This window comes from candidate division WOR-3 bacterium, from assembly GCA_039801725.1.
Taxonomy (GTDB): domain Bacteria; phylum Hydrothermota; class Tepidihabitantia; order Tepidihabitantales; family DTDR01; genus DTDR01.
This window is the reverse complement of sequence record JBDRVE010000005.1, coordinates 1-57,671: the sequence shown is the minus strand read 5'-3', so window position 1 is coordinate 57,671 and position 57,671 is coordinate 1. Positions and strand designations below refer to the sequence as shown.

Genomic DNA, 57,671 nt, shown 5'->3' with positions numbered 1-57,671 from the left:
TGCCGATTAATTGCTGGTGGTCTTTTAGAAAATAATAAAAAAGTTGCCTGTAAAACCACTGGTACGAAACCAAGATTGATAATTAATAATAAAGAATTTCCTATTATTAGATTAGGAAGAGCAAATATTATTGAAGAGAAAAAGATTTTTAAAAGGTTATCTCAGGAACAACCAGAATTTAGCATTACCGAATGTATGGCATTAGTTCCGGAATATCAAACAATTTATAATGAGAAACTTGTTCAACCCCAGATTACGGTTATTACTAATGTAAGAAATGACCATTTGGATGTTATGGGACCTACTTTAAAAGATGTGGCAATAAATTTAGCAAGAACAATCCCAAGAAATGGAGTATTATTTATCTTTGAGGATGAAAATTATTTAAAGATATTTGAAGAGAAAGCGAAAGAAAGGAATTGTAAAATAGTTTATGTAAAAAAAGATAGTATAAATGATGAGATGATGAAAGGTTTTTCTTATTTAGAACATAAAGAAAATGTCGCCTTAGCATTAGCAGTATGTGAATATTTAGGTTGTGAGAAAAATAAAGCCCTTTTGGGAATGAAAAGGATTAATCCCGACCCAGGGGTTTTAAGGGTGTTTGAGATAAAGATTGATGATAATTATGCTTATTTTGTTAACACTATGGCGGCAAATGATCCAGATTCAATTTTTTATCTTTGGAATAAATTTAATAGTATAAATTACGATTACAAAATTGTTTTAATGAACTGTCGAGCAGATCGGATTGAAAGGTCAGAACAATTGGGTGATTTAATTAATAGTAAATTTATTGCTGATTATTATGTGGCAACTGGTTTTTTAACTAAACCATTTATTAGAAAACTAAAAAAAGAAAATATATTAGATTTAGAAAAAAAAGCACCCAAAGAAGTTTTTACTCAAATCTCAGAGATTATAAAAAGTAAAGGTAAAAACAAAAAATGGTTAATTTTTGCTACCGGTAATATTGTTGGTTACGGCGAAGGATTGGTTAAAGAATTTCAAAAATACGGTAAAGAAATTGATTATAATTTATGGTAATAATTGAAGGTATTGGTTTAGGAATGCTTCTAAGTTTTTTTATGACCGAAACAATTGGTTTAGCGGCTGGCGGAATTGTCGTACCTGGCTATTTGGCTTTAAATCTTCATCATCCCTTTAAAATTATTTTAACCTTTTTTATTGCCTTATTAGTATATTTAATTAATCTTATCCTTTCTAAATATGTAATCCTTTATGGAAGAAGATTGCTTTTAATTTCAGTAATTTTAGGTTATCTTTTTGGCTATCTATTTAAACTATTTCCACCAATAACTTATCAAAAACAAATGTTAAATTGGGAAGTTATTGGCTATGTTATTCCTGGCCTCTTAGCCTATTGGTCGCAAAGACAAGGAATTATCGAAACCTTTTCTACTGCTTTGGTAGGTAGTGTGATTACCCGTCTTATTTTGATTTTAATTAACAGTGGAAAAGTTTTTATTTTTAAATGAGAAAAAGAGTTGGTAAGGTAGGAAAAAGTATTATAATTATTTACGCTCTGTTGGCTGTTATTCTCTTTCTTATCCTCAGTTTCACAGTTAAAGAAGAAAAAAGCAAATATTACGAAGAGAAGATTAAAGCGGTAAAAAAAGCAAAAGAGGCAATGGAAATAGTAAAAAAATCAAGGTTAAACTATGGGATTCCTATCGATATTATCAATGACCCAAAAGAGAGTGGTTTGATTTTCCATCCTTATTCGCTTTTAACTTATGAAAGAACAAATTTAGCATTATCCCAAGCATCCCTTTCGCCAAATTTTGCTGCTCTATTTGTTGAAGTATTAAAAGATAAGAAATTGAAAGAAAATGATACAGTTATTCTTTTTTTAGATGGCAGTTTCCCAGCTTTAAATATCTCCCTATTATCTGCATTAGAAATTTTAAAAATTAAACCAATAGTCTTCTTGCAAGTGGCTTCAATCTCTTATGGTGCTAATGACCCAAATTTCACCTTTTTAGAGATTTTAAAAATACTTAAAGATAATAAAATCCTTGACTTTACTTGTGAATATGCCTCGCTTGGTGGAAAAAACGATTTAGGCGAAGGATTATCTCAAGAAGCAAGAGAATTTATTAAAGAAAAGATTAATTATTATAATATAAAACCAATTATTGCTGAAAATGAATCTCTACAAATTTCCTTAAAAAGAGATTTATTAAAAAACCGCCATTACAAAGGAATTATTGCTATCTCTTATGATTTATCTTTTAAAGAAATAAATAAAAAAACCTTTTTCTATCATTTTGCTAATCCTCTTATTTTAAAGGAAGAATACGAAATTAAAGAAGAATTATTTAGAGGTAGATTATTTTACGAAAAAAGATATCCCCTTTTTTATACAGCATTATTTTTGATTATTTTGCTTGTCTTATTATATGTGATTATCAAATATGATTTAGAATATTATTTAACAAGAAAAAAAGAAGAAGTTTATGAGGAGGGAGTATGAAAAAATTTCTAATATTTATATTTTTATTTTTCGCTCTTATTTTTGCTGAAACCTTAGAGGTTAAAAAATCGTCCACTATTAAAATTCGGGTTCTAAAACCAATTGAAGAGGAATATTATCTTTTAACAAAAGATACACCAATTAAAATCAAAGTAAAAGGACCAAAGATTTTAAAGATTTATACCCGGCTTTTATTTTTACCTTTAAACCATCCAGAATTTCACAATATCGGAAGTTATAAAATCCTTTTAAAAACCAATGATAAAGAATATATCTATCATTTTACAACTGAAATCTCAAAACAGGCTTATGATAAAAAAGGAAGACATTATGGAAAGTGGCGTTCAATCAACTTGGAAGTTCCTTCAGGAATCCACGAATATCAACTATTACTTTTTGATGCCCAAAGAGAAACAGTAGCAATAAGATTAGAATTGAAAAAACCGAGCGAATTTAAAGAAATAAAAGTTATTTCTCAAATTGATACAACCCCAATAAAAATAAAACTTAACGGTCCTAATCAATTTCAAATCCGATTTCTAACAAAAGAAAAAACTAATATAAGTTATCAAATAATAAAAAATGGCGAAATTATTTTAAGGGATACAACAAAAAAAATTCTTTTAAATATTGATGAAGAAGAAGCAGAAATTTTAATTGATATTAAACCTTATGAAAAAATAAGTAAAATTAGAATTTATGAAAAAAGAAAACTTTAAATTTCTTATTATTTTTTTATTAACCAATTTTATCTTTGCCCATACTTTTGAATTCCAACAAGGTTTTATTTATGACGATAATATTTTCAAATTTTCTCAAAAAGACTTGGAGTTATTTAGTAAAGGCAAAAAAGATAAAGATTATAAAACTGCCGACGATTTAATAACCTCTTTCAGTTTAAAAATAGATTTTTATCTAAAAAATCTTTTATTTGCTTTACAAACCGAATACAAAGGTTTTTTACAAAATCGGAAGAAAAGTTATTTAGAATATCAAATATCAACAAAATTTTCTAAATTAAATTTTGGTTATACCTTTTTACCCAATTATTATCTTCGCAATTTTTATCAAAAGCCTTGTCTCTATAACGAACATTCTCTCTTTTTAAGAGTTAATTTAGAAGATTTTAATATTGGAATAAAAAACGAAATTGACTTATACAATGAAGATTTTAAATATTACAATTCTAATTCTTTTTCTATCACTTTCGGATATAAAAAAGATATAAAAGTAATTTATCAAATAGTTAATAATCTGAGTTTAATAAGAAATTGGACAATCAATAAATTAGAAGAAAAAGAACCGGATATCTCTTATTTTCAAATCGGTAACGAACTAAAACTGAGAAGAAGAGGAGAATTTATTGATTTAATATTAACTTTGGAATTAAAGAGAAGAAATTATTTAACTAAAATTGATCTAACCCATAAGAACCGAGTTGATTATCTATATTCTATCTCTTTTCAAATACCAGTAAAACTTAAAAAAGATTTATCAATTACTTTCGGGTATAGTTTTGAAAAAAGAACTTGTCAGATTCCTTATAAAGAAGAGTTTGAGGATATTAAAAATTATCAAAAAAATATCTTTTCTTTAAAATTGACCAAAGGGGGTAAATTATGAAAAGAGTTTATTTTCTTTTTCTTATCCTTCTTTTCTGTCACTATCCTTTAAGGGAAAAAAGAGCACCAGAAATTTTTAAACCTTCTTTTGATGAAAGTTTTTCTCCCCTTTCTTCAATAATTTTGGAATGGGAAAAAATTAACGATGCAATTAATTACCATTTTCTCTTGGATGATACCAATACTTTTAAAACACCAATAATTGATACCATTATCTCCGAAAATAGTTTGACATTAAAAGAATTAAAAGAAGGAAATTATTACTTTAAAGTGAGATATTTAGATAAAGATTCAATTTATTCCCAATGGAGTGAGGTAAGAAGATTTAGGATTAGATTTTTAAATTTCCTCAAATCTTTCAAGACCGAAGGCTATCCTAATGATATTCTTTTTTATAATAATTATCTTTTGGTTGCTGGTAGTCAAGTTGGTTTAGAGATTTTTAATGAAAACGACAAAATCAAATCTTTTTCTGATAGAAGAAATATTCTCTACGGTTTAGGAATTGATACTTTAAGAAATCTTCTCTATTTAGCCTATGGAGAAAAGGAACTAAGTGTTCTAAATCTCAACTTTTTACCTGATACAATTTATGAAATAAATTCTTTATCTTGGCCTATTGCTTATGCTTATGATTTAAGTATTTTAAATGATACTATTGTCGTCGTAGCCGCAGATAAACAATTTTTAGTAGTAAATGTAAAAGATACCTCTTTTTTATATTTAATTAACCAAATTTATTTTCCTTCCTCTTTAAGGGGATGTGCCACTTTTAATAATCTGATCTTTCTTGCTTGCGAACAAGAAGGGGTGTATATTTATCAATTAGCAGACACCGTTGCTTTTCTATCGAAAATTGACACACCAAATAATGCCCGCGATTTAGTTGGCAATGATTCGCTATTATTTGTTGCTGATGGTCGAGGAATAAGTATTATTGATATAAAAGACCCTTCAAGACCAATTTTCAAAAAAGAGAGAGAAATAAGTGGCTATTGTAAAAAATTATTTTTAAAGGATTCATTATTATTTGCTGCCTGTGGTTCTGGTGGTTTAAAAGTTTATAAAATTATTAGCGAACCTGATTATTTAAAAATATTATCGGAGATAAAATTTAGTGATTGTCGGACAGTATTTGTTGATAAAAATTATCAAATTTATGTTGGCACAAGGGACGAAGGGATTTTAATCTATCAAATAAATTTTTAAAATTAGGGCTCAAAAAGAACACCAATAAAAAGTATTAAATTACTTTCTTTTTCAGTAATTAAAAATAAGAAAGGTCTATCACATAACATCTTAAATCTTTCTCTTACTGCCGTTAAGGCAACCTCTACGGAAGTTACTGCTGCTGCCTCGGTCCCCTCTTCTGATACATCTAAATAACTTTTATGTTTCACTTCGGAAATAAATAGATTATAAGGTTTTACATTAGCCATTTTAGAGAAATCTGCCTCATAAGGATTGAAAGCAATACTTAAATTAAGTTCCTTTAAAACCTCGTTTAAACTTTTCTCATACTCAATTTTAAATTTCGGTAAAATTATCTCGCCTTCTTTTTTAGAAAGAGAATTTAAATAGTTTTTTACATCATTATAATTTAAATCATTAATAAATTGAGTAATAGAATATCCTTCTTTCGGTAAAAAGATATAAAAACCAAATTTTTTTGAAATATAAGGAAGATAAATTGCTTGTAATTTTCCATTTTCATAATATAGAAAATCGCCATCTCTTCTCATAAATAAAACTTTCTTTTTTCTTCCATCAACTAAATTAAAATCACCTTCAAAATTATTTTTCTTATCAAATTTCTCTTCCCATAACCCTTTAAAATAAATCGCATTTATTAAATATAAAACCGCCATTGCATCTATTTTATCAATTATTTTCTCTACTTTTCCTTTAGTATTTTCCTTAACCCAATTATTAATTATTTTTATGGCTTTTGGATTATTAAAATCTAAACTTCTTATTTCTGCATAATAATAATCTTTATTTATCTTTAAAAAATCCTTTTTAAATCTAATCCCTTTTCTACCAAATAAACCATTAGCAATTTTTAATTCAATACCTTTTTCTTTTTTTAGATTTCTTAATAATTTCTGATTAATTTTATTAATACTATCTAATTTTAAATCTTCTAAGAATAGAGATTTCTTAAAGGCTTCGGCTGTCTTACCATCAGCACCATTATAGGTCATCAATAAGGCTTCAAAAATACTCACAGGAGAAATAAAAGTATTTACTTGTTTCTCTTTTATTAGCGATTGAAAAACCTTTAAACCAAATTGGTTATTAGCATCAAAAAAATTAAAAAGAAAAGACAAAATTATTATGCTCATTATAGACATTGGGGGCGGAATAAACCGCCCCCTTCCTTTTTATTTAACTATTCGCCGTAAACGATTGTTTTATATGTGGCAATAATCCCTAAGATGTTGGTAACTTGATAGTCAATATGGTGGATCTTTCTTATTCCTCCGTTCTCCATTGCTGCTTTAATGCTCGCATCACCGGTAACAATTATTCCTAAAATGGAAGTACAAGAAGCCTCGCCTACTTTTGAGTAAGAATCGGTTCCTTGGGCATAATAACTAGCATAAGGGAGTGGCATTTTGGTATCTTGATAAAGCACACCACCACCGCCCATCGTGATCATCGCACCGCAACCGAAAAAGGTAGAAACTAAAAATAAACCAATTAAAGAAAAAAGTAATGTCTTCTTCATACTTCCTCCTTTTTAGTCATAACTTTTGAGTATAACAAAGTTATTCTAAATGTCAATAAGAAAGAATAGACATTAAGAGATGTTAGATAAATAAAAAAAAGTGGTAACCTTTTAGGGTACTCTTCCGTATTATATATATGGGGAGAATAGATAAAAAGGAAGAGATTATGATTATTTATGGTAATAAATCCAAATATGGTATGAATAACTTAAAGATAATGGGCTTAGATTATTGGGAATTAAAATACCGGTATTATAGGATAAAAAGAGAATTAGATTTTGGAATTTTAGTTAAGAAGGAGTTGTTGAAAAATAAACCTAAACTGGAGGTGCTTAAAGTTTTTGATTTTCTTTATTTAATAACTAAATAAATATTCCTTTTATATACTTTCTAAAACCTACATTAATAAAACAGGAGGGCTTTATTTTCTTTTGAGAAGGGTACTGTATAAGAGATAGTATAGTATCCAATATTTAAAAGTATAATAATTAAAGATCAATATTGAAAAATCATAAAGTTTTTGGTTTTGATATTTCAGAATAAAATAAAAAGCATTTTAATACCAAAGTAAATTATTATAATCCCTAAAATAAAAAGAAGATAACGATAAATTTTCTTTTTGGCAAAAGAAGATAAAGTAGCAATAAAGATAAGCCAAAAATAATCTAAAGAAACATGAAAGATATATAAAACAGAAAGACCAATAAAACCGCTCTTTTTTATTGCCTCGTAAATTAACGGTGTTCCGATTCCTAACCACCAAATAAGAAAATAAGGATTGAAAAAGGATAAAGCGATACCGGTTAATAATGGGAGAGAGGATTTTTCTTTAACAATTAAAGGTGGTTTATAAATAAGTGCATCTTTAATAGTTAAAATTCCAAAGAGAAAAAGAAAGAGACTTCCCAAAATTCCTAAATAGAAATAAAACTTTTCTGATTTCAGAAAATTCATTAAACCCAAACCAATCAATAAAACTATCGGAAATTCAACAAAAGTATGCCCCAGACTTATTTCTAAACCGGCTTTCCAACCTCTTTTTACTCCCCAGGAGGCAGTAGCGACAGTTAAAGGTCCGGGTGCTAAAGCACCAGAAATACTAATAATTATTACTTTTAAAATTAATTCAACCAAATTTTATTCTAATTAAAATTGACTTTATTATCAATTTATTTAAAATTTATTATGGAAAGCGAAGAGATAATTTTAAAATTAAGAGAGGCAAAAAGGGCGATAGAGAATGAGTTAAAAAAAGTTATTGTTGGTCAAGAAGAGGTAATAGAAAAAATTTTAATTACTCTGATTGCTAACGGTCATGCTTTAATTATTGGTGTTCCGGGATTAGCCAAAACTCTAATTGTAAATACATTAGCGCAGGTGTTAAATCTTTCTTTTAAGAGAATTCAATTTACACCCGATTTGATGCCTTCTGATATAACGGGAACAGAGATAATTGAGGAAGATAAGGCAACAGGTAAAAGGGAATTTCGCTTTGTCAAAGGTCCAATATTTGCTAATATTATTCTTGCTGACGAAATAAACCGAACACCGCCAAAAACCCAAGCTGCTTTATTACAAGCAATGCAAGAATATAAAGTAACTGTTGGTAACGAGACTTATCCCTTGCCCCAACCTTTTTTAGTTTTAGCTACTCAAAATCCAATCGAAATGGAAGGAACTTATCCTTTACCCGAAGCCCAATTAGATAGATTTATGTTTTCTATAAATATCACTTATCCATCAAAAGAAGAAGAAAAAGAGATTGTAAAAACAACCACTTCGGCTTATAATCCCCAGATTAAACCGATACTTTCGGCTAAAGAAATATTAGAACTACAATCTCTTTTAAGAAAAGTTCCGGTTGCGGAAGAAATTTTAGATTATGCGGTTGGATTAGTAAGGGCAACAAGACCCCAAGAAAATAGTTATAAAATTATTAAAGATTATGTAAGTTGGGGGGCTTCGGTTCGGGCATCTCAATATCTTGTGTTGGGAGCAAAAGGAAAAGCAATTTTAGATGGCCGACCAACACCGACTATTGACGATATTAAAGAAATGGCACCCTTAGTATTAAGACACCGAATTGTCTTAAACTTTGCGGCTGAAGCCGATGGTATTACGGCTGATTATATAATTGAAAAATTATTGAAAGAGATAAAATGAAAAAAGTTGATAAGAGATTTATTTTTATTGTTGGTAATTTAAAAGAAGGAGATAACAAAATTGAAATGGAATTTTCACCGAATGAAGTTCTTTCTTATTACGAGGGTGAAAAACCAAATTTAAAAAGAACGAAAAATAAAAAAATGTTAATCTATCTTGCCTGTTTTTTAGGTTTTGGTCCAACAATAAAATTGAATCTTAATCTTTTTAAAAGCGGCGACAAAGTGATTGCCGATGGAAATATGCTATTTGCTATTAATCTTATTTGCGCCTTATGCAGTAAAGAATTTACTTTAAACCTTAATGAGAAAGTTTATTGTGTATATTTAAAGGAGTTTAAAAAAGAGCGCCTCCCATTAGAAAAAGAAATAAATAAAGAAGAAGCATCCCAAGAATATTATACATCTCAAATAAACATTCTTCCTTTAATTTATGATACTTTAATATTATCAATCCCTATCGCTCCCCATTGTCCGGAATGTCAAAAAAATCTTTAAATTTTCTCAAACAAAAATTGCCACCACTTCTTCTTTCTTAATACTTTTTCCATTATAAAACTGCCTTCTTGAATAAAGGGACGAAATTCTGAAGCATAATAAAGTCTTCTTTGCGAAGGATCGTGGGGATACCATTTTCTTCCTTGTCGTAATATTCGATGCAAAGTAACATCAATTGTACCGGCTTGGGTTTTAAAACCATAGTCCAAAAAGGTAATCAACATTGCTACGTGCCGCGGATAACCAACTACCGAATAGGCATTATTAGCTTTCGCTAACTCAATACCTATTTCGCATAATAGCCGAGAAAAACCTTGGCCACGAAATTTCGGCCGGATATAGGCACGGGTGATCTCCCAGCGATGTTCCTCTTTTTCTTTTAAACCTTCTTTCCAATCAGGATCTAAACGAACATAACCTATTGGTTCATTGGGATAGTTAATCCAAATTTCTAATAATTTTTCTTTAGTAATAATGTCTTCATATTGGTAAAAACCAATGATAAACTCATTAACCTGAAATTTCTTAGGGGTTTCCATAGTAATTTTTGCTTGTGGCAAATCGTCAATAAAGTCTTTAACGGTTGCTAAATTTTTCGTCGGCACAATTAAGAGAATTTTTCTAATAATTTCATTCATTATTTCTCTTCTCATTTTAGACTATTCCTTAAAGAATTTAAAATTTTATTTAATTCTTCTTCGGTCTCTACTAACACCCTTCTTGATTTTGAACCAACAAAAGGTCCAACAATGCCCGCCTGTTCCAACTGGTCAATAATTCTCCCCGCTCTTGCCCAACCAATATCCAACTTTCTCTGTAACATAGAAACAGAGGCTTCGCGAGCCATAAACACAATTTTTGCTGCCTCAAAGAACAACTCATCCAATTCGCGTAATCTTCCGGCCAATTTTTTTTCTTTTTTCTTTTCAATCGCCTCTTCTTCGGGTAATGGTTGGTGATAAGGAATTTCTAACAATTTTTCTAATACTTCTTCTCCCACAATTTTTTCTAATTTTTTTCTTTCTTCTTCAATACTTGCCTTTTCTTTGTTTATTAAAATATCCAAGGCTTCTTTCCTAATAATTTCCTCTGCTTTTTCTTCAGGATTATCAAAAAAAGGTGAAAGTAATTCTTCTAAATATCTTCTTGTCCATAAGTTAACTATTTTTTTAGCCTCCTCGGCCGAAAGAAAAGCGCCGTGCAATCTTATCGGATCTCCCTTTCCTGGTGGCAAAAAAAGCATATCTCCTTTTCCCAACAAACTTTCGGCACCGTTCATATCTAAAATTGTTCGTGAATCGGTTTTTGAGGCTACCTGGAAAGCGATCCGGCAAGGGAAATTAGCTTTTATTAACCCGGTAATCACATCCACTGAAGGCCTTTGGGTTGCCAAAATTAAATGAATTCCTACCGCCCTTGACATTTGGGCTAATCGCGTAATTTTCTGTTCAATTTCTACTGGTGCCCGTAACATTAAATCAGCTAACTCATCAATTATCACCACAATATAAGGTTTTTTAGGTAAAGAAAGTTCCTCGGCTTTTTGATTAAAACCTTCAATATCTCTAACTCCCAAACGAGCAAACTCACCGTATCTTTCTTCCATAATTAAAATTACTCGGTCTAGTTGTTCAAGCGCCATTTTAGGATCAGTAGTAGTTGGTGAAAGAAGGTGAGGAATCGGATCATAAATTGGTAATTCTAATTGTTTAGGATCTATTGTTAAAAATCGGACATCATGATAATCAGAGTTAAAGATAATAGAAGAAATTATACAATTAATACACACACTTTTGCCTGAACCAGTTGTCCCAGCAATCAGAATATGGGGCATCTCTCTTAAATCAGCAAAATAAGGTTCACCAGTAATAGTCTCCCCTAAAGCAAAAGTTAAAGCACTCACAGATTCTTGAAAACCTTGGGAAGATAATACTTCTTTTAAATATACAGTTCTTCTTTTCTTATTAGGAATTTCAATACCTACTGCCGATTTTCCAGGAATAGGAGCGAGAATTCTTATTCTTTCTGCCTTCAAAGAAAGAGCCAAATCATCGGCCAGACTTTCAATTTTTTGAATTTTTATTCCCGGTGCCGGTTGAAATTCAAAACGGGTAATCACCGGTCCGGTAACATAAGAAACAATATTCCCCGTAATTCCAAATTCCTTTAATTTGTTTAACAAAATTTCTGCTTCTTCCTTCAATTCTTTTTCATTCTTTCCCTGTTCTTCCTTTGGCGATGCTAGCAGTGATAAAAACTCTCTTTGGAATTCGTCTTTTATAATTATCTTTTCCCTTTTCCGCTCTTTTAAAATTTTATCTTCTTTCTTTACTGATGTTTCTTCTATCATAACCTTTTCGCTTTCTTTTATCTTCGAAATTTCAGTTTCCTTTATTTTTAAATTTTCTTTCTTTACAACAGAAACTCTTTTAATTTTAATCTTTTTAAAGATTAACCTGATCAATCTGATAAATTGAGAAATAAGGAATTTTGAATAAGACAGAAACTTTTCACCGGTTAACATAATTATGAGAATTAAAAAAATTCCCAAAATTAAAATGTAACTTCCAACTACTCCAAAAAGACTTACCAAAATGTTGCTAAGTTCCCAATTTATTCCCGAAAGATAATAATCTATTCTTCCCAAAGTTAAAGTGAAATATTGAAGAACAATTAAACTAAAAATAAAGGTAAATATTATAATTTTTATCAATCTATTTCTATATTCCCTTCTTCTAAAAGAAATTGCAAAACCTATAAGAAAAAGGATAAAAATTATTGGAAAAGAAAGAAGACCAAAGATTTTTAAGAAAAATTCCGAAAAATAATAACCAATAACTCCACAAAAATTTTTCTCTTTTATGTTACCATTAAAAAAATAGAAAGAGAGGATGCTCAAAAATAAATACAAACTAAAAAGAAACAATAGAACAGTTATAAAATAAGGTCTCTTTTCTTTATTGATTTTCCGATTACTATTTTTCATATTTCCATTCCTGTAAAAATTTGATAAAAAAAGTTAATAAAAGGCGAAATAACTCTCCAAAGGATTGGGACACCGATCAAAGAACCAAGAAAAATTAAACTAATAAGAATATAAAATCCATAGCCTTCTATTTCCATATAGTGTTCCCGATATTTATAAGGTAAAATATACATAAAAATTTTTGAACCGTCAAGTGGCGGAATTGGCAAAAGATTAAAAAATGCAAGAATTAAATTATAAATAACAAAACTTCTGAGGAGTAAATCTAAAAAAAGCGAAGTGGGGTTAATTAACCGATAAAAAATACCAAAAACCATAGCGGAAAAAAAATTTGCCATCGGGCCGGCTAAGGAAGTTAAAATTACTCCTCTTTTGATATCAACAAAATTATAAGGATTAATTGGAACTGGTTTTGCCCAACCGATACGAAAAAAGAAAAGAGCAATCGTGCCGATAAGATCCAAATGTTTTAAAGGGTTCAAAGTTAAACGACCAGCTAATTTGGCAGTTGGATCGCCCAGTCTATAAGCAACATAAGCATGCATAAACTCATGAAAAGAAAGACCAAAAAGAATGGCTGGTGCCGAAATAATTAATGTTTTTGCGTCCATTTTATAATCTCCCTAATTTCATCTTCTCTATTTTTCAATTTCCCATCGATCTTTTTTAATTTTAAATGTAATAAAACCTTAGAAAAATCCTTTTCTTTTAAATTCCTAATTGTTCCGATCGCAAGCAATTTCTTTAATTCCTTTCCATCAATCAAAGGTTCTACGGTTTTAATTTTTTTATAAATTTGGATTTTTTTTCTTAAGGAAGATTCCAAAGCATATATAATTTTTAAGGTTGGTGAAGAGAGCCAGGATAATAATTGATAAATTTTTGAGTTCTTATTTGTTTTTGATAACCTTCTCTTTATCTGTTTAAAATAATTTAGTTCTTTAATAACTTTCATTTCTTCTTTTTTTAATATTTTCAGTTCTTCAAAATTTAAAAGATGGAGAAAATAAATAAAAATCCATTCTATCGGTATTTTAAAATTCTTTAATTTTTTCAATTCTTTAATCTCCTGGTAACTTAAAGATTTCCCAAAAATTTTTTTTAGAATGCCTAACTGCGAAAGGGAAAGAATCATTTTATCAAATTTTTTTTCTTTGAGAATTAAATTTAATTCGTGAAAAATTCTTTGATAAGAAACAACATTCAGATAACTTTCTTTAACCGCTTTTTTTAATAAATTTAACGTTTTTCTCTCAATTTGAAAATTAAATCGCTTAGCGAACCTTATTGCTCGAAAAATTCTTGTTGGGTCATCAACAAAACTTTTTTCATGTAAAACTCTTATTATTTTAGCTTTTAAATCATTGATACCAAAAAAGGGATCAATGATTTTATCTTCCAATAAATCATAAGCAAAAGCATTTATTGTAAAATCTCTTCTTTTTAAATCAACAAAAATATCGTCTACAGGAATCACCTTTGGCAAAGCGCCTGGTCTTTCATAAATCTCATCTCTTAAATGAGCAATATCTAAACAATTAGAATTATAAATTATTTTTCCCGTTAAAAATTGAGGATGGAAAACAAACTCGCCTTTTAATCTTTCGGCTAACATTTTGCCAAATTTCTTCACATCACCATTAATTGCAAAATCAAAATCAATCACTTTCTTCTTCAAAAAAATATCTCTTAAAGGTCCTCCTACTAAAAAAATTTTAATATTAATTTCTCGGGCTAATTCAACCGCTTTAACAATAACTGGCTGATTTTTAAAATCCAAAAGGTTTTTTCTCTTGCCTATGCTGTTTGATTTCACCAAATTGGCTTTCGTATTTTTTAATATTCTCCTCTAAAGCAGAGAGTAATAATTTCGCGTGAGCCGGCGTCAAAATCACTCGGGCAAAAACTTTTGCCTTTGGTAATCCCGGAAGCATTCGAGCAAAATCAATAATAAATTCATGAGGCGAATGGGCAATTAAGAAAAAATTGCTGTAAACCCCTTCTGCTTCTTTCTCACCAATTTCAATATTTATTTGGTGTTTTTCATTCTCCGACATATTTAAAATTTTAATAAAATTATTGATAAAGTCAATTTGTAATTGACAAACTTATTGGTTTTTTTATAATTTATAATAAAATGAAAATAATTTGGGTGTTCCTTTTTGTCTTTTTAAGTTTTCTTTTCTTCTTTTTAAGTGAAGTTGTTTATCCCTTTAATGAAACGATAAGATTTGATGTTTTTAATAATGTTAAAAAAATAAATTATTTGAGAAAAGAAATAAGAAATTACCAGAAAATTATTGAAAAAAAACGTAAACTCTTAAGGCAGAAAAAAGAAGAACTGACTTCCTTCAAAAAGGAAAGTAATAATGACGAATATTATTGTGTGGTTGACCTCTTTTCTCAAGTTCTTTATCTAAAAAAAGGAGAAAAAATTGTTGGAGAATTTAAAATTTCAAGTGGCTCAGGAAAAATTTTAGTAGCCCCTTTCGGCAAAAAATGGCAATTTGTTACCCCTAAAGGGGTTTTAAAGGTTTTGAGAAAGATTAAGAATCCTGTTTGGTATAAACCAGATTGGGCATTTATTGAAGAAAAGAAACCTATTCCACCAAGTGATTCGCCTTTAAGAAGAGTGAGAGGAATCCTTGGGGATTACGCCTTAGATTTAGGGGGTGGAATTTTAATCCACGGAACACCTCATGAGCATCTCTTAGGAATCCCTGTTTCCCATGGTTGTATTCGCGTGGAAAAAGAAGGAATTAAGATGCTTTATGATTCATTAAAAATTGGTGCCAAAGTTTATATTTACGGAAAATGAAAAGGTTGTTTGATATCTCACTATTTATTTTTATTATCTCCTTTGTGCGATTAAGCGAAAGTGTAATAAAAAAGACTGTGTTTTTAGAAATTAACAATCGAGAAAATGAATTAAAAGAGCTAATTTTTCTAAAGGATAGTTTGGAGAAGGAATTAAAGGAAACTGAGCAAGAAATTAGTTTACAAAATTTAAAGAGGAGTTTAGGAGAACTAAAAGAATTTTTTCTGGAAATCGATAGAAAAAATAAACTGGCCTATTTAAAAATTGAAGATAAAACACTAAGAAGAATGAATTTTGATCTTTTCCTTCAGGGAGATTTTGCCTTACCAATGGGAATTTTACAAATTGTTGCAAAGCAAGAAACCACCTATTTTACAATACCGGAGCATTACTACGGACTTTTAGGAAAGAGACCACCCAAAGAGGAAGAGAGAATAATTAAAAACAGTTTTTCACCTTATCTTCTTTCTTTAGGAGAAAACTTAGTAATTTGTGGTCCTTTTGCCGAAGAATTGCCAAAAGATTTGATTGATTTTAACGCAATAATTTTTTCTTTAGAAGATATGAAGGTTCTTTTTCATTCCTTAAAAGAAAACAGCAAAGTTGTCTTCTATTAATTACCTAACGCCCTTTATTTTTAATTTATTAAGTAATTCCCGTGAATAGAAAGTATAGGGTGTTAAAGGATGATTAAAAACAATATCTTCTAATAGGAAAATTGCTCGACTCTCTTCTTTTTCTAAAAGAAGAGAAGCAAGGTAATATTGTGCTTTGGCACGAAAAAAGTCATTATCCGTTTTTAAAGCATTCTCCAAGGCACTAATTGCCAATTGGATTTTGTTTTCTTTTTGATAAACCTCAGCCAACTTAATAAGAGAATAGTCCTCATTAATTTTCTTTAAAATATTAACCGCTTTTTCTTTTTCACCCATTGTTAAAAGAATTAAAGAATAAAAATAATTTTTTATATCTTTACCACTACTCAAAAGTAAACCCAATTCTTGAACTTCCTCCTTTAAGGGGCTCTTCTCAAAAAGGCTGAGAAAATTAAATATATTAAAAAGAACTGAGTCGTTAAAACCCAAATAACCGATTAACAATATTTGATAATAAGTTTTTAATTCGCCTTGCGGTAAAAAATTGGAAAATTCTTTTGCTTTTTTTAGATCGTTTTTCTTCATTAGAGAAAGAAGGCTCAAAAAGGGGTAATTTTTATCTATTAACTCTATTTTATATTTATCTAATAATTGCCGAACGAAAAAGGCACTTTCTTTTGATATTCCTAAAGCCTGTTCCCAATAGGAATAACCAGCTTTAAAATTTTTATTAATAATTTCAATCTCTCCTAAGGTAAGTAAAAGAAGAATTTCTCGAGGATATTTTTTTAAAAGTTCTAATGAAAGATTTTTAAGTTCCTTATATCTTTTTTCTCTGAAGCTCATTTCTTTATATTCTAAATAAAGGGAATCTTTAAAACCCTCCTTTAATAATCTTGTCTGCCAATTATCACTTAAAATAAAAACCAATAAAATTAATCCTTTCATTCTTCTAACAATTTATAAAAATATTCTTTAATCAAGGGGTAATATTCCTGGGGAAAATCTTCTTTTAAAATCTTTAAAAGTTCTTCTTGGAGATATTTTTTTCGTTCGCCATAATCTTGGGGTAATAAAATTTTTTCTTTTATCTCATACTCTTTACCTACTTCCGCTTCGTACTCCTCTTCCTTTTCCTTTTTTCTTATGCTCCTTTCTACATCTAACAATCGCCGATAGATTCCAGCAGTTCTTTCAATCAATTCCCTTCTAATATTTAATTTACTTAAATCTTCTTCAATTTTTTTCATTTCTTCTAAAATTCCTTCCATACTACTGGTTAACCCTGGTTCCGAAGAAAGACTTTTTAAAGCATTTTCTAATATTTTTCTTAGGGAACTTAATTTGTTCGCCATCTCTTGTAACTTTTGTAAATCCATTCCACCCATCGGCATCGGTATTGGAAAACCGCCCATCTCCGACAACATTTCGCCAAGCATTTCACTTGCTTGCTGCAGAGCATTTAAAAACTCTTCTATTCCACCGCCCCCCTTTGTTCGCTGGTTTAAAAGATAGATAATATTCAAAATAGTTTTATCAATATTTAATTTCACATTCCCTAAAATATTTTTGGCATAATTGAAATTCTTTTCGGCAATAAATCTGCTGATCCTTTCTAAATCCGAAATGCTTTTGATTAACCCCTGAGCCAACTTAGGCGAAATAATTAAAGATTGATTGCTTAAAGAAAGCAAAGAATCAGAAAGTAATTTTATACTATTATAAAGGAGACTTATTTTCTTACCAAAATCCTTCTCACTATCTTCATCTTTTATATAAAAATTTATCAGATTTTTACTTTCTTTACTTAAATCATTCAGTGCCAAGCCAATTTTCAAAAGGTTATTAAAAATCTTTTCTTTATTTTTCTCACTTATACTCTTCTGAAAATCCTTTAAACGGTCTGCCAAATTTTTTAAATCCTTCCTTAAAGCCGAGGACATCCTTTTTGCTGAAAACAGGTTTTTTCTTTCCATTTCCTGAGCAATCTGCCTTGCCCTTTCTTTTAAATCCAATTTTTCTATAAGTTCTTTTAACTTTTTTTGAAATTCTTGATAATCCTTATCTTCAAATTGGTATTCTTTTATCTCTTTTTCTAAATTTTCTATTGCCTTTTCTAAATCTTTTTGTTCCTCAATAGGCAGTTTATTTATATCCTTTTCAATCTCTTCTTGTAATCTTGCCAATTCATTGAACTTCTTTTCCCATTCTTTTAATTTAGCCGAGTTTAATAAATTCTTCAAAAGATTCTCTGCTCGCTCCATTATTTTTTTTAACTCTTCACTACTTATTTTTAATTGGGAAAGATACTCACGCCAATTCTTTGATTTTTCTAATTCCTCTCTCAGTTTTAATAATCTCTCCTTCAATTCCTTAGGGATCATTTCATCAAGTATCCGAAACAGTTCCATAAGTTTACTCAAAGTGGCCTGATCAAACAACGGATATTCTTTCAATTCTTTTAATAACTCTTCAACCTCTTTTCTAAATTCCGAAAATTTACTTATTAATTCTTTATTTTTATCTAAAATATTACCCAAGGTTCTCTTTTCTTCATAAGAGATTTCTCTTTTTTCCTTAAAGGATTTTTCCAATTTCTCCACCTCTTTTAACATCTCTGTCAAATCACTTTTTTCTTTACCTACTTCAGAATATACTTCTTCTATCCTTTCGGTTGTCTTGGTAAATATCTCTTCGATTGTTGGAAATTTTATTTTATAAATATTGGTTTTTGAAGATTTTGGACCTTTAATAATATCGTTATCATAACAAACAGCATAATAAAGAACCTCTTTCCCCGGCAGGAGGTTTAGATCCGTTAAATCCCACCAAAAATCAACCGAATCACTTTTTTTATCAATGCTAAATTTTTTAACCAAAAAAGTGTCACTATCTTTTATTCCGTAAATCCTTGCCTCTTTAACTTGAAAATCGTCTAAAAGATAAATTCTTAAAGGAACCTTCATATTTTCGGGAAGGTCAATATCTTTATTAGGGAAAAGAAAGGTAATATAAGGATATTCATCGGCTAAATAGTTTATCCCAATACTTGTTGTTTCGCTATTAAAAATAACCATTAAAGTCCTCTCCGCCTCCTCTAACAGCGAGAAAAAACAAGAATCTTGGTTTTCACTAATTATTCTCTTTTCCGTTAATACTTGATTAAAATAGGGTTTCGCTTTTAAAATTACATTCGAACCAAGTATTGCCGAAATCTCTTTTGGAAAAGAATATTCAGTTGGTGAAAGTTGCGTATAAGAAGGAGGAATAACTTTTAAGGATAATAATGTTAATTCCCTCGTTGGGGAAAAACTGATTTGATAAACTGGTGATTTCAGATTTAGAATTTCGAAATAATAAGTTAATTCTTCTTTGGGAACAATTATCACCTTCGCTGAATCCTTCACTAATTTTAATGCTGTTTTTCTCTTAAAGTCCCCACCATAGACAAAATTAACCTTTTTAAATTTAAAAGGCGAAATCAATTTCAATTTTATCTCTACTGCTTCACCCTTTTTGACAAAAAGATTTTTTGGCTCAATCTCAAATTGGATGGGCAATTTATTTTTGTTAAAAACAGAATAAAAACCTATCTTAAAAGGAACGGGAAAAATTATGAAATATAAAAAAAAGATGATTAAAGAAATAGAAAAGATAATAAAATTCTCTTTTAATCTCTTATCAATCCCCAATTTTTTAAATAAATTTTTCTTGATAAAAGAATAATTCTCCTGAAACCTTTTTTCTCCCTCTTTTATTGCCCAATTAATTAAAGAAAGGGAATATCTTTCTTTGCTTTCTTGATATTTTTTATAATTCCTTAGAAAGGAAACCGCCGGTGTCAATTCTTTATTTAAAGCATCAAAATTTTCATCAAGGATTTGGGCAATTTTGATTAGGGAATAATCCTTAAAAAAGGGGAAATAATTCTTTCTTTTGATAAAAAGATAGAAAGAAAAAATAAATAAAATAAAAAAAAAGAAAAAGATAATTAAATAAATACCTTCAAAGATTAAAAAATTGGTTATTAAAGTAAGGAAAAGAAAAATAATTAGGGAAAGGAAAGAGAATAATAGAATAAAAAAATGGGAAAGAAAAATTTTTCTTCTCAATTTATTAATTTCTTTTAAAAGCATTTAATTATTTTCTTCTCCTTTTTCTTTGGTTTTTTAAGGTTTCAATTGTTAATTCATCTTTAAGTTGCCTAATCTTATCTCTCAAAAAAGCAGCCCTTTCAAATTCTAAATTCTCGGCTGCCTTTTTCATCTCAATTGTCAATTTCTCAATAATTTCTAATTTATCATCGCTATCCATTATCTCATCAATCTTATATTCTTCTTCCTTGGCATCGGCGACAACAGTTGTTAATAAAACCTGTTGAACGGTCTTTTTAATACTTTCTGGTTTTATACCATGTTTCTTATTATATTCCAATTGAATTCTTCTTCTTCTTTCTGCCTCTTTTAATGCCTCTTTTATTGCCTCGGTAATATTATCGGCGTATAAAATAACTTCACCCCGCACATTTCTTGATGCCCGACCGGCAATCTGAATCAAAGAACGGGCATCCCTTAAAAAACCTGTCTTATCAGCATCTAAAATACAGACAAGAGAAACTTCTGGTAAATCTAATCCTTCCCTTAAAAGATTTATTCCAACCAAAACATCATAATTTCCCAATCTTAAATTCCGCAGAATCTCCACTCTCTCTATTGGGTCAATTTCTGAATGCAAATAATTAACCTTAAAACCAAGTTCTTTCAAATAATCTGCCAAATCTTCTGCCATTCTTTTTGTTAAGGTTGTCACCAATACCCTTTCTTTTCTCTTTACCCTCTTTCTAATCTCATTTATCATATCATCTATCTGATTTTCGGTTGGTCTAATAATCATCTTTGGGTCAACAAGTCCGGTAGGACGAACAATCTGTTCAACAACCCTTGCTTTTACTTTCTTTAATTCATAATCACCAGGAGTAGCGGAAGTAAAAATAACTTGATTGATTAAACTTTCAAACTCATCAAATTTTAATGGTCGGTTATCTAAACAAGAAGGTAACCGAAAGCCATATTCTACCAAAACCTCCTTTCTTGAGCGGTCACCCCGATACATTCCATAAATCTGCGGTATGGTGATATGGCTCTCATCAATCACCATTAAATAATCCTTCGGAAAATAATCTAAAAGGCAATAGGGTCTTTCACCAGGTTTTTTAAATAAAAGATGCCTTGAATAGTTCTCAATTCCTGGACAATAACCAAACTCCAAAAGCATCTCAATATCAAAACGGGTTCTTTGTTCCAATCTTTGTGCCTCTAACAATTTGCCCATCGCCTTTAATTCGGCAACCCTTTCTTTCAGTTCTTCCTCAATTGACTCAACTGCCCTTTCAATACGGCTTTTATTTGTGGTAAAATATTTTGCCGGATAGATAACAACCATCTCCTTCTCTTCTATCTTCTCATTTGTTAATAAATCGAAAATGGTAATTTTATCCAAAGTATTATAATAAAATTCAAATCTTATTCCAAAATCTTTATGGGAAGGATGAACTTCCACAATATCCCCTCGTACTCGAAAACAGCATCTTTTTAACTCGATATCATTTCGGGAATATTGCAAATCGACTAATTTCTCAATTAACTCATCTCTACTTATTTTCTTATTTAAATTTATTGGAAATATTGATTCTTTAAATTCCCATGGTTCACCTAAATTATAAATACAAGAGACCGAAGCCACAACGATCACATCTCTTCTTTCAATTAGCGAAGAGGTAGTAGATAGTCTTAATCTTTCTATCTCTTCATTTATTGAGGCATCTTTTTCAATATATAAATCTAATTCCGGTACATAAGCCTCTGGTTGATAATAGTCATAATAGGAGATAAAATATTCAACCGCATTTTCGGGAAAGAACTGTTTAAATTCACCATACAATTGGGCAGCCAAGGTTTTATTATGTGAGATAATAATTGTCGGTTTTTGAACTTCCTGAATAACATTAGCAATAGTAAAGGTTTTACCGCTACCAGTAACACCTAAAAGACATAGAAATTTTTCGCCATTCTTTATCCCTTCAGATAACTCCTTTATTGCCTTGGGCTGGTCTCCTTTTGGTGTAAAAGGCGATTTCAGTTTAAATTCCATATAATAAGTATAAACCCTTTTTATCTACTGGTCAATGATGAAAGTATTCACCGGTTACTTATATAAAAACTTAAAACAAAACTTTCCTTAATTTTTAAGTTATTACTTTCCAAAATAACCTATTTTCCCCTTTTAATAATTCCTTTTTAACCAAATTCATTTTTTTAAACAGCCCTATATTTAAGATTCAAAAATAGACTATATAGTAAAGCCTATAATAAATAACTATCAAAACCACCCTAATACTATATCCCAGACTATTGGGGGGACGGATTTTAGAAAAATATTTGAATTATACTTATACCTTAAACCTTATCAAAATTATATCGCCATCTTCTACAATATAATCTCTACCTTCTATTCTTACCAGCCCTTTTTCTTTTGCCTTTTGATAATCACCAATTTCAATTAAATCTTTGTAATTTATCACTTCGGCTTTAATAAAACCTTTTGCGATATCAGTATGGATTTTTTCTGCTGCCTCAATTACCTTTGAACCCTTTTTTATTGACCAAGCCCTTGTCTCTTCACCCTTTATTGTGTAAAATCTTATTAAAGAAAGGGTACGAAAACATTCGCTAACTAATCCCATTATCCCTTCTTCATTTAGATTTAATATCTTCCGATATTCCTTTTTCTCTTCTTCACTTAAATTAATTATCTCTTCTTCTAAGGCAGTAGAAAAAATATAGGGTTTCTTTTCTTTTAGTTTCGGATATTTTTCAATATCAAAGCCATTATTTTTATCAGCATTGACCGCATATATTCTTGGTTTTAAGATAAATAAATTATATTTCTTTAACAAATTTTTTTCTTCTTCATTTAAATTTATATCAATTTCACCTCTTATTAAATGTTCTCTTATTTTTATCATTATATCTCTTTCTTCTTTGAGGGTTGGTATCTTGGCAATCTTTTGGAGATTATTCTCAATTATATTTAAATCGGCTAATGCCAATTCCATTTCACAAATATCTAAATCCCTTTCTGGATTAGGAGAACTATAAATATGAGGAATTTGATTATTGAAATCCCTTAGTAAGTGTAAAATTAAATCGGCTTCACGAATATGGGAAAGGAATTTATTTCCCAAACCCTCTCCTTCTGACGCTCCCTTGACTAATCCAGCGATATCAACAAATTCAATTGTTGCATAGGTTTTTATCTTTGGCTTTGTTATCTCACAAATCTTTTCTAATCTTTCATCAGGAACACAAACAATACCAATATTTTTCTCAATCGTCGTAAAGGGATATAAATCAACCTTTGCCTGACATTTTGTTAATAAATTAAAAAGGGAAGTTTTACCAACATTGGGAATGCCAACAATACCAACTTTCACAACTTAATAATAAAGAGAAAATTAGCAAAAGTCAATCTTTTTATTAAATTTATTCATTGCCGATTTTATTCCTTCTCTAATAAAAACAATAATTGCTTTTTTAGCAATTTCAATAATTTCGGGCAATTTTTCTTTCTCTTCATTATTAAACTCCGAAAGAACATAATCAGTAGCGGTCATTCCGATTGGCTTACCAATGCCAATTCTTAATCGGGGAAATTCATTTGTTTCCAAATAATAGATAATACTTGCCAACCCCCGATGACCACCATCACTACCCTTTTCTCTAATTCTAATTTTGCCAAAAGGCAGATTGAGATCATCTAAAATGCAAAGAAACTTATTCAAATCGTAAGAAAGATTTTTTAAGAACTCCTTCACACCAACACCCGAATAATTCATATAGGTTAAGGGTTTTACTAAGTAAATCTTTTTATTTTCAAAAGAAATTATCGCACTTTCATAAAACTGGTAATTTTTAAATTTCTCATTAAAATCTTTTACTAAACTATCTAAAACTAAAAAACCTAAATTGTGGCGGGTAAATTGGTATTCTTTACCAGGATTGCCTAAACCACAGATAATATAGGGACTTTCTTTTTCATTCACAAAAGAAAATTATTTTTCTTCTTTTTCTTCTTTCTCTTCTTCTTTCTTCTCTTTTATTACCTCTGGTTCTTTTGTTTCTTCAACAGTTGGTGCTACTTCTTCAATCTTCTTCGGTGTCAAAACTGAAACAATCGGCGTTTCTGGAGGCAGAGTGGGTTCTACTTTTTCCCACTTTATTTCATTAATATGGATGCTATAACCCATTCTTAGGTGACTAATATCAATCTCAATATAAGGTGGAATATCCGCTATTTTCCCTTTTACCGGAATGGAATAGAGGTGTTGATCCAAAATTCCTCCCATTTTTACTCCAATGGCGGTACCTTTTAGAATCACTGGACAATTAACCGTGACTTTTTCTTCCGGATGGATTTTCTGAAAATCAATGTGAATAAATTTTTGAGTAATTGGATTTTTCTGTAAAGCCTTCAAAACGACTGGAAATTCTTCATTATTTTCCTCAATCCGTAAATTCAGAATTGGACTTCTTTTGGCAATCTGATGCAAAATTTTTGTAAACTCTCTCTCTTCCACCCAGAGATTGATATTTTTTTCATTTTTACCATAAAGAATCGCCGGAATTTTTCCTTCTCTTCTTAATTTTCGGCAAGTTCCTTTTCCGGCTTTCTCTCGAAGATGGGCGACTATTTTTAATTCCATTTTTTCCTCCTTTAGATAAATAATGAACTAACTGATTCATTTAAATGAATTCTTTTTATTGCCTCTGCCAAAAGTTTGGCGATAGTTAATTGGACAATTTTACTGTTAATTTTTTCGGGCGCTAAAAAAATCGTATCACTTACAAAAACTTGCTTAATTTCACTATTAAGAATTTTTTCGCAAGAATTTTGGGAAAATAAAGGATGACAGGCACAAACATAAACCTCTTTAGCACCCTGCTTTTTCAAAAGTTCTCCAGCTTTCACAATGGTTCCTGCGGTATCAATTAAATCGTCAAAAATAATACAAATCTTATCTTTCACATCGCCAATTAAATTATAAACTTCGGCTTGATTTGGGCCCACTCTTCTTTTATCAATAATTGCTAAGGGTAAATCGCCCAGCCTTTTTGCAAAACCTGTGGCTCTGCGGGCACCGCCAATATCCGGAGAAACCACTACTGCTTTTTTTAATAACTCTTCTTTTTCCTTCTTAAAATATTCAATAAAAATTGGTGCGGAATAGATATGGTCAACTGGAATATCAAAGAAACCCTGAATCTGCTCAGCATGTAATTCCACTGTTAAAATTCTATCAGCACCGCTTTTCTGTAATAAATCAGCAACCAATTTTGCCGAAATTGATACCCTTGGCTCATCCTTCCTATCCTGTCGGGCATAACCAAAATAAGGGATTACTGCTGTTATCCTGCCGGCAGAAGCCCTTTTTAAAGCATCCAAAAATAGAAAACATTCTAATAAATTTTCTGCTGGTGGATTTGTCGGCTGAATCAAAAAGACATCACAACCCCGCACACTTTCTTCAATTTTTAAATAGATTTCACCATCAGCAAAATTATAAATGGTTACTTTTCCCAAGGGTAAATTTAAGATCTCACAAATCTTTTGAGCTAACGGAGGATTAGCCCGACCAGTAAAAATTTTTAATTTATTCTTTTTCATTTTAAAAAATGGCTGGGGCGGGAGGATTCGAACCTCCACAACAGGATCCAAAATCCTGGGTCCTGCCCATTAGACGACGCCCCAGAAAAGTTTCTACTGCTAAAACCCCTATCCCCTTTTCTTTTAATAAGTCTTTTATTCTTTTCTGCTCTTTTCTATCTTTTACCCAAATAAATAATCCACTACCGCTTCCCGTTAATATTGGCTTTAAATTTAACTCTTCCATTTTTTTAATAATCCTTTTTATCTCTCTATATTCTTCACAAATTAAATCTTGAAAATCATTTTTTAAATATTCCAATACTTTACTATATAATTTTTTTCTTAATAAAGATATTAAAATTTTAAGGGAAAAATTATGTTTTGTCAATTTGATATGGTTATATGCCCATTTTGTAGAGATAACAATTTTTGGTAGATAAAGTAGAAAATATAATTTCGGAATTTTGATTCTTTCTAAAATTTCGCCCCGACCAGAAGCAAAAGAGGGCTTGGGATTAATAAAAAAAGGAACGTCCATTCCTATCTTTTCTGCCAACTTATAAAGTTCTTTTTCTTTAGCAACTTTATCAAAGATTTTATTTAGAAAATAAAGGGTAGCACCGGCATCTGATGAACCGCCGCCTAAACCACAACCAATCGGTATATTTTTCTTTAAAATAATCTTTATCCCTTTATTGATATGGAAAGTATCAAAAAATAGTTTTGCTGCCTTATAAACAAGATTATCTTCTCTTTTTATTTTCTTGCCAAAAACTTTAATAATAATCTTTTTTTCTTTTAATGGGAAGAAATAGAGTTCATCAAAAAGATTTATTGGGATTAAAATCGTTTCAATATTATGATAACCATCTTTTCTTTTGTTTAATACAAATAAGCCAAAATTTATTTTCGCTGGTGTTATAATCCGCAAACCGGACATTTTTCCTCTATACCCGCTGGTGGAATTGGATGGTCTTCCCTTAAGAAATTGGAATTATCTTTATATTTATGGAAGTATTTACATTCCAAAAGATACCCCTCTTTAGGACTGACGACATATTCGTAAGAAAAAAATTTTCCCATATCAATATATTTTTTTAACTCTTTTGCCAACTCTTCGTCACTTCGACCAACATAAATCACTTCTTTTTTCTCATTATAGATAAGAAAAACTCCGATTCTTTTAGGATGAATTAATAAAGCAATTTGAATTAAAGTCAAGGGATAAGGTCCCCGCATTATTATTGGAAAAAACCCATTTTGAGAACACCGCCCAGCCCCTTTTCTTTTACTTCGGAATTAAAAATAACATAATCGGGCATCCCTACTGCCGAAGATAATAAAGAAAAATAAGTAGAAAGAGAAAGATTTTCCAAATTTGTTCCGGAAGAAACCAAAATAAATTTATCTTTATTTAAAGGATTAAAATAGATAAACCGATAAGCAAACTCTTGTTTTAAATCCTTAAAAATTTCTTCTTTTATCTTCTTTAATTTTAACCTCTCGGCCAGATAGTTATAATTTTCATCGCCAAAAACTATTAAATTATAACTTTTTGCTAATTCATTATTAATTAAAGTATCGGGTAAAATTAAACAATAACCATTGCCGTAACGGTACCATAAATAACTTTCCCTCAAGGCTTGAGAATAAGTAATTTTATAAGCAGTGTCTGATTTTGTTGAATAAACTAAGATAAAAGGTGAAAAATATGCCTTTTTCATTGTTCTTAAATGTTTCCTTTCTAATCTTAAACTTTTCTTTATTTGCCATTTTTTATTCTTGACTAAATAAATAGGTGAAAAAGTGGAAGATTTTAAAATATTCTCGTCAATCTTAATATATATTTTTCCTTTCCCTTTTAATTCCGGAATTAGATAGATTTTCAAAACTTTAACATTACTTGTATTTATAAATATGGTTTCGTTTTTTATTTCACAAGAAACTTTTATCTCCCTGCCAAATTCTTCCTCTTCTAAAACTTCTAACCAATAATTTTTATTACTAATATCTAAATCATAGGTTTTAAAACCAATCTTTTTGGGAAAAGGTTCCCTTTCGTTTTCTTTAAAGAAATTGATGATATCTGGGTCGTCAACACAGACAATATTGGTATCCGGTAAAGTATACCAATGTTTTACATTAGGAACTTCTTTGTATATCTTTTTAAAACCTAATCTTTCTAACTCAAAATTAAACATCCGACCAAAAAGAGGTGGTACATTATCATCTAAGGAACCATGAAAGATAAATATTGGTAAAGAATGAGCATTTTCTAAGTAATGGATTGTCTGATAGGTCTTTAAGATTTTATCCCTTAAAGCAATTATCTCTGGGTCAGCATATATTAAACTTTTTTGGAAAAGCCAAGGAACATAAGATTGATGGGAAATCCAACCAGCACCCGGAGCGATTGCGGCAAAGAGAGAAGGATTTAATAACCCAAATACCCAACAACCATGCCCACCCATGGAATGACCAGTTAAATATATCCGATTTGTATCAATGGGATAATTTTTTATTATATATTCTAAAACCTCTTTACAATCTAAATATCCCCAGTCTTCCCAATCAAAACCAAAGGGTCTTCTATTTGTCGGACAGGCAACAAAGGCAAAATCCTTTTTAGAATAAACTTTACAAAGACCAATTGCTTCAACACCCGCTCCGTGTAATGAATAGATTAAACCGTATCTTTTATTTTTATCGAAATTATTTGGATAGAAGATAGCGAAATATTGGCAGGAAGAATCAATTTGGGAGATGAAAGTTACCGAATGGGGCAAGGTTTCGGAAGTGATATAGATTTTAAAAGAATCCCTTACTTTCTCATCTTTTGTTTCAACCAAAAGAGAAATATAAACAATTGAATCATTAAGGTTTAATTTTTTATTATTTATTTTTAATTCTATTGGGAATTTGGTAATCGCAAAGGGCATTAAATATTTATTCTCTTCTTTTAATAACTCATCTTGGAGATAAAATTTTAATTTGAAATTAACCTTCTCTTCGGTAGTATTTAAAAAAGGTATTCCTAAAATAAGCCTTTGCTCTTCTCTCTCTTTTAAAATATCTGGTTTTGTTATATCCTCTTTGATAAGGATAACCTTATTTTTTGGTTGGAAGATAATAAATCTAAAACTCCTTTCACCATAACCACTTACTTTTAATAAGATTGAATTCTTACCTTTTTTAAATTTTACTGGTATTCTAAAAAAGTTATGGCCGTAGGCATCACCCACATAACCTTTACCATTAACAAAAAAACTACCAACCCTTTCTGCCATCACAAGCATTATCTTATCTTCTTCCATTTCAATTTCGGTATAGGCATAGGTAAGATTTAAAACAACACTAAAACCATAAAACTGGATTAAAGTATCCCAAAGGACATTATCAAAAGAAAACTTTACATTTCCTTGGCTATCAGAAACTGTTGATTGCCAACTTGTATAACCTCCTTGGGCTAAACTTGTTGGGAAATTTTGAGTTGTATCAATGCCAAAATAGAAATTCTCTTCTTTTATTCCGCTAATCCCTTCTCGAGGCGCAACTAAAAAAGGTCCTAAATAATAATATCTTTCAGGAATTATTGTATCTTTTAGTTGTAAAAGAAAGAGAAAGAAAAACAACATTACCTAATTATAATGCCAAAACTCATTAAGTCAATAATCTTTTAAACTTTCTATAAGTTGTTGAAATTTAAAACTTAATTAAATTCAACTTTTTAGATAAGTACTATCTGCTATATTGTCTTTAAAGATTCTTGGAAATTAATTTTTACTGATTTTAAAGTATTAATTTTTATAAAAATAAAATTTCTTATACCATTTTAAGGCAAGTCTTATTGCCATTATCATACTTTTCTCGTCTGCCTGATTTTTACCGGCGATATCAAAACCTACTCCGTGTAAAGGCGAAGTCCTGATAAAAGGTAATCCCAAGGTGATATTAACTCCTTTTCCTTCGCTTAATAGTTTTGCCGGTATCATTCCTTGGTCATGGTATAAAGCAACATAGCCATCGTAATTTCCTAAAAGATAAGGTAAAGTATCGGCTGGCTTTATATCATAATAACCAGGAAATAGGCTAAGTCTTTTTATTGCTTTTTTTATTATCTTTTCTTCTCCTAAACTGAATTCAAAAAGATGGGGATTAAAGGAGAAGAAAAGAATCTTTGGCTTTTTTATTCCTTCAATCTTAGAAAGAAATTGGTATAATAATAAACTGGTTTGATAAATTTTTTCAGAAGTTAATTCTTTTTTAACTTTTGCTAATGGTAAATGAAGGGTAACAAAGGCAACCTTAAAATATTTGGTATAGGCAAGAAGGCAATAATTTTTAATATTAAAATTTTCCGCAAAAAATTCGGTATGACCGGGATATTTAAAATCAATCTTCTTTAAATTTTCTTTTGATATGGGTGCAGTTATAATCCCAAAGAATTTCTTTTCTTTAATTAAAGAAATAGCCGTTTCTAAGGAATTTAAAGCATAATAAGCAGTCTCTTTTGTTGGTTTGCCAAATTGGAAATCAATATCTTTTAATAACTCTAAAAGATAAGGTTGGTAATCAATTTCTAATTTTAATTTCTTTCTGGTCTTCTCTAAAACTCCTTGTGAGCCAATTATTTTTATTTTATCTGGCGAAAAATGTCTTATCGCCTTTAAAACTATTTCCGGTCCAATTCCGGATATTTCTCCTAAGGTTATTAAAAGCAATTATTTTACTTTATATGCCATTAATTCCTCAGTTACGTAACCAGTAATTTCTAATTTTACAAACCCAACTCCCGTTTTTACCCAAACATTGCCACTTAAAGTCATAATAGTCTGCCATTGATTGGTAGAAGAATACCATAATTTACCGGTAGCAGTCATCTGAGTCCGATAACAGTCTTTAAAACTGCCGGCTAAAACACTCACATTCTCTTTGGTAATAATTGTGTACTCAGTCTTTATTGACATAGAATCATTTATTCCATCTCCATCGAAGTCCCATTCTTCAGTTTTTTCTTCATAACCAACCCAATTATCACCAATTTTTGGCTTTTCAGGAAATACTTTTTCGCTGATAGCATCTTCTGGATAATAGAACCATAAATAATCATTTTTATAATAGTAAATTCCAGCGGTATCGTTATCATACGAGGAGAAAACAACATAACCATCAACCCCTTCTATCGTTTGTTTGCCAACAATCTTTAAAGTATCAATATAAGTTGCCGGTGATTTAGAAAGTCTTTGAAAAAGATGAGATTTTAAACCTTTCGGCGAAAGCATAGTTTGGGTAGTAATTTGATATGCCCACCAGTTATCAACCGCTAAGGGCATTGGTTCTTCTTCTTTTTTAAACAAAGTACAGCTTAAAAAGATTAAAAAAATAAACACTGTTAGTTTCTTCATTTTTCCTCCTTAATTATAATTCATAATAATGAAAATCTTATTAAAAATTTAAAAAATGTCAATAAGTATGTAATGTCCCTGCTTTTCTTGTTTTTTTATCAATGAGATAAAAAACGATTAATCCAAAACTAATCCAAACAATTGTTAATAAAAATAGCCTAAAATAGATTGCTGTTAAAGGAATCTCTAATCTTTCATTTAAAAGAAAGTGTCTTGTGGCAATGATACCATAAGTAGAAGGAATAAAAAAAGATGCCTTTCTTAGAAAAATGGGTAAGACTGCTAAGGGATAGGCGATTGGTGTAATCACCATCATTATTCCCGAAAGGGCTTCGGATACCAGCCAACCCTGTTTTAAAGTTAATGTTAAACCAGCAATCATCATCCCAAAACCATATAAAGATAAAATCATCAAGGCAATAACAATCAAAGAAGGTAAAATCCCCGAAATATTAAAACGTAAAGTAAAGATGAAATTGATAATTATTATTTGAAATACTAAAATTAATGTTTGATGAAGGGTTGAATGGAGTGCCATTCCTAAAGTAAAAACCCATCTCGGAACCGGTGTTGAAAAGACTTGTTCTAAGGTTCCGTAATACTGTTCTTTTCTCAAAGAAAATCCCATTGCCCATAGTGCCATATTCATAAAACCAATAAAAATATAACCAAGCAGAATAAAACTGACAATATCGCCCATTCCCGTTAACCTTTTCAATTCTTGAGATTCCCGACCACCCACAATTGCTATTCCATAAAGCAAATAAGGCAAAAGATATACAATTGGGTCAATAAAGGTTCTTAAAAAATCTGCTTTATAAGATAATTCAATTTTCCATTCTTTTATATTTTCTGCCCAGATTGCTCTAAGATATTTTTTTATCATATTTTAATAACCACCAATCGTTCCCAATTCTCTTGTCTTTTTTTCTAAAAATCTAAACAAGAAAATAGCCAAAACAATTAAAATAACATCAATAACTCCTAAAATTAGAAGAATTTTAGAAAGGGAATAAATATTTTTATTTAACAAAATAATTGCCCGAATTGCTAACAAAGCATAGGTTAAAGGAATAAAACTGGCAATAAATTTTGTTATCGGATTTATCTCCACCGGATACCGAATTGGTGAGAAAAGATAAAATATCCACTCCAATGTTCTAATCCAACCTTCTACCTCTTTTAATAACAAAGTAAAGCCAGCAAAGGCAATAGCAAAACCATAAAAACCAATAAGGAGTAAAAGAATTATCAAAATTATTGGTAATAGTTTCACAAAAGTAACTTTCGCTCCTAAAATTAAAACAATAATTAAGGCTTGAATAATAACAGTAATTGTCGCATATACAAATTCGGTTAAAGTCTTGCCAATAAGAATAACCAAGGGATTAGTTGGGGATAAAATTAGATATTCTAAAGTTCCCCAATAAGTCTCTTCTCTTAAAGAATTGCCAACTCCCCAAAGACCAGAAAAAACATAAGTAGAAACAATTGAACCAAGAAGCAAAAAAGCCAAATAATTTCCGCTACCGGTTAATTCTTTAAAAGGGACAGAAGAGAAACTACCAACTAATGCCTTTCCTTGAAAGATAAAAGGTAAAACCCAAATCAAAGGAAAGATAGTAAAGAAAAGAAAGATAATCGGATAACTTAGCCAGATTTTTGTTAACTTAACAAATTCATAATAAACAACCTCTAAATTTCTTTTTAACATTTTCTATTTTACTTTCTCTCTTAAAATTTCGCATCTACCTTTGGCATTTTGATAAACTTCCGTGCAAAGATGATATAATTCATTTCTTTTCTCTTCTTTTGCCCTTTTTAATTCTTCTAAAAGTTCTTCTCCCTTTTTAATTTCTTCCTTTAATAATTTTATCTCTTCTGGCATCGGCCTTCTCTTTAATTTAGCCAAATTTTCCAAAGAATCAACTTTTAATTTTAAACGATTTAATTTTGCCTCATAAAGTTCAATAACCTTTTTGCTTAACATCTCAGCGCTTATCTCTTCTTTATTTATTTGAGAAAAAAATTCCCGATAATTGATGTAAAAGTAAACCAAAAGGAAAATAAGAATTCCTAAAAGAATAAAAATAAGAGCCCGCATTTTATTCTTTAACTACGATATTTATCAATTTATTAGGAACATAAATAATTCTTACAATTTCTTTTCCCTTTAGCAATTCTTTTATTCTTTCATTTTCTAATGCCAATTCTTTTATCCGCTCTTCTTTTTCATTTCTTAAAACTTCTATTTTTGCTCTTATCTTACCATTAATCTGAATCGGAATTTCTATTTTTTCAAAATAGATCGCTTCTTTATCATAATTGGGAAATCTACTTTCTACTAAAAGATTTTTAAAACCACATCGCTCATTAATCTCTTCGGCAATATGAGAAGCAAAAGGTGAAAGTAATTGATAAAAGATATAAAGAGAATAACAATATACTTCGCTCTTCTCTTCAAACTTATATAAATCATTAAGAAATTCCATTAGAGAAGCAATTGCGGTATTGAATTGAAAACTCTCCATATCTTCAATAACTTTTTTAATTGTTTGGTTTAACCTTATATAGAGATATTTATCTTTTTCATTTTTGATTTGTGGTTTTTTATCTAAGACTTTGAAACCATTTATCTCATAAAGTCGCCAAACTCTTTCCAAAAATCTTTTCACACCACTAACAATCTCTTCTGACCATTCCATATCTTTTTCGGGTGGCGCAGCAAAAAGAATTGTCAAACGAGCAATATCAGCGCTATACTCTTTTAGAAAATCGCCAACCCAAACACCATGCCTTTGGGAAGATGACATCACTTTTCCTTTATATAGAACCATTCCTTGAGTAAAAAGAGAAGCACAGGGCTCATCATAAGCACAAAAACCTAAATCATATAAAACCTTAGTGAAAAATCGGAAATAAATTAAATGACCGGTAGCATGTTCAATACCACCGATATATTTATCTATTGGTAACCAATATTTTGTGTCTTCATAGGTAAAAGGTTTTTCATTATTATGAGGGTCAAGGTATCTTAAAAAATACCAAGATGAATCAACAAAGGTATCCATCGTATCTGGATCTCTTTTTGCTTTTTGGCCACATTTGGGACAGGTGGTATTGATAAACTCTTCGATTCCGGCAAGGACCGATTTTCCTTTCGGTAAATAATCTTTTACATCCTTTGGTAAAACAACTGGTAAGTTTTCTTCTTTCTCCGGAATAATTCCACAATTATCACAATGAATCATTGGAATTGGTGTTCCCCAATATCTTTGGCGAGAGATTAACCAATCTTTTAATCGATAATTTATTTTTCTTCTCCCAATTCCTTTTTCTTCTAAAAATTTAGTTATTCTCTCTATCCCATCTTTTGAAGATAAACCAGTAAAGATACCGGAATTTACCATCACCCCTTCTTCTTCAAAAGCCTTTTCCATATTTTCCGGTTTTAATTCTTCTCCATAAGGATTGATTACCACCTTGATGGGCAAACCATATTTTTTAGCAAATTCAAAATCTCTCTGGTCGTGAGCCGGAACTGCCATAATCGCACCAGTACCATAAGTTGCTAACACATAATCAGCAACAAAAATTGGTATTTTCTCGTTTGTTAATGGATTTATCGCATATTTGTTAATAAAGACCCCTCTTTTTTCTCTACCAATCGCCGTTCTCTCAATTTCGGAAATTCTTAAAACCTCTTTTTTAAACTGATAAACCTCTTCCTCCTTACCAGTTCCTTTAATTACTTCTTCTAAAATCTCTGCCTCAGGAGCGATTGCCATAAAAGTGACTCCAAAGAGAGTGTCCGGTCGAGTTGTAAAAATTCTTAAATATCCTCCGCCTTCAATTGGAAAATCTACTTCTACCCCTTCACTTTTACCAATCCAATTTCTCTGCATTATCTTTACATTTTCCGGCCAATCTAATTTATCTAAATCTTGTAAAAGCCTTTCAGCATAAGCAGTAATCTTAAAAAACCACTGTTCCAATTCTTTTTTCTCAATTATACTCTGACAGGTCTTACGATAACATCTTCCATCAACTACTTGTTCATTAGCCAGTACCGTCTGACAACCGGGACACCAATTAACATATGCCTTTTTTCGATAGGCTAGACCATTTTCATAAAATTTAATAAAGAAATATTGATTCCACTTATAATATCTCTCATCACAGGTCATTATCTCCCTTTCCCAATCATAGCCGATACCCATCATCTTCAAATGTTTTCGGGAAATATCGATATTTTCTTTTGTCCATTCCCAAGGGTGAATACCATGAAGAATTGCCGCATTTTCTGCTGGCAGACCAAAGGCATCCCAACCAAAAGGGTGTAAGACATTATAACCCATTTGCCTTTTATAGCGAGCAATGACATCGCCAATCACATAATTTTTCACATGACCCATATGTAAATCACCCGAAGGATAGGGAAACATTACTAAACAGTAATATTTCTTTCCCTCTCTTTTAGTTTTAAATACCTTTTTCTCTTCCCATATTTTTTGCCATTTTTCTTCAATCTCTCGAAAATTCATAATTTCTCTCCCCAGTTTAAAAGTAAAACTTCCGGCTCACTTTCTCCTCTTTTTATCATTAAATCTATTTTATAAAGATTTTCCAATTTTTCTTTTAATTCCTTTTCTTTAAAAGAAGAATAAAAACCTGTCTTTTTTAAATAAATATTTAACAAATGATTAGCTAAAGAACCAATAAGATAAGATATCTCCTCTCTTTTGGCACTTCCCAAATACCCGTAAAGACTTTTAAAAAACTTTTCTTTATCCTTATAATTTATTGCCTCCAAAATGCTTTTCAATTTTCCCTCAAAACTGTAACCAACAAATTTTTCTATTAACTCCTCACTAATTACCTTCTCTTTTGAATAAAGTTTTATCTTGTTAAACTCGGAATAGATTAAAGAATAATCTTCGCCACAAAGAAAAATCAAAAGTTCTAAGGCACCATTGGTGAAAATATAGCCTTCCTCTTTTGCTTTTTCCATAAAATAAGTTTTTAAATTAGTTTTTGATAAAGGATAAAGATAAATCACATGTTTTTCTAATTTATTTGTTTGAAAAAAACTTTCGTATTCCCTCTCTTTTTGTGGTGATTTTGCTAAATAGATTACCATTGTTTTATTTTTATTATTCCTTAAATTATTAAAAAAGTTTGTAAGGGTTTCTTCTTTATTTTTCTTTCTTTTCTTAAATGCCAAATCAAAATTTTTAATAAACCCTAATTTTATCTCTTCAAAAAAAGATGGCGAATTAAAATTTAAAAGAATATCTTTTAAAGAAAATTCTTTTAAATCGTATTTTTTATATAAACTACCAATATATTCTTCATCATTAAAATAATATTTCTTTAATGCCCGAAGAATATCTTCAATCCTTGCATCTTCTTCACCATAAAGTAAATAAAAAGGTAGGACTTTACCAATTTTAATTTCTTTCAAAACCAGTTCTAATCTTAAATAATTCATAAAATATAAAGGGGAGATGACAAGAATCTGCCACCTCCCCTTTTCCTTTTTATTAATGGAGAATAACTATCTTTTTATAATCCGTCCTTTCTTTGACAAAGTAAATTCCTACTTTTTCCGCTTTTAAAACCTTCTGACCATGAGCATTAAAAATTTCGAAACCCTTTAATTCTTTTAATTCGCTTAATTTCATTATGCTCCTTTCTGATTTTCTAACCGGCATAATAGTAATTTCTTCTTCCACACCTGGTACCATTTCCACCACTGCTCTAATCATCACATCGTGCTTATCCGCTGTCCGATATTTTGCCCAACCAGTTGTGTACTCCCAGGTTCGACGGGAAGGAGTATTTGCAGTATCCATACCAAAGGATGGTTGATTGGCAACATTAGAAATTCCACCAATAAAGAAACCACCTTCATTTATTACTACTGCTGGCGAAATATTTATATTATACCATTGTTGAGTAGAAATTGTTGTTTGAGTAATATATAATGTTTCACCAGGTGAATTATTGGGTCCATTATCTTTTAAAATCAATACACTGATTGGTGTGGCAGAAGTGGCCGAAGCATAAATTCTTGCTTGGGTAATCCGACACGGATATCTCGGCGGAACAAAATGGGCACCGTAGCCACCTGGTCCGTTCCAAGCCCACATTCCGTGAGGAGATGCTAAATCTTCATATCTTAATTCACCAGGATAAGAAACGACCCTTGCCTCTAATCTAATTTGGTCATTATTGGGAACCATATCGCCAGTTAAACCAGTTTTAATATCAATAGCAAATTGACCAGTAGATGTAGGAACCCAGCGCCGATTAAAAGCAACCTCTCTAATTTCACCAGGATTCATTGTTTCAATTGTCAAGGTATCGGCTAAAACAATTGTTCCGGCTGGCATACTTCTCACCCAACAATATACTTTAAAGTTGTTTGCTGGACGATTACCAGTGTTTTTAACCGCTCCCTTTAAAAGAACAGTATCACCTTGATAGATAAATATTCCTTCTGATTGCTCATTCATTACATACCAGCAAGCCATATCATTGACAATATAATTTGTTGACTCTGGTGGGAAAAAGATAATTGCTAAATTAGCATGGGGTAGATTATAGTCGGGCAAACCAGCATGCATATAAGAGAGACCTACCTGCCCCACAACATTCTCAATTCCAATTGTACTAGAACCGGTTGATTGCCAACCACCGTAAGGTTGACCAACTTGGATTAAATACTGGAATCTTATAATACTATCATTTTTAGAAAGAATAATCTGGAAAGAATTCATACCCCCTGTATTCCAGAAAGGAACTGAATCAAATTCAATTATACAGGTATCTCGATTATTTGTCCAATACCATACTGAACCACCTCTTCCTGGGTCTAAATCGCACATCAAAGGAGCAACAATATTATTTGGTCTATTTGGATTAGGAACATTTTGGAAAGGATGGGCAGAAAGGAAATTATCATCAAAGGCAATATAACCATTGGAACCCAAATAAAAACGATTCACCCGATACCAATAATAGGGAAAATCAAAACCAATAGGAAAAGGACCCACTACATTATCGTCTGCCAAACCAGTTATCCTTGTTCCAATACCATTTATTGAAATCCAATTAAAAGTGGGAGCACCAGGACAAGTTGTATCACTATCTAACCAGCGATAACCATAAGCATCCGGACCACCGCCCCCAAAGGAAGGTGTAAATGATAAATTATTAGAAGATAAACTAATTAAAATTACCAACAATATATTTATCATATTTTTCCTCCTTTTATTAATTAAAACCAATAGATTATAATTCATTTTTTCTAAAAGTCAAATAGAAAGAATTTCAGTATAAAATATAGTCTGCCGGCATAATAAAAAAAGTGGTAACCTTTTGGGCTATTTTTTCGTCTTATATATAGAGAATATATAAAAGGAAATAATTATGGTAAAAGATATCTATCAATCTTATAAACAACTTAGAAAAAAGGTTAGGAAATACTTTCCATCTTTTTTTGGCAATTATTCTAACTTAACCTATAGATATTACCTTTTAGAAAGACTGAGAGGGTTAGAATATTTGTTTAATAGAAGATTATTAAGAAAAAGACTTAGAAAGGAGGTGCTTAGCGAAGTATATTTCCTTTAATTAATTGACTAAATAAATTAGCCCTTTCCCATATTTTTCTAAAACCTAAATTAATAAGACAAGGGGATTTTACCTTCTATTGGGAAGGGAACTGTATAGGAGATAGTATAGACTTTAATCTCGAAAAAGATTATAAACTATGATAACCATTAAGAACTAAAAAAATTCTCTATTTTCATTTTTTATTTATGTATTCTATCTGAAAGTTCTTCCTATTCTTATTAACTTATTTTGAGTAATAATCAGGTACCAGTCTATTGGATGTAAACTAATGGAATAAAATTTTTAATGATTTTCTAATAATTACTTTGAGCTACTATCTTATATTTGGTAATGATACCTTAATCAATTAAATAACCATTAGCAAGTTACCAATTAGATAAAAACGTCATTTTAAAAGGAACCCAAAAATATCTTTGCCAATAGAAACTTCCGGTATTTTCTTAATCCGCAGTTTAAAATCGTAACGCCAAAGGGTACCGAATTTAGAAAAGTTAAAAATTCCTTCCCAGCAATGAAGATCTCTCCAAATAGAGATTGAATAATCCGTAATTTTTTTCTCTTTTCCATTATAACCAAAAGAGAAGTTAAATTTAATTTTAGAAAAATTTAGATACCCAGAATTTTGAATCATATGAGAAGTTTTGGAAATAATATGACTCAATTTTATATTTAAGGTACAAACCTTAAAAATCTCATCTTTCCATTCCAAATTATTTGTCAAACTTGGCTCAAAAATTTTTTCTTTGAAATTATAGCTTAAATAAAAACTAGAATTAAATTTGATATTCTCCTCTTCAAAAACCTTTATTTCTCCATTCATATTAATTGGTGAAAATTCTCTTTCTAAAAAAGAATAATTACACTTAATAGTGAGGATAAGAAAATTTCTTTTTTTTTCTTCATTTTTTCTTAGATATTTGATATTGAAATTGTTAAGAATATTAAACTCTAAAAATAATGATTTGGGCTTTTCTTTAAAATTGGGCAGATTTCTTTTTGTTGCTGGTTCATAATTTAAATTAATATTTGGACTTAAAGTATGTAAAAACCCTTTTAAAGAGAACAAATTTAAAAAATATATCCGATAAAGAGTAATTCCAGAATTTAGAGAAATTGGATAGCGGACAATAGTTTTCATTGAATCCTTATAGAAATTCCATTCTTGAGAATAACCAAAATTTTCAGAAATATATAAAGTATTCAAGAATAATTGGGAAAGTCCAAAATTGGCGTCGGTGGATAACTTAGAATATTCCTCTTTTACTTCACCTTTAATAACTTTTTTCCCCTTTTTATAAGAGAAATTACCAAAACGAAGATTTCTTAAGAAATTGGGAGTTAAAAATATCCCCAAATTTCCCTGAAGTCTCTCTTCATAATTTTTTATGGTATCTTTAAAAATAGCATAATAATTTTCCAATCTAAAAGAAGGAGAAAAATTGGTGAAGTTTCTTATTAGTGGTCGGGAGACTAAAGAGAAAGAAAAACTGGGCAAAAGAAATTGATTTATATTATTTATAAAATCTTTTTTATTTTCTAAATAAAGATTTGCTTGACCAAAATTTCTATAAGTTCTCTTGATATTTGCTACCGAATATATTTCACTTCTTAACCATTCTATTTTATCTTCGGCATACTCCTGGATAAATTTGGCATCACTTTGATAATCAATTTTTGATGATAACTCACTTTTAAAAAGAAATTTTGATGTGTGCTGAAGATTAAGAGAATATCGTCTCCTTTTAGTTCTTGATTCGCTAATAAAAGAACCGATAAATTGACCTTTGGCAAGAGGAGAATAATCATAAATTCCTTCAATTTTTGGCATTATTCCCTTTTTCTGCATCAAGTCTAAATAAAAAGTTAAATCAGCGTGTTCATTAATAACTAAATAATAAGCAACTCTTTTAAAATAGAAACCCTCTTCTTTTGACCTTCCTGCCCGAAAAGGTAAAAGACCCGATTTCCTTTTCTCACCAATGGGAAAAAACCAAAAAGGAGCAGCAACAAAAGGTGGCTTTAAAGAAAAGAAGTGTAAACTAATCGGCTCAACAATCACCATATCCTCAACTAAAATTTTAACTTTCTTGGCAAAAAAATGATAATGGGATGGGTTATATTCACAGGTTGTATAACTACAATTAATCGCATGTAATACCTTTTCCTTTATCAACCAAATCTCATCGGCATAAAAAAAACCATCGCCAATCTTTGTTCTTGCCTTTTTCATCATTCCCTTTTTATTATTAATATTAAAATGTAATTCTTCACCAATAATTGTATCTTTTTCAGCAGAAAAAATCACCTCATAATTTTTTTTATAGGCATGTAATATCTGATTATTCAAATCATAACTGATAGAACAGGCTTTCACTTCGTATATTGAATATCTCACAAAAGAAGAATCAAGCAAAATAACCAATTCTTTATCAGGATAGTAAAAGATTCTTTTGCCACCATAAAAAACTACCTCACTTGTATCTTCTTGGGAATAGAGAGCTCTTAAAAATATGAAAGACAAAAGAAAAAGAAATCGGCTATTCAATTACAATATTTTCCGGCAGCAAATAAAGAATTCTTTCCTTTAATAAAGCAAAAATATTAACCTTTGGAAAAGAAAAGAGAAATCTTCTCTCTTCCTTCGGATATAAAAATATTTCTATCTCTTCTCCTTTTTTAATTTTGGCTTCTTCTTTGGCTATCTCAATTGCTTTTCTCAACGGACCAATCTCATCAACCAATCCCAATTCTTTTGCTTTATATCCACTCCAAACCCTACCTTGACCGATAGAATCAATATATTCTTTATTTAATTTTCTTCCTTCACTTACGCGCGTGATAAATTTATCATACCACCATTCCAATTGTTTCATAAAAATTTCTCTTTCCCTTTCAGTATAACCACGCAATTCTGTTTGGGCATCAGCCATTTCTCCTCTCTTTAAATAATCAAAAGTAATCCCTAATTTATCTTCATATAATTTTTTAGCAACAAATTTAATGCTGAAAATACCAATTGAACCAGTAATAGTTGAATTATCAGCAAGGATTCTTCTTGCCAAACAAGCGATATAATAGCCACCGGAAGCAGCAACATTTCCCATTGAAACAATTACCGGCTTTTTCTCATTACATTTTTTAACGGCATTAGCAATTATTTCTGAAGCACTTGCTGAACCACCACCAGAATTTATTCGGAAAATAACCGCTTTAATTGACTTATCCTTTTCTAATTTCTTAAATATCTCCTCCATTGTTTCTGAGCCAATATATTTTCCACCAATTAATGGTCTTGGGTCATAACCACTTTTTCCATCAACAATCGTTCCTTCCGCAATTACCAAAGCAATTTTCTTTTTTCTCTTTAACCAACTTCTTCCTATTTCTTTCTCACCCAAATATTTTTCTATTTTTATCTTTTTAACTTTGGTATATTTCTTTAAAAATTCATCAACATCTTTCGGATATAAAACCGTATCGATTAATCCAAACTCCTTTGCCAACTTCTCATTAAAATAACCATAATAATTTATCAAACTATCCAAATCTCTTTCTCTTATTCTTGTTTCCTTAATATTTTCTTTTACTTTTGAATAAATCATATCAAGAATTTCATTAAGTTGTTCTTTATCTTCTTCTGACATGTTTTCTCTTGTGAATAATTCTTTTGCTGATTTATATTTACCAATCGCTAAAACTTCCATCTCTCCACCTATTTTTTCTAACAATTTCTTTATATAATATTTCTTTAATAGAATACCAGGAATAACCACTTCACCGCCTTTATTTAAAATCAAACAATCACCAAGGGAAACAATTTGGTACTCTAACAAACTTTTATAATAATCGGCATAAAAAATAACCTTCTTACCCTTATTTTTAATTTCTAAAAGGATTTCCCTTAATTCTTCATATTGAGCAGGAGATAAATAATAATCTTTCAGACGAATAAAAATTCCATAAACATCTTCTTTCTTCAAAATCTCTTCTAAGTTTTTTATTAAAAGATAAAATCTTGGTATTCGTTTTTTAAAAAATAAAGATTGCTCATAATAATCCTCATCATAATTACCAGAAAAAGTTATCTCTATAAATTTTTTAGGTCTTTTAAAAATCGTCAGATATCTTTCTTTTGACAAAAACAATTCGATCTCTTTTGATTTTCTACCGTATTTTGAAGAGATTTTAAATTTAGGAAAAGAGAAACTTATTCCCAAGTTGATATTTTTATCTTTATCCAGTTCTCCTTTTATCAAAAACCCATCAAGTATTTCTATCTCGGTTCCCAAGAGATAATAGGGATTTTTATAATAGTCAAAATAAAAATTTATCCTTTCATTAATCGGTCTTAAACCGATGCCAAAATTAAAATCTTTTTCTGAATTATAACTAAAAGAAAAAGATAAAAAATTTGTTGGACGGAAAATAAACCCTGCTAAATGATTCGATTCCTTTAATTTTTCGATATATTGATACCGATAGCCCCAAAATATATTTTTACCTATAGATAGACCAAACCCAAAATAATAATTATTTAAATCACCCTTCTTTTCAAAACCAAAACCAAAATTATTTAAAGAAAACCCTATATCTAAAATAGTATCCTTATCTAACTTTTTTGAAAAATAGATTTCGTAACCCGAATTTATTCCTAAACCACTGGGATTATAAAAAATTGCCTTACTTCTTTCAATATTGGCTAAATAGTTAAAAAGATAAAAAAACAAAAACATATTATCTATAATAAAAAAAATTTAATAAATGTCAATAAAATAAAAATGGGGGTGATAAGGCTCACCCCCAAAGCCATCCTTATTATAAGATTTAGTAATTAGTTGTGAAGCACAAAGAAGTTCCAATATTCTGGTTCAAAGGGATCTTCCGCACCCGGTGCTACATCGTACATCGGATAATTTTCACCTACTTCATTAAGTCTACCCCAACCAGCAATTCCATACTCTTGAGCAATCTCAGTTGCGGGATCATAATAAACACCTACAGCGATTGCTCCTGAAACCTCTACTGCATCTGCCCATTCAAGATAAGGACACTCTGCTACTTCAGAACCTCCCCAAGTCACAGCGTTCAAACCAGGTTCCTCAAATAGAAAATCTCCACCATAAAAAAGATCTTCATAATCTCCTCCATTATAAACAGTACCGGTATAGGGGTTGGATGGGAAATTACCAAATTTATCTTCGATCAATGGGTCACCGCCAGGAAAATAATAAGCTAAAGGACCCTCTGGGTCAAGAACATCACCCACTACATCTTCGGTTGGATATTGGCCCATATGGTCAGATGCCCATGCCTCTAAGGCAGTTTGAATTACGTGCATATTGTTTTTGACGCTTGTTCTTCTTGCTCTTTCTTGGAAAAGTGCGAAGTTGGGGATAATAAGTGCTAATAGGATACCGATAATTAAAATTACCACTAATAATTCAATTAATGTAAAGCCCTTTTTGTTTAACATAATTCACCTCCATTTTTGGTTTATTTAACCACATATTGTGGTCTCTCCAAATATAATTATAACAAAAAATTAAAAAAAAGTCAAGAGATTTTTTAAAAAAATTTTTTATTTAATTTATTATTTTTCAAAAACTTATAATTCTTAAAAAAATTTTTTATTTAATTTAACCTTAAGGTTAAAAAACAAAAAACTCTCGGTGACGACCTACTCTCCCGTGGCGTTTCCACCACAGTACCATCGGCCCTGGAGAGCTTAACTTCTCTGTTCGGAATGGGAAGAGGTGTTTCCTCTCCGGTATAGTCACCGAGAGTTTAAATTTTAATGATAAAAGAAGCGGAGACCTTCAAGCCAAACGGCCTATTAGTACCCCTCGGCTAAAACCCTTGCGGGTCTTACACCTGGGGCCTATCAACCAGGTAGTCTACCTGGGGCCTTCAGGGAGACCTTATCTTGGGATGGGCTTCCCGCTTAGATGCTTTCAGCGGTTATCCCTTCCGGACATGGCTACCCAGCGATGCGGCTGGCGCCACAGCTGGTACACCAGAGGTCCGTCCGTCCCGGTCCTCTCGTACTAGGGACAGCTTCCCTCAAGTCTCCTGCGCTCGCGATGGATAGAGTCCGAGCTGTCTCACGACGCTCTGAACCCAGCTCACGTACCGCTTTAATGGGCGAACAGACCAACCCTTGGGACCTTCTTCAGCCCCAGGATGCGATGAGCCGACATCGAGGTGCCAAACCGGGCCGTCGATAGGGACTCTCGGGCCCGATCAGCCTGTTATCCCCGGAGTACCTTTTATCCGCTGGGCGATGGCCCTTCCACACAGGACCACCGGATCACTAGGCCCCGCTTTCGCGTCTGCTCGACCTGTCGGTCTCGCAGTCAGGCCGGCTTATACCCTTATGCTCTCCACACGGTTACCGTCCGTGCTGAGCCGACCTTTGGACGCCTCCGTTACCTTTTAGGAGGCGACCGCCCCAGTCAAACTGCCCACCTGACACTGTCCCCTGCTGGGATTCACCAGTCAGGGTTAGGATTTCAACAAATCCAGGGTGGTATTTCACCGGCGGCTCCACCCGAACTGGCGTCCGGGCTTCATAGCCTCCCACCTATCCTACACAAGATTTGCCGAAACCCAATATCAGGCTGCAGTAAAGGTTCACGGGGTCTTTTTGTCCGATCGCGAGCAGGCGGCATCTTCACCGCCACTACAGTTTCGCCGGGTCCCCCGTCGAGACACTGGCCCACTCGTTACGCCATTCATGCAGGTCGGAACTTACCCGACAAGGAATTTCGCTACCTTAGGACCGTTAGAGTTACGGCCGCCGTTTACCAGGGCTTTGGTCGGGAGCTTCGCCTTGCGGCTAACCCCCTCCCTTAACCTTCTGGCACCGGGCAGGCGTCAGGCCCTATACTTCGCCTTACGGCTTGGCAGAGCCCTGTGTTTTTGTTAAACAGTCGGCAGGCCCACTTCACTGCGGCCCTTCAAGGCTTTTTACACCCCAAAGGGCACCCCTTCTCCCGAAGTTACGGGGTCAAATTGCCGAGTTCCTTAACGGGGGTTATCCCGCGCGCCTGTGGATACTCTCCTCGCCCACCTGTGTCGGTTTCCGGTACGGGCACTTTAATGCCTGGCATAGAGGCTTTTCTCGGCATTCGGTCCGGCCGAGTTCGCCTGTGAAAAAATCACAGGCTCCCCATCATTACGGTGACTTATGGACACGGATTTGCCTATGCCCCATCACCGTAATTTAGACCGCCTAAGCCAACAGGCGGCTCGGCCTTTCCTCCTGCGTCACCCCATAGCTCATAACGGCATTAAAGTGGCAGCCGAATATTAACGGCTTTTCCATCACCTACGCCTTTCGGCCTCGGCTTAGGTCCCGGCTAACTCTGGGCGGACGAACCTTCCCCAGAAACCCTTGGGCTTCCGGCGACCGGGATTCTCACCCGGTTTATCGCTACTCGTGCCGGCATAATCACTTCCGCTTCGTCCAGCATAGCTCGCGCTATGCCTTCAACCTACCGCGGAACGTTCCCCTACCGCTTCCTTGGGAAAAACCCAAGGAAACCTACGGCTTCGGTGGTTGGCTTAAGCCCCGATAAATTTTCGGCGCTGAACCACTCGGCTGGTGAGCTGTTACGCACTCTTTAAAGGATGGCTGCTTCTAAGCCAACCTCCCAGCTGTCTGAGTGGTTCAACATCCTTTCCCACTTAGCCAACACTTAGGGACCTTAGCCGGTAGTCTGGGTTATTCCCCTCTCGGCGATGGAGCTTATCCCCCACCGCCTCTCTCCCCGGATAAATATAGCGGCATTCGGAGTTTGGTTGGGCTTCCCTGAACATAGTTCAGGGTTACCCATCCAGTGCTCTACCTCCGCTATACACTCCGGAGGCTGCCCCTAGAGGCATTTCGGGGAAAACCAGCTATCACCCGGTTTGGTTAGCCTTTCACTCCTACCCACAGCTCATCCGAGGGTATTGCAACACCCACCGGTTCGGGCCTCCATCGGCTTTTACGCCGATTTCACCCTGGCCATGGGTAGCTCACCGGGTTTCGGGTCTAATGCCGGGAACTTAGCGCCCTGTTCGGACTCGCTTTCGCTACGGCTCCGTCCAAGGCTCTTAACCCTGGACTTAACCTCGCTCCCGACATTAACTCGCCGGCTCATTATGCAAAAGGCACGCAGTCACTTTGGATTTCTAACTTCAAAAGAAGAAAGAAACCCAAAGCTCCTGCTGATTGTAGGCCCAAAATTTCAGGTTCTGTTTCACTCCCCTCCCGGGGTTCTTTTCACCTTTCCCTCACGGTACTAGTGCACTATCGGTCAGTGGGTTGTATTTAGCCTTAGGAGGTGGTCCTCCCAGATTCCCACGGGATTCCACGAGTCCCGTGGTACTTGGGAACCTAACCAAGGGAGACATCTTGGATTTCGCCTACAGGACTATCACCTTCTATGGTTCGCCTTTCCAGGACGATTCGGCTATCCAAGATGTTTTGTAACTCCCTTGCCTCCCGGCAGCCGGCACGGTTAGGCCCCACTACCCCGCCTAGGCAACGGCTGCCGCCTTTTACACCTAGGTCGGTTTGGGCTCTTCCCCTTTCGCTCGCCGCTACTCGGGGAATCGATTTTTCTTTCTTTTCCTCCCCTTACTGAGATGTTTCACTTCAGGGGGTTCGCTTCCTTAGGGTTGCCCCTAAGGATGGTAGGATTTTAATCCTACCAGGTTGCCCCATTCGGGAATCCCCGGATCACAGGTTGCTCGCACCTCCCCGGGGCTTATCGCAGCCTGCCACGCCCTTCATCGCCACCCACTGCCGAGGCATCCATTTTGGGCCCTTAGTATCTTGAAGGCCGCCGCTTCTTTTACCAAATTTTCAAAGAGCAAAATTTATCTTATATATAAATATAGTTAAAATTTTTGAAAAGTCAAGAAGAATTTTTCTGATTTTTTTCTTTTAAATTTTTTATCTTTTCAAAAATCGAAACAATTTCGTCCCAAAGAAGATTACGATTTTCAGAGTGAAAAGCTTTAACAATCTCTTCAATTTCTAAAAAATTTAGCAGAATAGGTTTCTTAAAGGGAACTTTTTCTTCTTTTTTATGTAGTTTTTTTATTAGTAATAATATCTCTTCTCTCATAACCATATTTTTAGATACCAACAAAAAGAAAAAGTTTCTTAAAAATTAAAAAGAAAATTTAAATCCGAAAAACCACCTTCGCGAGGAATTTACCAAAAGATTTAAAAAATAAAATTCGAAATTATTTGAAAATCGATAATTTAAACCAAAATTATATTCATAATTAGTAAAACAAATATTTTCTTTCTCCCAAATTAAACCATTTTTTAAACCAAAGAGAAATTTTATTTTACCAAAAGAACCTATTAATCCATAAGGAAAAATTATTTTTATAGTTACTTCTTTTTTTAAAAATAATAAAGGTTTCATAGCAAAAAAATTATTAAGAATAAAACCATAAAAATTGTAATAAGAAGATAAACAATAACCGCCTAAAAATTCCCAACTTTTTAAGTTATTTTCTTTTCGATAATCTACGTCCAAAAGAAAAATATGCTTGTCAATCTCACCAATTACTTTTTTGGCAATCAAATTTATTTGGTAATTACAAAAACTGTTTTCAAAGGAAATAAATTGAGTAACCCATTCAAACCTTTCTTCTTCTCCTTTTGAAAAACCTAATTTAATGGGCAAATATCTTTTTTTTTCGATAAAATTTTGATGGATAGTACTCTTTTCTAAATAAAATTCTTGGTAACTAACTCCTAAACCAATTTTTATTTCCTCCAAATTATAATTAAAACTAATGGGCAGATTAAGATAATCTAAAAAGACCGTTTTCTCTTTGGTTTTCCTATAACTCAAAAGATAGTGATAAGAAATATTAAAAATAAAATCTTTTTTATTCCCTTTGATACTTAAAAGACTCTGGAAAGAAACAGGTAATCCGGTATCCAAAGAAAGATAGTCGTGGTAAGAAAAAAAAGAAAAGAAAAATTTTTTATTCCAGAAAAAAAGATTGGCAGGGTTTAAATAAATATCTGTCTCTGAATCGGATACCAAATTTACAAAATCAACTCCTAAAATATTTAACTGGGGAGAAAGGGGTATTAATTGAGAATTGAAGAAAAATAGTAGAAAAAAAATCACAAAAAGAAAGAAATAAGATTAAGCCTTTTATTTAAAAATCGACGCAATTTCTTAAGCGCCTCATTACGAATCTGTCGGACCCTTTCCCTTGAAAGTCCTAAATCCTTACCAATCTTTGTTAAACTCTCGGGTTCTTTATAAGGGGGCAAACCAAAAACCTTTTTAATAACCAAACGTTCTCTCTCGGTGAGTTGTGATAAACACTCATTAACAATTTTTTTTATATTTACCTTTTCAAATTGAGTTTCTCGAGTTTCGTTAACTAGAATAGGATTCTCTTCAGAAGTTTCTTCTCCTTCTAAATTAAAGCGGGCTAAATTTAAAAAATTTATTGCTTGCTTAACCTCACTTAATGGTACCTTAAACTTTTTTGCCAATTGTTCAGGTTGAAAAAGCATTTCGGGAGGTTCTTTTTTTATCTTTTTCGCTAATTTCTGAATCTTAGGAGAAAAATGGAAAATAGCCTCGTTAAATATCGCTTCTCTTATTCGGTATTTAATTCTTTTGGCAGCATAAGTGGCTAAACGCGCATTCTTCTTTTCGTCAAACTTATGAATCGCTTCCATCAAACCGGTTATCCCTTCTCCAATTAGATCATCCAAAGATAAATTTTTTGAACGATATTTTTGAGCAATTTTTACTACTAATTTAAGATGGGATAAAATAAGTTTAGAAAAAGCTTGATAATTATTCTTTTTTGCCTTTTCAATCAGTTCTCGTTCTTCTTCGCGAGAAAGATCGGGATACTGTTGGGATAAGAAAAAATAATAAGAAGGAAGATCCTTGACCATTATTCTTTGAGACGAAGAGGAATGAGATAAATTTCATTTCCTCTTTTTATTTTAAAAAGAATTGACTTCCGTTCTTTAAATCTTTCCAAAAGACGATAGTAATCATCCAAATTTTTAACTTTTTCTTTCTGAATTTCTAAAATAATATCACCAACCTGGATACCAGCTTCTTCCGCTGGCGAATTTGCTTCCACTTCTTCTACTTCAACACCTTCTTTTGTTTCTTTTACTCGCAACCCGATGCTTAAAACTTCTTCCTTTTTAACTTGGGAAACTTCCTCAGGCATTTCTCCTAAAACCACAGTCACTTTCCGAACTCGACCATCGCGATAAATTTCTAGCTCTACCTTAGTATTAGGGGGAGTTTCAGCAACCATAAATCTCAATTCATCAACACTTTTTACTTTATTGCCTTGAAATTTTAAAATCACATCTCCCGATTTTAAATCGGCTCTACTTGCAGGCGAATTAGGGATAATATCTCTTATAACCACTCCTTCCAAATCTTTGGGTAAATCCATCGATTCTTTTAACTCGTCCGTTAATTCTTGAAGATAAATCCCCAAATAACCACGGACAACTTTCCCTCTTTTTAACAAATCATCTTTCACTTTTTTCACTAAGTTAATTGGAATAGCAAAACCGATTCCAATATTCCCACCAGAAGTGGTTTTAATTGCCGTATTGATACCAATAACTTCACCTTTCAAATTTACTAAGGGACCACCGGAATTTCCTGGATTTATTGCGGCATCGGTTTGGATGAAATCTTGGTAAGTTGGTCCGCCATAAAGATCAATACCGGTTCGATGTTTAGCCGATATAACTCCAACGGTAACCGTACCCGATAAACCAAAAGGATTACCCACTGCCATCACCCATTCACCAATTCTCACTTCATCAGAATTACCTAAGGGGGCATAGGGAAGTTTCTTTTTTGTTTCAATCTTCAACAGAGCAATATCAGTTTTTGAATCGCGACCAATAATTTTTACTTCTTTTTCTTTAAATTTTGTTCCGTCAGAAAGAGTAATAATTACTTTATCATATCCTTCAATTACATGATTATTAGTAATTACATAACCGTCTTCCGAAATTATCACACCACTTCCTAAGGTTCTTATTTTCTCACTAAATTCTTTTGGTAAAGGGAAATCTTTAAAAAATTCTCTAAAAAAATCTTCAAAGGGTGAGAAAAATTCAAAACCCGGTGTTCTAATTTTTATTGATTTTTCAGCAGAAATATTTACTACTGTCGGAATAATCTTTTCCGCAACTTCAACAAAAGAAATGTTATTTGTTGGTAAGTTTGGTTTTCCTTCTAAAACTGGTTGAGAAACATTTTGGACATACAGAGAGGTTTTTTCTTTTCCTTTCAGGGGAGAAACGATAAAACCTAACGCAAAAGACAAAACACAAAAACCAATTATTAAAATAATTTCTCTTCTCATAGGAAAATTATATCTAAAAAATGAGATAAGTCAATTTTATATTTAATATAAATAAAAAACCACGGGGCTCTTATATTTTAGGAGGGCTCTATTTTGGATAGATTGAAAGGAGGCATTATATGAGAGGCTTGAGCCCCGTGGTTGAAATTTACTTAAAATAAATTATAATAATAAATTATAATAATATTTTTAAAAAAATCAAGGAGGAAAAAATGAAAAGATATCGCTGTACTCTTTGTGGTTACATTTATGACCCAAAATTAGGTGATAAAGAAAGAAATATTCCTCCTGATACGCCTTTCGAAGAGTTGCCCGATGATTGGATTTGTCCAATTTGTGGTGCTGATAAAAGTTACTTTGAACCAATTGAAGAGTAGGAGGTGAAGTGGTAAGAGAAATAACAAAAGATATTTGGGCAGTAGGTGCTATCGATTGGGATAGAAGATTATTTGACGAATTAATTCCCTTACCCGATGGCACAAGTTATAATGCTTATTTAATCAAAGGAAGCGAAAAAACTGTTTTAATTGACACTGTTGATCCGACAAAAGAAAAAGAACTAGTGGAAAATTTAAAATCACTTAATCTAAAAATTGATTATTTAATTTCTTTACATGCTGAACAAGACCATTCGGGAGCAATCCCACGAATATTAGAACTCTATCCGGAAGCAAAACTTATTACTAATAAAAAGGGTAAAGAGTTTTTAATGGATTTATTGTTAATACCTGAAGGAAAATTTATTACGGTGGAAGATAATGAAAAAATCTCTTTAGGCAATAAAACTTTACAATTTATTTTCACTCCTTGGGTTCATTGGCCAGAAACAATGGTTGCCTATCTTATAGAGGAAAAAATTCTTTTTACTTGTGATTTATTTGGCTCTCATTTAGCGACCAGTGATTTATTTGTTCAGGATAAAGAAAAGGTTTACTTTGCTGCTAAAAGATATTATGCCGAAATTATGATGCCTTTTCGAAATCAAATAAAGAACCATTTAAACAAAATAAGAGATTTAGAAATTAGAATAATTGCTCCCAGTCACGGACCAATCTATTTGGAACCCACCTTTATTATTAATGCTTATGAAGATTGGGTTAACGACAAAGGGAAAAATGAGGTTATTTTAGCCTATGTCTCAATGCATAATAGTACAAGGATAATGGCTGAATTTTTAATTAGTGAATTAATAAATTTAGGAATTAAAGTAATTCCTTTTAATTTAACAAAGACCGACATCGGTGAATTAGCCATTGCTTCGGTTGATGCCACTACTATACTAATTGGTACACCAACAGTGTTAACTGGTCCCCATCCAACTGCCCTTTTTGCTATCTATCTTTTAAATATTCTAAAGCCAAAAGCAAAGTATCTTGGAATTTTTGGTTCTTATGGCTGGGGTGGCAGAACCTTGGAGATTATCAAAAACCTAACAACTAATTTGAATGCGGAATTATTGCCACCGGTACTTATAAAGGGATATCCTAAAAAAGAAGATTTTCTTTTATTAAAAGATTGGGCAAAAAAGATTAAAGAAAAACACGAACTTCTAAATTTTTAATTTTTCTAAGGTTTCTTTATTCAGGACAATTCCGCCAGAAACGATCAATTTTAATCCTTCATCTATTGATAAATTTAACTCATAAACCTCCTCTTGAGGCACCAAAATTAGCCAACCAGAAGTTGGATTAGGAGTGGTAGGTAAATATATCAAACAAAACTCTTTCTTTTTATCTTCGGAAAATATTTTTTCTTCATTCATAATAAAACCAAGAGCAAAAATCCCTTTGCGCGGATACTCGACGGCAACTACTTTTTTAAGGGATTTCCGATCAATAAACACCGCGTTAGTTAGTTGCCGAGCAGAATTATAAATTTCTCTTACTAAAGGAACTTTTAAAATCAAATCTTCTAATAAACCAAAAAGCCACTTACCTAAAAAACCACTGGTTAAAGCACCAACCAGCAAAATCAAAAAGAGAAAAACAAAAAAACCTAAAATTGTTAATATTTCTTGTGGTAATTCTTTTAAGAAGGGTAAGATTTTAAAAAGAGGAGCCAAAAAACTACCTAATTTGGTAACTAAAAACCAAAAAATAAAAATTGTTAAACCTAAAGGAATAACAAGAACTAATCCCGCAATAAAATACCGGCGAAGGATTTTCACTTTTTATTCTACCCAGCGTGTCCGACAGCGCATCTGGTTTATCCGTTCGGAATCTTTAGCATACCTTTCTAAAACAAGGTTGCCAAATTCCGTAACATCAATCTGATAATCTTCTAAACCTTTGGCAGGAATTTCTGTCGGAGGAGTAATGTGAATACCCACATAAACCAAAGAAGAGACCGGCGAAGAGGTAGCCATTGATATCGCTACCCGATTCTCACCATCGTAAAGTTCGTTGCCCACTCTTTTTATTTGGTTGGCATTTAATTTTTCGTTTAGAGTATCTTTGACAATATCTAAAAGAAGATAACTTCTTAATATTGCCTTTTCTACATCTACTTCAAAGTGCTCAGCAAGAAAATGGAGCATTTTTGGAACATAAGAATATCGTCGCACTTTTTGACTCTCTAAATCCACTGCTTCTTTAAGAGAGATATCACAAGCACCAATAAAGGCAACAATAGAATCACCTAAGATATTATAAGTATCATAAGCAAAAAGAGAACGGAGTTGTTCGCCGGTAAAAGTTAATTCTTCTTTAATAAATCTCGTTTTCATTTCCTTCTTTACTATAACAAATTTTTTTCAAATCTTCAATATAAATCTTTCTTACTTTTAAAAGAAAATTGTGAAAAAAATCTTGTTGGTAATCGGGATAGGTCCAATTTAAATTATGAAACTTTTTGTGTTGGTAGATCAAAGTAACTTCGGCATAAATCCCATCTCTTAAATAAATGCGATGGGCATAATTTTTGGTGGTGGCTAAAATAAAATTATTTAATGTCAAGATACCTGGGTCAATATTTATCCTTCTTTTTTCGTTCTCTTTAAATTTATCTTCAATTTCATTTGTCTTGATTTTCAAATCGGGTAAAAAATCGGGCATAACTAAATTTTTGTAAGAAACCCATTGCCTTTTTAAATCCTTGCCCATTTCTTCTTGGTAATAATCAGTAAAATTAAAATCAATAATCTCACTTTTAAAATCCTCTTCGCCCAGCAGGGGAAATAAGATTCTATTAACCTCCTCAATAAGCTTGACATCAGAAGTAATATAACCAATCACTACTTTAACTTTCTGGGGAGTTCTTATCTCTCCCATATCCTTCGTGAAGAGCAAGAAAATTTTCAATCTCTTCTCTTTTAGGCAAATCTTCAAAGGAGTTAAGTCCAAAATATTTAAGAAATTCATTGGTCAAAACATACAAAAAGGGGGCACCGGGTTTCTTGGCTCGACCTTCAATTTTGATAAGTTTCTTTCCTAAAAGAATATTTAAGATATGGGTTGAATCAACCCCTCTTATTTTTTCAATCTCTTGTTTAGTGATTGGTTGGTGATAAGCAATAATGGCTAAAACCTCTAAAGCGGCAGGTGATAAAGGTTTCTTTTTCTTTTCTTGATAAAATTTGGTTAGATAATCACTATATTCGGGCAGAGTAAAAAGTTGGTATCCTTTCGCTACCCTTTGAATACGAAAAGTCCTTTCACTTCTTTCATACTCATCATTAAGTAAAGCGATTATCTCCTCTATCTCCTTTTCACTCAAAGAAAAAAAGGCTTTCAATCTTTTAATACTAACGGGCTCACTACTAACAAAAAGAATAGCTTCAATTATTTTTTTAAAACCATTTGCCTTAAAGGAATTACTCATTTCCTCAAAATCCTTTTTCAACTGTAAAGGATAAAAATTATTCATCTACCAATTGAAAAGTTTTTAATAAAATTTTAATTACCTTCCTTAAATTTTTTTCGGGAAGAAAACAAGTTATCCGATTAGGTGTCAGAGAAAAACCATCGATATGAATATGATTTTTTGTCAAGGTGGCAAACAGGTTTTCTAAAATCTCGCTACTCTGCCCAATCTCATTTCCCACTAATGAAAAAGAAGCCATCTTCTCCTTTTTCAAAATCTTTTTCCAGCCAATCTCCTTGGCAATTTTCTTTAATAACTTCTCACAATTTAGTTTCTCTTCCTCTTTGACAATAAAAAGCAAATCAAAGGCTTGATTATCGGGCAAACCGTGGGAAAAGAAAATTGGCTTTATCTTGTTTTCTGCCAAATAACTAATTACCTGGTGTAGACATTTTGGTTTTTTGGGAATATTTATTAAACTAAACAAAACCAAATCTTTCTGGTGGGTTATCCCTTTTACTTTTATCTCCTCAAATTCCAAATCTTTAGTAATCATTGTCTCTCCTTTTTTATCAAAGGAAGATTTTAAAATTAGTTCCAAATTATATTTTTGTGCGAGGGCACAAGCCCGAGGATGTAAAACCTCGGCACCAAAATTACTCATTTCAAACATTTCATCATAAGTTAATTTTCTTATTAACTTTACCTTGCTAAATTGATAAGGGTCTTCAGTATAGACACCACAAACATCGCTATATATCTCACATTTTTGGGCATTTAAAGCAATTGCCAATGCCACGGCAGTGATATCAGAGCCACCTCTTCCTAATAGGGTTATCTCTTTATCAAAAGAGACACCCTGAAAACCCATCACAATTGGTACCTTTTTTTCTTTTAATACCTTCTTGAGTCGTTCACCGTTTACCATTCTAATCCGAGCAGAAGTAAAATTATTATCAGTAATTATTCCAATTTGCGAACCAGTAAAAGAAACTGCCTTTATTCCCATTCTATGTAAAGTTATTGCTAAAAGAGATGCTGATATCCTTTCACCGCAAGAAAGAAGCATTGCCAATTCCCTTTCGGGTGGCAAAGGATTTAATCTTTTTGCCAAACTTAATAAATCATCGGTAGTATCACCCATTGCTGAAACAACCACGCAGGGCAGATAACCTTCTTCTAAGGTATTCTTTATAATCTTAGCAACCTTCCTTATCCTTGATAGATTTGCTAAAGAAGAACCGCCAAATTTCTGGACAATAATCTTCATTTTAAACGGGAAATTGCCTCCTTTATCAATTTCTCATTAACCGTCAAAGAAAATCTTAAATAACCTTCACCATACTTACCGAAGCCGCTACCTGGTGCTGCTAAAATTCTTTTCTCTTTTAGAAGTTTTAAGGCAAATCTTAATGAAGATTTTTCCTTCTTTGGTATTTTTGCCCACAAATAAAAAGTTGCCTTTGGCTTTCTAATTTCAAAGCCATACTCCAATAAAGCCGGTAATAACAAATTTTGTCTTTTTAAATAAATCTTTCTTAACTTTTCTGGAAAATTATATTCATATCTTAAAGCATAAATCCCGGCTTCTTGGATTGCCTTAAAAGGACCAGTATCAACATTCTCTTTTATTCTCATCATTGCGTTTATCAAATTCTTATTACCACAAATAAAACCGAGTCGCCAGCCAGAGAGGTTAAAACTCTTAGAGAAAGAATGGAACTCACAACAAAATTCCTTTGCTCCTTTTACTTGCAAAATACTTGGTGGTTTTTCTTCAAAATAGATTTCCGAATAGGCATTATCATTAGAGATAAAAAATCCGTATTTTTGGGCAAGGGCAACCAAATCTTTATAAAAATCCAAATTAGCAAAGGCGGTTGTTGGATTATTAGGGAAATTAATGGCTAACAACTTTATCTTTCTTATCTTTTTAAGGTCGTCCAAATCGGGTAAAAAATTATTCTCTTCTTTTAGTGGCAAAGTAAAAATTTTTGCCCCAACTAATAAGGGATTATTATGATAAGGAGGAAAAATTGGGTCCGTAGTAACATAAACATCATCTTTATCGCATACTCCCCAAATAAAATGAGCAATTCCTTCTTTACTACCGATAAGAACCGCAACCTCTGTCTCGGGGTCTAATTTTACACCAAACCTTTTATCATACCATTCACAAATTGCCTCTCTTAATTCCAATTCACCTCGGTATTTTGGGTACCGATGATTTTCCAATTTATTTAAGGCATTCTTAAAAGCCTTAATAATATTTTTAGAAGGTGGCAGGTCAGGATTTCCCTCACCAAAATCGATCAAACCTTCTTTATATTTCCTTTTTAAATCGTCTAATTTTTTAAAGAGATAAGGTGGTAATAAGGTTACTCTTTTAGCAAAGGCTTCCATTTAATAAATAAAAATTTACGGAGAGGGTGGGATTCGAACCCACGGTGCGGCTTTTCACCGCACACACGATTTCCAGTCGTGCTCCTTCGGCCACTCGGACACCTCTCCTTTAAGAATAAATATAATTAATTTTTATAAAATGTCAATAGTAAAACAATCCTTTAAATCGGTGGGAAAACTATAGATTTTTTATTACCCAAAAAGATTTGCTAACGAACTTCCTAAGTTACAACTTCTTTAAGAGAAAAAAAGTTTCGCCATAAAGTTGTCATTTTATAGTAAAAATATCCAATTTTAAATATAAATTATAAATCAAATGTAGGAAATTGAGGCAAGTCATTTATTTTTATTTCTGCTAATTCTAATAAATGTCCTAAAAGCTCTTCATAGGTTTCTTTTTCAACAGAATTAGTGCCGT

General features: G+C 31.9%; 51 protein-coding genes, 2 tRNA genes and 2 rRNA genes (1 of these 55 running past the window's edge). 13 read left to right on the top strand and 42 right to left on the bottom strand.

Annotated elements, in window-relative coordinates; all coding sequences use genetic code 11:
• The 6 genes in view from pgsB to ABIK75_02055 are tightly spaced (each overlapping or abutting the next) and all read left to right on the top strand, a layout consistent with a single transcriptional unit that may run on beyond the window.
• Positions 1-1,047: the 3' portion of a poly-gamma-glutamate synthase PgsB gene (pgsB, locus tag ABIK75_02080; GenBank protein MEO0089883.1), read on the top strand. 132 nt of this gene lie to the left of the window's left edge; only the last 1,047 of its 1,179 coding nucleotides appear in the window; its start codon lies off the left edge, out of view; its stop codon occupies positions 1,045-1,047.
• Positions 1,041-1,499 (top strand): poly-gamma-glutamate biosynthesis protein PgsC, encoded by a 459-nt coding sequence (gene pgsC, locus ABIK75_02075; GenBank protein MEO0089882.1) that lies wholly within the window; start codon positions 1,041-1,043, stop codon positions 1,497-1,499. Before pgsB ends, pgsC begins: the two co-directional genes overlap by 7 nt.
• A complete protein-coding gene (gene pgsW / locus ABIK75_02070) occupies positions 1,496-2,497 on the top strand; it encodes a poly-gamma-glutamate system protein (GenBank protein MEO0089881.1) in 1,002 nt (333 codons plus the stop codon). Before pgsC ends, pgsW begins: the two co-directional genes overlap by 4 nt.
• The gene (locus ABIK75_02065) at positions 2,494-3,216 is read left to right on the top strand and encodes a hypothetical protein (GenBank protein MEO0089880.1); all 723 of its coding nucleotides are present in this window, start codon (positions 2,494-2,496) and stop codon (positions 3,214-3,216) included. Before pgsW ends, ABIK75_02065 begins: the two co-directional genes overlap by 4 nt.
• Positions 3,197-4,120 carry a hypothetical protein gene (locus ABIK75_02060; protein MEO0089879.1) on the top strand — a complete coding sequence of 308 codons (924 nt, stop codon included), beginning with the start codon at positions 3,197-3,199 and terminating at the stop codon, positions 4,118-4,120. The genes ABIK75_02065 and ABIK75_02060 overlap by 20 nt, the downstream gene beginning before the upstream one ends.
• Complete coding sequence (locus ABIK75_02055) at positions 4,117-5,328, top strand: hypothetical protein (protein ID MEO0089878.1); 1,212 nt, start codon at positions 4,117-4,119, stop codon at positions 5,326-5,328. The genes ABIK75_02060 and ABIK75_02055 overlap by 4 nt, the downstream gene beginning before the upstream one ends.
• 2 nt (positions 5,329-5,330) lie before the next feature.
• On the opposite strand, the gene ABIK75_02050 is transcribed toward ABIK75_02055, so the two are convergent.
• Positions 5,331-6,464 carry a serpin family protein gene (locus ABIK75_02050; protein ID MEO0089877.1) on the bottom strand — a complete coding sequence of 378 codons (1,134 nt, stop codon included), beginning with the start codon at positions 6,462-6,464 and terminating at the stop codon, positions 5,331-5,333.
• Between the two features lie 47 nt (positions 6,465-6,511).
• A complete protein-coding gene (locus ABIK75_02045; protein ID MEO0089876.1) occupies positions 6,512-6,850 on the bottom strand; it encodes a TRL-like family protein in 339 nt (112 codons plus the stop codon).
• 167 nt (positions 6,851-7,017) lie between these two features.
• Between ABIK75_02045 and ABIK75_02040 the strand changes: the two genes are divergently transcribed.
• Positions 7,018-7,221 carry a hypothetical protein gene (locus ABIK75_02040; GenBank protein ID MEO0089875.1) on the top strand — a complete coding sequence of 68 codons (204 nt, stop codon included), beginning with the start codon at positions 7,018-7,020 and terminating at the stop codon, positions 7,219-7,221.
• Between the two features lie 164 nt (positions 7,222-7,385).
• Here ABIK75_02040 and ABIK75_02035 read toward each other — a convergent pair whose 3' ends face one another.
• Positions 7,386-7,985: a LysE family transporter gene (locus ABIK75_02035; protein ID MEO0089874.1), complete on the bottom strand. Its 600-nt coding sequence runs from the start codon at positions 7,983-7,985 to the stop codon at positions 7,386-7,388.
• 51 nt (positions 7,986-8,036) lie between these two features.
• Here ABIK75_02035 and ABIK75_02030 point away from each other — a divergent pair, with 51 nt between their 5' ends.
• On the top strand, positions 8,037-9,014 hold the full coding sequence (locus ABIK75_02030) for a MoxR family ATPase (protein ID MEO0089873.1): 978 nt from the start codon (positions 8,037-8,039) through the stop codon (positions 9,012-9,014).
• Complete coding sequence (locus ABIK75_02025) at positions 9,011-9,511, top strand: YceD family protein (GenBank protein MEO0089872.1); 501 nt, start codon at positions 9,011-9,013, stop codon at positions 9,509-9,511. Before ABIK75_02030 ends, ABIK75_02025 begins: the two co-directional genes overlap by 4 nt.
• On the opposite strand, the gene ABIK75_02020 is transcribed toward ABIK75_02025, so the two are convergent.
• The 5 genes from ABIK75_02020 to ABIK75_02000 are packed head-to-tail and all read right to left on the bottom strand — an operon-like array spanning position 9,508 to position 14,554.
• Positions 9,508-10,164, bottom strand: coding sequence for a GNAT family N-acetyltransferase (locus ABIK75_02020; GenBank protein ID MEO0089871.1), 657 nt, complete (start codon positions 10,162-10,164; stop codon positions 9,508-9,510). The genes ABIK75_02025 and ABIK75_02020 overlap by 4 nt on opposite strands.
• Entirely contained in the window at positions 10,161-12,497 is a 2,337-nt protein-coding gene (locus tag ABIK75_02015) for a DNA translocase FtsK 4TM domain-containing protein (GenBank protein ID MEO0089870.1), read from the bottom strand. Before ABIK75_02015 ends, ABIK75_02020 begins: the two co-directional genes overlap by 4 nt.
• The gene (locus ABIK75_02010; GenBank protein ID MEO0089869.1) at positions 12,494-13,108 is read right to left on the bottom strand and encodes a site-2 protease family protein; all 615 of its coding nucleotides are present in this window, start codon (positions 13,106-13,108) and stop codon (positions 12,494-12,496) included. Before ABIK75_02010 ends, ABIK75_02015 begins: the two co-directional genes overlap by 4 nt.
• Positions 13,090-14,277: a hypothetical protein gene (locus ABIK75_02005; protein MEO0089868.1), complete on the bottom strand. Its 1,188-nt coding sequence runs from the start codon at positions 14,275-14,277 to the stop codon at positions 13,090-13,092. Before ABIK75_02005 ends, ABIK75_02010 begins: the two co-directional genes overlap by 19 nt.
• Entirely contained in the window at positions 14,267-14,554 is a 288-nt protein-coding gene (locus ABIK75_02000; protein MEO0089867.1) for a DUF3467 domain-containing protein, read from the bottom strand. Before ABIK75_02000 ends, ABIK75_02005 begins: the two co-directional genes overlap by 11 nt.
• A gap of 80 nt (positions 14,555-14,634) precedes the next feature.
• Between ABIK75_02000 and ABIK75_01995 the strand changes: the two genes are divergently transcribed.
• Positions 14,635-15,315: a L,D-transpeptidase gene (locus ABIK75_01995; GenBank protein ID MEO0089866.1), complete on the top strand. Its 681-nt coding sequence runs from the start codon at positions 14,635-14,637 to the stop codon at positions 15,313-15,315.
• Positions 15,312-15,932, top strand: coding sequence for a hypothetical protein (locus ABIK75_01990; GenBank protein ID MEO0089865.1), 621 nt, complete (start codon positions 15,312-15,314; stop codon positions 15,930-15,932). Before ABIK75_01995 ends, ABIK75_01990 begins: the two co-directional genes overlap by 4 nt.
• On the opposite strand, the gene ABIK75_01985 is transcribed toward ABIK75_01990, so the two are convergent.
• From ABIK75_01985 to ABIK75_01855, 27 genes are all read right to left on the bottom strand, one after another.
• The gene (locus ABIK75_01985; GenBank protein ID MEO0089864.1) at positions 15,933-16,859 is read right to left on the bottom strand and encodes a hypothetical protein; all 927 of its coding nucleotides are present in this window, start codon (positions 16,857-16,859) and stop codon (positions 15,933-15,935) included.
• The gene (locus ABIK75_01980) at positions 16,856-20,047 is read right to left on the bottom strand and encodes a hypothetical protein (GenBank protein MEO0089863.1); all 3,192 of its coding nucleotides are present in this window, start codon (positions 20,045-20,047) and stop codon (positions 16,856-16,858) included. The genes ABIK75_01985 and ABIK75_01980 overlap by 4 nt, the downstream gene beginning before the upstream one ends.
• Positions 20,048-20,051: 4 nt before the next feature.
• Positions 20,052-22,061: an excinuclease ABC subunit UvrB gene (gene uvrB, locus ABIK75_01975; GenBank protein MEO0089862.1), complete on the bottom strand. Its 2,010-nt coding sequence runs from the start codon at positions 22,059-22,061 to the stop codon at positions 20,052-20,054.
• A 298-nt stretch (positions 22,062-22,359) separates the two neighbouring features.
• Positions 22,360-23,403, bottom strand: coding sequence for a redox-regulated ATPase YchF (ychF, locus tag ABIK75_01970; protein MEO0089861.1), 1,044 nt, complete (start codon positions 23,401-23,403; stop codon positions 22,360-22,362).
• A 21-nt stretch (positions 23,404-23,424) separates the two neighbouring features.
• The gene (pth, locus tag ABIK75_01965) at positions 23,425-24,012 is read right to left on the bottom strand and encodes an aminoacyl-tRNA hydrolase (GenBank protein ID MEO0089860.1); all 588 of its coding nucleotides are present in this window, start codon (positions 24,010-24,012) and stop codon (positions 23,425-23,427) included.
• A gap of 9 nt (positions 24,013-24,021) precedes the next feature.
• Complete coding sequence (locus ABIK75_01960; GenBank protein MEO0089859.1) at positions 24,022-24,672, bottom strand: 50S ribosomal protein L25; 651 nt, start codon at positions 24,670-24,672, stop codon at positions 24,022-24,024.
• 11 nt (positions 24,673-24,683) lie between these two features.
• Complete coding sequence (locus tag ABIK75_01955) at positions 24,684-25,634, bottom strand: ribose-phosphate pyrophosphokinase (GenBank protein MEO0089858.1); 951 nt, start codon at positions 25,632-25,634, stop codon at positions 24,684-24,686.
• 9 nt (positions 25,635-25,643) lie between these two features.
• Positions 25,644-25,718 (bottom strand) — tRNA-Gln (locus ABIK75_01950).
• A gap of 816 nt (positions 25,719-26,534) precedes the next feature.
• Complete coding sequence (locus ABIK75_01945; protein ID MEO0089857.1) at positions 26,535-26,855, bottom strand: hypothetical protein; 321 nt, start codon at positions 26,853-26,855, stop codon at positions 26,535-26,537.
• Between the two features lie 2 nt (positions 26,856-26,857).
• A complete protein-coding gene (locus ABIK75_01940; GenBank protein MEO0089856.1) occupies positions 26,858-29,251 on the bottom strand; it encodes a prolyl oligopeptidase family serine peptidase in 2,394 nt (797 codons plus the stop codon).
• Between the two features lie 162 nt (positions 29,252-29,413).
• On the bottom strand, positions 29,414-30,337 hold the full coding sequence (locus ABIK75_01935) for a 4-hydroxythreonine-4-phosphate dehydrogenase PdxA (GenBank protein ID MEO0089855.1): 924 nt from the start codon (positions 30,335-30,337) through the stop codon (positions 29,414-29,416).
• Entirely contained in the window at positions 30,338-31,021 is a 684-nt protein-coding gene (locus ABIK75_01930) for a hypothetical protein (protein ID MEO0089854.1), read from the bottom strand.
• 58 nt (positions 31,022-31,079) lie between these two features.
• Positions 31,080-31,907 carry an ABC transporter permease gene (locus ABIK75_01925; GenBank protein MEO0089853.1) on the bottom strand — a complete coding sequence of 276 codons (828 nt, stop codon included), beginning with the start codon at positions 31,905-31,907 and terminating at the stop codon, positions 31,080-31,082.
• A 3-nt stretch (positions 31,908-31,910) separates the two neighbouring features.
• Entirely contained in the window at positions 31,911-32,735 is an 825-nt protein-coding gene (locus ABIK75_01920) for an ABC transporter permease (protein MEO0089852.1), read from the bottom strand.
• 3 nt (positions 32,736-32,738) lie between these two features.
• Entirely contained in the window at positions 32,739-33,125 is a 387-nt protein-coding gene (locus ABIK75_01915) for a hypothetical protein (GenBank protein MEO0089851.1), read from the bottom strand.
• A 1-nt stretch (position 33,126) separates the two neighbouring features.
• Positions 33,127-35,568, bottom strand: a complete 2,442-nt coding sequence (gene leuS / locus ABIK75_01910) for a leucine--tRNA ligase (protein ID MEO0089850.1) — start codon at positions 35,566-35,568, stop codon at positions 33,127-33,129.
• Complete coding sequence (gene holA / locus ABIK75_01905) at positions 35,562-36,512, bottom strand: DNA polymerase III subunit delta (protein MEO0089849.1); 951 nt, start codon at positions 36,510-36,512, stop codon at positions 35,562-35,564. Before holA ends, leuS begins: the two co-directional genes overlap by 7 nt.
• 52 nt (positions 36,513-36,564) lie before the next feature.
• Positions 36,565-38,283, bottom strand: a complete 1,719-nt coding sequence (locus ABIK75_01900; protein MEO0089848.1) for a hypothetical protein — start codon at positions 38,281-38,283, stop codon at positions 36,565-36,567.
• Between the two features lie 764 nt (positions 38,284-39,047).
• Positions 39,048-41,183 (bottom strand): putative LPS assembly protein LptD, encoded by a 2,136-nt coding sequence (locus ABIK75_01895; GenBank protein ID MEO0089847.1) that lies wholly within the window; start codon positions 41,181-41,183, stop codon positions 39,048-39,050.
• Positions 41,184-41,199: 16 nt separating this feature from the next.
• On the bottom strand, positions 41,200-43,395 hold the full coding sequence (sppA, locus tag ABIK75_01890) for a signal peptide peptidase SppA (GenBank protein MEO0089846.1): 2,196 nt from the start codon (positions 43,393-43,395) through the stop codon (positions 41,200-41,202).
• 98 nt (positions 43,396-43,493) lie between these two features.
• Positions 43,494-44,135, bottom strand: a complete 642-nt coding sequence (locus ABIK75_01885) for a prepilin-type N-terminal cleavage/methylation domain-containing protein (GenBank protein MEO0089845.1) — start codon at positions 44,133-44,135, stop codon at positions 43,494-43,496.
• Between the two features lie 191 nt (positions 44,136-44,326).
• A 5S ribosomal RNA gene (gene rrf, locus ABIK75_01880) occupies positions 44,327-44,443 on the bottom strand.
• A 31-nt stretch (positions 44,444-44,474) separates the two neighbouring features.
• Positions 44,475-47,489, bottom strand: a 23S ribosomal RNA gene (locus ABIK75_01875).
• A gap of 76 nt (positions 47,490-47,565) precedes the next feature.
• Positions 47,566-47,778: a hypothetical protein gene (locus tag ABIK75_01870; GenBank protein MEO0089844.1), complete on the bottom strand. Its 213-nt coding sequence runs from the start codon at positions 47,776-47,778 to the stop codon at positions 47,566-47,568.
• A gap of 45 nt (positions 47,779-47,823) precedes the next feature.
• Complete coding sequence (locus ABIK75_01865; protein MEO0089843.1) at positions 47,824-48,807, bottom strand: hypothetical protein; 984 nt, start codon at positions 48,805-48,807, stop codon at positions 47,824-47,826.
• Positions 48,804-49,598: a sigma-70 family RNA polymerase sigma factor gene (locus tag ABIK75_01860; GenBank protein MEO0089842.1), complete on the bottom strand. Its 795-nt coding sequence runs from the start codon at positions 49,596-49,598 to the stop codon at positions 48,804-48,806. The genes ABIK75_01865 and ABIK75_01860 overlap by 4 nt, the downstream gene beginning before the upstream one ends.
• Positions 49,598-51,049, bottom strand: coding sequence for a DegQ family serine endoprotease (locus tag ABIK75_01855; protein MEO0089841.1), 1,452 nt, complete (start codon positions 51,047-51,049; stop codon positions 49,598-49,600). Before ABIK75_01855 ends, ABIK75_01860 begins: the two co-directional genes overlap by 1 nt.
• Before the next feature lie 212 nt (positions 51,050-51,261).
• Between ABIK75_01855 and rd the strand changes: the two genes are divergently transcribed.
• Together rd and ABIK75_01845 are read left to right on the top strand one after the other, a co-directional pair.
• The gene (gene rd / locus ABIK75_01850; GenBank protein MEO0089840.1) at positions 51,262-51,426 is read left to right on the top strand and encodes a rubredoxin; all 165 of its coding nucleotides are present in this window, start codon (positions 51,262-51,264) and stop codon (positions 51,424-51,426) included.
• A gap of 8 nt (positions 51,427-51,434) precedes the next feature.
• Positions 51,435-52,610, top strand: a complete 1,176-nt coding sequence (locus ABIK75_01845; GenBank protein MEO0089839.1) for an FprA family A-type flavoprotein — start codon at positions 51,435-51,437, stop codon at positions 52,608-52,610.
• Here the strand turns inward: ABIK75_01845 and ABIK75_01840 are convergent.
• From ABIK75_01840 to ABIK75_01810, 7 genes are all read right to left on the bottom strand, one after another.
• Positions 52,599-53,216 (bottom strand): DUF502 domain-containing protein, encoded by a 618-nt coding sequence (locus ABIK75_01840; GenBank protein ID MEO0089838.1) that lies wholly within the window; start codon positions 53,214-53,216, stop codon positions 52,599-52,601. The two genes, ABIK75_01845 and ABIK75_01840, sit on opposite strands and share 12 nt — an antisense overlap.
• A gap of 3 nt (positions 53,217-53,219) precedes the next feature.
• Positions 53,220-53,774, bottom strand: a complete 555-nt coding sequence (locus tag ABIK75_01835) for a DUF366 family protein (protein MEO0089837.1) — start codon at positions 53,772-53,774, stop codon at positions 53,220-53,222.
• Positions 53,755-54,318, bottom strand: a complete 564-nt coding sequence (locus ABIK75_01830; protein MEO0089836.1) for a DUF4416 family protein — start codon at positions 54,316-54,318, stop codon at positions 53,755-53,757. Before ABIK75_01830 ends, ABIK75_01835 begins: the two co-directional genes overlap by 20 nt.
• Positions 54,287-54,913 carry an SMC-Scp complex subunit ScpB gene (gene scpB, locus ABIK75_01825; GenBank protein ID MEO0089835.1) on the bottom strand — a complete coding sequence of 209 codons (627 nt, stop codon included), beginning with the start codon at positions 54,911-54,913 and terminating at the stop codon, positions 54,287-54,289. Before scpB ends, ABIK75_01830 begins: the two co-directional genes overlap by 32 nt.
• On the bottom strand, positions 54,906-56,120 hold the full coding sequence (locus ABIK75_01820; protein ID MEO0089834.1) for an aspartate kinase: 1,215 nt from the start codon (positions 56,118-56,120) through the stop codon (positions 54,906-54,908). The genes scpB and ABIK75_01820 overlap by 8 nt, the downstream gene beginning before the upstream one ends.
• Positions 56,117-57,253, bottom strand: a complete 1,137-nt coding sequence (locus ABIK75_01815) for an aminotransferase class I/II-fold pyridoxal phosphate-dependent enzyme (protein ID MEO0089833.1) — start codon at positions 57,251-57,253, stop codon at positions 56,117-56,119. Before ABIK75_01815 ends, ABIK75_01820 begins: the two co-directional genes overlap by 4 nt.
• Positions 57,254-57,271: 18 nt before the next feature.
• Positions 57,272-57,361 (bottom strand) — tRNA-Ser (locus ABIK75_01810).
• Positions 57,362-57,671: the final 310 nt, after the last annotated feature.

Coding starts and splice junctions, on each gene's coding strand:
- ABIK75_02000 (MEO0089867.1), bottom strand. CDS start 14,554: ATGTCGGAGAATGAAAAACACCAAATAAATATTGAAATTGGTGAGAAA.
- ABIK75_02025 (MEO0089872.1), top strand. CDS start 9,011: ATGAAAAAAGTTGATAAGAGATTTATTTTTATTGTTGGTAATTTAAAA.
- ABIK75_01990 (MEO0089865.1), top strand. CDS start 15,312: ATGAAAAGGTTGTTTGATATCTCACTATTTATTTTTATTATCTCCTTT.
- rd (MEO0089840.1), top strand. CDS start 51,262: ATGAAAAGATATCGCTGTACTCTTTGTGGTTACATTTATGACCCAAAA.
- holA (MEO0089849.1), bottom strand. CDS start 36,512: ATGAATTATTTAAGATTAGAACTGGTTTTGAAAGAAATTAAAATTGGT.
- pgsW (MEO0089881.1), top strand. CDS start 1,496: ATGAGAAAAAGAGTTGGTAAGGTAGGAAAAAGTATTATAATTATTTAC.
- ABIK75_01980 (MEO0089863.1), bottom strand. CDS start 20,047: ATGCTTTTAAAAGAAATTAATAAATTGAGAAGAAAAATTTTTCTTTCC.
- ABIK75_02055 (MEO0089878.1), top strand. CDS start 4,117: ATGAAAAGAGTTTATTTTCTTTTTCTTATCCTTCTTTTCTGTCACTAT.
- ABIK75_01995 (MEO0089866.1), top strand. CDS start 14,635: ATGAAAATAATTTGGGTGTTCCTTTTTGTCTTTTTAAGTTTTCTTTTC.
- ABIK75_01915 (MEO0089851.1), bottom strand. CDS start 33,125: ATGCGGGCTCTTATTTTTATTCTTTTAGGAATTCTTATTTTCCTTTTG.
- ABIK75_01855 (MEO0089841.1), bottom strand. CDS start 51,049: ATGAGAAGAGAAATTATTTTAATAATTGGTTTTTGTGTTTTGTCTTTT.
- ABIK75_01985 (MEO0089864.1), bottom strand. CDS start 16,859: ATGAAAGGATTAATTTTATTGGTTTTTATTTTAAGTGATAATTGGCAG.
- ABIK75_01835 (MEO0089837.1), bottom strand. CDS start 53,774: ATGAAAACGAGATTTATTAAAGAAGAATTAACTTTTACCGGCGAACAA.
- ABIK75_02040 (MEO0089875.1), top strand. CDS start 7,018: ATGATTATTTATGGTAATAAATCCAAATATGGTATGAATAACTTAAAG.
- scpB (MEO0089835.1), bottom strand. CDS start 54,913: ATGAATAATTTTTATCCTTTACAGTTGAAAAAGGATTTTGAGGAAATG.
- ABIK75_01820 (MEO0089834.1), bottom strand. CDS start 56,120: ATGAAGATTATTGTCCAGAAATTTGGCGGTTCTTCTTTAGCAAATCTA.
- ABIK75_01860 (MEO0089842.1), bottom strand. CDS start 49,598: ATGGTCAAGGATCTTCCTTCTTATTATTTTTTCTTATCCCAACAGTAT.
- ABIK75_01900 (MEO0089848.1), bottom strand. CDS start 38,283: ATGATAAATATATTGTTGGTAATTTTAATTAGTTTATCTTCTAATAAT.
- ABIK75_02065 (MEO0089880.1), top strand. CDS start 2,494: ATGAAAAAATTTCTAATATTTATATTTTTATTTTTCGCTCTTATTTTT.
- ABIK75_01830 (MEO0089836.1), bottom strand. CDS start 54,318: ATGGGAGAGATAAGAACTCCCCAGAAAGTTAAAGTAGTGATTGGTTAT.
- ABIK75_01920 (MEO0089852.1), bottom strand. CDS start 32,735: ATGTTAAAAAGAAATTTAGAGGTTGTTTATTATGAATTTGTTAAGTTA.
- pgsC (MEO0089882.1), top strand. CDS start 1,041: ATGGTAATAATTGAAGGTATTGGTTTAGGAATGCTTCTAAGTTTTTTT.
- ABIK75_02010 (MEO0089869.1), bottom strand. CDS start 13,108: ATGGACGCAAAAACATTAATTATTTCGGCACCAGCCATTCTTTTTGGT.
- sppA (MEO0089846.1), bottom strand. CDS start 43,395: ATGTTTTTGTTTTTTTATCTTTTTAACTATTTAGCCAATATTGAAAGA.
- ABIK75_01940 (MEO0089856.1), bottom strand. CDS start 29,251: ATGTTGTTTTTCTTTCTCTTTCTTTTACAACTAAAAGATACAATAATT.
- ABIK75_02020 (MEO0089871.1), bottom strand. CDS start 10,164: ATGAGAAGAGAAATAATGAATGAAATTATTAGAAAAATTCTCTTAATT.
- ABIK75_02050 (MEO0089877.1), bottom strand. CDS start 6,464: ATGAGCATAATAATTTTGTCTTTTCTTTTTAATTTTTTTGATGCTAAT.
- ABIK75_01885 (MEO0089845.1), bottom strand. CDS start 44,135: ATGTTAAACAAAAAGGGCTTTACATTAATTGAATTATTAGTGGTAATT.
- ABIK75_01960 (MEO0089859.1), bottom strand. CDS start 24,672: ATGGAATTAAAAATAGTCGCCCATCTTCGAGAGAAAGCCGGAAAAGGA.
- ABIK75_01815 (MEO0089833.1), bottom strand. CDS start 57,253: ATGGAAGCCTTTGCTAAAAGAGTAACCTTATTACCACCTTATCTCTTT.
- ABIK75_02030 (MEO0089873.1), top strand. CDS start 8,037: ATGGAAAGCGAAGAGATAATTTTAAAATTAAGAGAGGCAAAAAGGGCG.
- ABIK75_02045 (MEO0089876.1), bottom strand. CDS start 6,850: ATGAAGAAGACATTACTTTTTTCTTTAATTGGTTTATTTTTAGTTTCT.
- ABIK75_01945 (MEO0089857.1), bottom strand. CDS start 26,855: ATGCGGGGACCTTATCCCTTGACTTTAATTCAAATTGCTTTATTAATT.
- ABIK75_01925 (MEO0089853.1), bottom strand. CDS start 31,907: ATGATAAAAAAATATCTTAGAGCAATCTGGGCAGAAAATATAAAAGAA.
- uvrB (MEO0089862.1), bottom strand. CDS start 22,061: ATGGAATTTAAACTGAAATCGCCTTTTACACCAAAAGGAGACCAGCCC.
- ABIK75_02060 (MEO0089879.1), top strand. CDS start 3,197: ATGAAAAAAGAAAACTTTAAATTTCTTATTATTTTTTTATTAACCAAT.
- ABIK75_01870 (MEO0089844.1), bottom strand. CDS start 47,778: ATGAGAGAAGAGATATTATTACTAATAAAAAAACTACATAAAAAAGAA.
- ABIK75_01955 (MEO0089858.1), bottom strand. CDS start 25,634: ATGAAAAAGAATAAATTAAAAATTTTTACTGGTCGGGCTAATCCTCCG.
- ABIK75_01930 (MEO0089854.1), bottom strand. CDS start 31,021: ATGAAGAAACTAACAGTGTTTATTTTTTTAATCTTTTTAAGCTGTACT.
- ABIK75_02015 (MEO0089870.1), bottom strand. CDS start 12,497: ATGAAAAATAGTAATCGGAAAATCAATAAAGAAAAGAGACCTTATTTT.